Source organism: Bacillus sp. JFL15, assembly GCF_001184225.1.
Taxonomy (GTDB): Bacteria; Bacillota; Bacilli; order Bacillales; family Bacillaceae; genus Bacillus; species Bacillus siamensis.
In genome coordinates, this window is sequence record NZ_KQ236689.1 from 2,090,293 (window position 1) to 2,146,647 (window position 56,355).

Below are 56,355 nucleotides of genomic sequence, written 5' to 3' on the forward strand. Positions count from 1 at the left end.
TGCGGGCAGGATTTTTTCCTTGAAATAGCGGAATGTCTCATGCGGCGATCTTCCGCTGGCTAATGCAAGGGCAGTGAATGAACCGATTGAATTTCCTGAAAACACGTGGGTTCGGCTTATTAAAGTCGGATTTTGTTTAACCAGTCTGTTCAATAGCTGTAAACTTAAAGCACCTAACGTACCTCCCCCATCAAAGGTCATGATCCGATATTTTGCCAAAGCTGATGTCTCCTTTCTAATGAAAACTATCATTCAGTATATGTTCAACCAGAATCTATTGTATGGATGAATGGATATCTCTTTATCTTAAAAATTTATCAATCCAGCGGGTTGGGAAAAAATATTTTCTTTATTTGAAGAGGTTTTTCCGAGAAGAAGGAGAATGGTTTAAAAATAAGTGAGACGGAGAAGCATCAAGTTATGGACAGCTATCCCTAAGGAAAGATTGACTGGCGCCCGGATTCCGAAGCCATGTCGTGTAAGGAAATGATAAAACATGTTTTAGAAGCAGAATTTCTTTACCATCAAATTTTACTAAAACATATGAATGAGCCTTCAGAGGAATCTCCTAATCCTTATGTATCAAAAACGTTTACCACAGCACCCGGAGAATTAGAATTTGCAAAACCGTTTCGGACCGAGTTTTTGACATTCATCAAATCTTTAAATGAAACAGATTTAACAAATATAAAGATTGATAGGTCTGATGTTGGGTACGTCCGTGAACTGGGGGACATGTTATTAAGGATTGCTTATCATGAGTCAGTACATACCGGTCAGCTTTTAGACTATCTCAGAACTGCTGAAGTGGAGCGGCCTTTCATTTGGGACTAGTTAAAATCAGGAGAAGAACAAAGGCGGACATATATGTCTTTAGTTTTACACGGGAAGGAGAAAGAATGAATTATAAACCGATTAATTTTCAAGAGAAATTAGCTGCATTCCAAGACCAATGGTCTCCAAAAGTAATTGCTGAAATGAATGATTATCAATTTAAACTTGTTAAAGTACAAGGGGACTTTGTTTGGCATAAGCATGAGGAAACAGATGAGGTCTTTATTGTGATTGAGGGGAATTTAATCATTGAATTTCGTGATGGAGAAGTAAAATTAAATGAAGGTGAAATGTTTGTCATTCCGAAAAATGCTGAACATAAACCTTATGCAGAATCAGAGTGTAAAATTTTGCTTGTAGAGCCTAAAGGTGTTGTGAATACCGGGGAAGAAATAACTGATCAAACAGCTGAAAATGATGTCTGGATCTAGCCCGTAATGATGGACCGAAATTAAGAAAGGTTTAAGGTTAAATATTGAAAAATTTTGATATTATAATGTATTGTTTGGAAATTTTATCATTTGATAAGGAGTTTTCTAATTGCGTTGGAGTAAATGGTTCAATATTTTTTGTATAGTTGCACTGGGATCAATATATGGTTATAAATTATTGACTAACCAAGAAGTTAATACTACTCGTTTAATAATAGCTTCAGTAGTTGTCTTGTGGAACATTGTTGGACTTTTTAGCAAAGAACCGGTAAAACAAACACAGCAAGCAAATTAAAAGTCAAAAAATACTTTCCAATCGTTCAATAAAAAGTTGGTACAGAAGGATGCTGCAGCGTGCAGCATCCTTTTTATCATTCCTGGAAAGCGCAATGAAAATAAACGTCCATAACAAGTGATATGATTATAATGTTTAAGACCCAGTGGAGGAATATCCATGAAGCACAAGTCCTCCCGGCCGCATCTCAATAATACCAAGGGTTTAACGGCCTTTGGTATTATTTTTTGTGTAGAAAATACGGCTATGGAAGTCTTGCTCACTATAACTCATCAGTTACTTAAAATAAGCGGTCGGCAGTTTCCGTCGGTTTATTAGGAAAAAGATGTTCTTAAGTATTCATTGTAAAGAAACGGAACTATGTCCTAAGCGTTTCTCATCACATTCCATAACGTGTTGTTGGATTGGAACATTTAACAACAAGCTGTATCCGTTTTGGATCAGAAAGCGTTAATGTTTTCTCTTCCTCGTCGAAGACGGCTTTTGGGCATCACCAAAAGACTTTCACCATTTGAGGAACAATAGCGTAAACATAAACAAGTTTCATACATAGCAACTTGAGAAACGACTAACCTTGACATTCAGTTATGTTTATATTTAATTAACTCTTTGTGAGAGATAATTGTTATCAATCTGTATCATGTCACGAGATTCATAAATCATTAAAGGCTCCTTATCTCTAAGAGCGGATTGATTCATTGCATGTGCAACCACACTTGGTTTTATGCCCATTTTAGCTTGAATGGATAGAGGAAAAGCCCATGAAGTATATTTAACTAATTTTACAGCAATAAGTTCACCTAATCTGAATTCTTCTCGATCAGCGATTAATAATGAAGGTCTAAATACGGAAAGCTTAGGTAGGTTTAAAGATAAGAGTTTGTCCTCCAGTTCGCCCTTTATTCGAGTGTAAAACATGTTCGATTTAGGATTTGCCCCCATAGCACTCACCAATAAAAAATGACTTAAGCCATTCTTTTTTGCCAGTGTCGCTATCTGGTATGGATATTCGACATCAACTTTATACATCTGGTCCTTTGATTTCGCTTTTTTTATTGTTGTACCCAAACAACAAAATACATCTGTTACCTCTTCGGCTGGATACTCATCTTCTAAATGATCAAAATTAATTTTAAGTACTTTGAGTTTTTCATGCTCTATCTCAAGTGGTTTTCTAGCCAATACAATAATTTCACTATATGACTCGTTTTTCAGGAGGATTTCGATTAGTTTAGTACCAACTAAACCAGTTGCTCCAACGACTAAAGCTTTTTTGTCACTCAATATGATCACTTCCAATTCGGTTTAAGTCTTCAAAACTAATCGCTTTCGTGTTCGCCTTTCTCACTCCACCTTAACGACAGTCAGTTCGGCTTATGCTCTCCAAACGGCTTTGCTATTGTCTTCTCATACCTGCTTCAGATGTAAAACAAATCCAATTTATTCTTTGAGTATTATATTCTCGTTCTCCTAGGCTTTATTGTATTCATTTTTTATTTTATTACAAACTGGTTTGATTCTAATAGCCATTAGAAGCCGTGCTTTTCTATTTTTATTTCTAAACCCTTACAGTTCTGTAACTTCAGATGGCGCGTATTATCAAAAAACTGACGCCTTTAGCTATATAGTTATTCATGATAGGAATGTATGATTACACTATAAATTCAATGGGGGGAAGATAGATATGAATAAAAAAGTTATTTTGATTACTGGAGCAAGCAGCGGAATTGGCTATCATACAGCGGAAGTGTTGGCAAAACAAGGACATAAAGTATACGGAGCTGCTAGACGGGCAGAAAAAATCCAGCCATTATCTGCGGTGGGTGTAGTTGCAGTAAAATTAGACGTAACAAATGAAGAATCTATGCAAAAAGCCATTCAAACAATCATCAAAGCTGAAGGTAAAATCGATGTATTAATCAACAATGCCGGTTATGGCTCTTATGGTGCTGTAGAGGATGTTAAGATCGAAGAAGCAAAAAACCAATTTGAGGTAAATCTCTTTGGTCTTGCCCGGCTGACACAGATTGTTTTACCGCATATGCGACAACAACAATCAGGTCGAATCATCAATACTTCTTCAATGGGTGGACGTCTGACAAGTTTCATGGGCGCATGGTATCATGCGACGAAATATGCGCTGGAAGGATTCAGTGATGCTTTACGAATGGAAGTTAAACAATTTGGCATTGATGTTGTGTTGATTGAACCAGGCGGAATAAAAACAGACTGGGGATTTATCGCCGCTGATCACTTAGAAGAATCAGCAAATGGGGGAGCCTATGAAGCAGCCGCAAAGAAAGCTGCTGCGGGTATGAGAAAACAATACTCATCTAATATGCTTTCAAATCCGTCGGTCATTTCAAATGCTATTTCAAAAGCGATAAATAAGAGAAGACCTAAAACTCGCTATTTAGTAGGTTTTGGTGCAAAACCATTAGTGTTCATGCACACTATTTTGCCGGACAGAGTATTTGATTTTATTATGAAGAATGCCAGCTGACTGACTTGGGATGGCACCATTATTAATGACCGAAATCCGTATTTTTCAAAATGAAAAAATAGATCAGTGAAAGTAAAGCAATCAACAAAATCATTAGAATTGGAGCAAATAGATTTGAATAACGTAAAAAGAATAAATTTCTTTAAACGTGATGGATTGACTTTTAATGTTATTGATAAAGGCCCAATAGATGGAGAAGTTGCAGTCCTTTTACATGGCTTTCCACAAAGGGCTTCATCTTGGTCAAACGTAATGAAAGAATTAAACAAAGCTGGATATCGTACAATTGCTCCGGATCAACGAGGATATTCCCCAGAGGCCAGACCAAAAGGACGTTATGCTTATAGAGTGTCAGAATTAGCAATGGATGTTGTTGAACTAATCAAACAGCTTATTACAGGACCCGTTCATTTAGTAGGTCATGATTGGGGTTCTTTCGTTGGGTGGACTGTTGCTGGTAAATATCCCAAGTTTATTAAGACGTGGACTTCTGTATCTTTACCGCATCCTAAAGCATTTGTTCGTTCCCTGTTTTTAAGTAAACAGTCTTTCCATTCTTGGTATATGCTTTTTTTCAGTTACCTCTTATACCTGAATTCCTATTAACCAACATGCGCTCTTTGAGAAATACAATGCTTAAAAATGGGGGGATGGATGACGAACTTGTAAATAGGTATGAACAAGAAATGATTAAAGAGAGAGCGTTAAAAGGGGGGATAAATTGGTACAGAGCAATGCCTTTCTTCGGAAAAGCACTTAACATAAATGTTCCAACCACTCATATATGGGGAGACAAAGATGTTTCATTAGAAAGAAAGGGTGCGGAATTGGCAGGGAACTATGTAAACAGCTCATATAATTTTGAAATCATTGAAGACGGAACTCATTGGCCTCCTGACCAATCCCCTAAACAGCTTGCTAAGTTATTAATTAAATCGTTTGAAAGGATTATTAATAACTACAGCATTAAAAGAACTACCCATAGCAGCCGATAAAGGCAGATGCTGCGGATATAAGAAATCAATGCTCTTCTAGTATGCTATAAAACTGCCGGTCATTTCAATTGCTGTTTCACAAGAGAAAACTAAAAATTCATTATTCAGTTGGCCCTTGTATAAAACTAACAGTGTTTATGTACACTGTTTTATCAGTTAGAGCCTTAAATTTATGATGAAGAACGTAAGCTAATCAATTTAGAAAGAAGTTTTTAAAATGAAGTTAACAATTACTACTCAATTTCAAGAATTTATTTTGAGCTTAGGACTTTCTATGGAGGATTTATTGCGCCGTGCGGGGATTCCAAACTTACTTTGGAAAGAGGAACTTGTCGTTACTGATCAAGAATACTATCGTTTATTACATGAATTTGATCTTTTAGTAACGGACGAGCAACTTTTAGCTTTTAGCGAAGTTAAAAACATTAACATGTTTATGCCGCCTATTTTTGCAGCGCTGTCTGCCCAAAATGGTATAGAAGCACTGCACCGGTTTGCCACCTACAAGAAGCTGATTGGTCCTGTTTCAATTCGTGTACAAGCGCTCGAAGAGGTGGTTAGTGTTCACTTTTCGTTTATTTATCCTGAGCAGAAACTTCCGCGCTTTGCGCTATTAAATGAACAGCTGCTCTTGATTAGTCTGTTAAGGACAGGAAGCGGTGCGGACATTAACCCGCTCACGATCAGCGGCCCATTTGAATATGGAGGACAGATTGAAGGGTATGTAGGAGCTGTGCCAGAAGTAGGGGAAGAGAATCAGCTGGTGTTTAAAGTGGAAGATTTAAATCGGCCATTTTTAACCCAAAATAATAGCATGTGGCAATATTTAGAGCCGGCACTAAAAAATAAACTCGCAGAGCTCTCAGCTCAAAGGTCATTTTCAAGTACTGTTCAGACAGCCTTATTTCAAGCAATACCTAGCGGTAACTTCTCATTAGAAGAGATTGCACATTCATTAGGAGTCAGTCCTAGAACGCTTCAGCGCAATTTAAGTGCTGAGGGTACTGCCTTTAATCAACAATTACAAGCAACACAAAAAATGCTTGCGCTGAATTATGTGCAAAATGATAGCTTAAACATGAATGAGATCACGTATCTTGTAGGATACGCAGACCCTAGTTCATTTTCCAGAGCTTTTAAAAAATGGACAGGCAAGACAATCTCTCAGTATAAAAAGGAGAACACTGAGAAGAGAGAGGGATAATGATGGAACAGCATTTTAAAGCGGTCGGAATTTTTGCTGATGATATACCGGCCGATGGCAATCAGGATCGCTTAGGCTTAACACCGGATTATGGGAAAGAAACGAAGTAAGAGGAGTAGACTATGATGTGTTTACTCCTCTTTTTCTGTCTATGAACCTTTTGTTGTAATTGATGTAAATTTGCGCTGACTGCTCTGGTGTTTCTTTTCTCTCCGTATCGATCCACTTTTCAAGTATGTCAAATTCCGCAGAATCGAATTCATAATAATACTTCAAAATCCTTCATTAAGTCAGCTTTGAATTTCTAAAATACCGCAGGGGCGTATTCCTCTAAATGTTTCACATTCTTTTTCAGCCTCTAATATTCAAATCGTACTATTCAGCAGCAAGTAATTTGTAACGCTTTTCTTCCGTCGAATTCTTTATAAGATATTTTAGCTAAGGATTATAGAATGTTGATTACTTGCAAATCATTAAAAAACAGCTGTCTTTTTTTTAGACAACTGTCCCTTGACCTTCACCTCATTATAAAGATATAAGGAAAACTTTGTGAATCGGCGTATGACAGTTAATCAGCTCTTCAAATGAGGGTTATTTAATGCAATATCAGAGTAAATTTGAGCTAATTGCTTTGGGGTTTCCTGGGTGCCGCTGGCAATCCATTTTTCAAGCATGTGCCAAATGCCTGCGGAATGGAAGTCATTATAATACTTTAAAAACGTATCATCAAAATCTTTCATTACATGAGCTTTAAATTTTTCAAATACAGTAGGTGCATATATTCTCAAGTGCTTGAGAATCATAATAAAAAGATTATTTTTATAAATAAGCTTTAAAAAATCGACATGTTCATACCAAAACTCGAAGTAGGCATAAGACATGGAGTAAGGCGTGAGTGATTCTAAAGATTCAAATGCTTTTTCAGTCTCCTTCATTAACCCTGAAATATATTCGTAAAGCACATCTTCTTTAGAGTCAAAATTACGATAAAAAGTTTTTCGTACCAGTCCGGCTCTATCTGAAATTTCCTTAATCGAAATCTTATCATAAGGCTTTTCTTCCATTAGTTTTAACAATGCTTCAATAATCCATTTCCTTGAACGGATAGAAATAGGATTATTACTTTTTTCGTTATTCATTCATCATGATCTCCTTATCAAAACAAATGTCTCATATTCTCAAATATGTATCACTTGTTCTCAATATATTGACTTGAACTTCTCCTATTCATTATAATTCACCTTAACGAGTGATACAAGTGTGTATCTTGATACATGTGTTACATTTTATCGGTCGAACAAATCTCTTCCTGGAGGAATGGACGGTATGACTCAGAATAAAAAAGGCGTGGTCTTAATTACGGGGGCATCCGCAGGGATGGGGAAGGCGACTGCGGAGCTCTTGCTAGAACGAGGGTATATTGTTTATGGAGCGGCAAGACGTGTAGACAAGATGAAAGACTTAGAAGTAAAAGGTGCAGAGATTTTAGCTATGGATGTGACAGACGAACAGTCTATGATCGATGGTGTAAACCGAATCATTCAGGAACAAGGAAGAATCGATGTGTTATTTAATAATGCAGGCTATGGCTCTTATGGGGCTGTAGAAGATGTTCCGCTAGATGAAGCGAAAAGACAGTTTGAAGTAAACCTTTTCGGACTAAGCCGTTTAACCCAATTAGTATTACCCCATATGAGAGAGCAAAGATCAGGTAAGATCATTAATAACTCCTCAATGGGCGGAAAAGTCTATACTCCATTAGGTGCATGGTATCATGCGACAAAGCATGCATTGGAAGGCTACTCTGATTGTCTTCGTTTTGAAGTTGCTCAATTTGGGATAGATGTAGTGATTATTGAGCCAGGATCAATTGAGAGTGAATGGAACGATATTACTTTAGAGAACGTTCAAAAAACTTCTGGTCATACAGCATATGCAAAGATGACAAAAGCCTTCGTAGATATGTCAAAAAGGTCACCAAAATCGACTTCTCCAAAAGTCATCGCAGAAATTGTCTTACGAGCGATTGAATCAAAAAAGCCAAGGACTCGATATGTAGCCGGACAGTTTGCAAAACCTCTGATCACACTGAGAAAACTAGTATCTGACCGCATGTATGATGGCATTCTTTATAGAATGTTTAAGCTGAAGTAAAAGATACTTTTGAATTTGATGAAATGGTTCTTTATTAAGATAGACAAGAACTAAAAAACATAGAATCGCACAACCTGCGGGTATTAATCAAAGGAGTGTTAACATTGAAAAAAGAAATGAAAGGTCAACAATTTTTACCGATAAACGACATTAAAGGAGGAGCCGACAAAGTTGATGCATATAATCCCTTTTCTTGGTATGAAAAGATGAGAAAAGAGTCTCCTGTTTACTATGATCAAAATACAGGAATATGGAGTGTCTTTCTTTACGAGGATATAAAAAGAGTGCTCAGTGAAAAAGAAACCTTTTCAAGTCACTTTTCAACAAATAAAGGTTCCATCGGCAAAACATTGATTAATCAAGATCCGCCTAAACATACTCAAATAAGATCGATTGTTAACCGAAGCTTTACCCCGCGCGTAATGAAGGAGTGGGAGCCGCGCATTCAAGCGATTACGGATGAACTCATCCAGCGTATGGATGGAAAAGAAAAAATCGATATTTATAAAGACTTTGCCCATCCTCTTCCGATTATAGTGATTTCTGAGTTGTTAGGCGTACCTTCTGAATATATGGATCAATTTAAACAATGGTCTGATGTCTTAGTCAGTTCACCAAAAAGCAGTAAAGAGGAAGACATGAAAGAATTTTTAACTGCCCGAGAAACAGCAGAAAGAGAATTAGAAGAATTCTTTCAAACGATTATCGCGGAAAAACGAAAAAATTTAAGCAACGATCTTATTTCAATCCTTATACGGGCAGAAGAAGAAACTCTTAAAATATCGGAGAAAGAATTGATTCCTTTCTGTAACCTTTTATTAGTAGCCGGAAACGAGACGACAACTAATCTCCTAACAAATGCTGTTTTTAGTATATTGGAAAATGAAGGAGTTTACGATGAACTAAGAAATGATTTGTCTCTTATTCCTTCGATGGTTGAAGAATCTTTACGCTATCGTTCACCTGCACAGGTTCTCAGACGTAAGGTGATACGGGATACAGAGATAGGCGGTCAACAGTTGCGAAAAGGTGAAACGGTTATTGTATGGATTGGCTCAGCGAATCGTGATGAAAATAAGTTTAAAGATGCATCGACGTTTGATATTCATCGTAAACCAAATCCTCATATCGCTTTTGGGCACGGAATTCACTTTTGTTTAGGAGCGCCTTTAGCACGTATGGAAGCAAATATTGCGATGACGGCATTAATTAAAAAATATTCTTCTATCTCTCTTCCAGAAGGGTTTACTCTGGATCCAATCGAGAGCAGTGCCGTATATGGACTAAGAAGTTTTCCTGTACTTGTAAAACAATAATCCATCAACATGCAGGACGCAGAAATCCAATAGAGGGCGTAGAGGGCAGGATATACAAAAGGAGACGGAGGTGAGCCGAAGTTGGCTAAGTACACGATTGTAGATAAAGAAACTTGCATTGCATGCGGAGCTTGCGGAGCCGCAGCACCGGATATTTATGATTATGATGAGGAAGGGCTTTCCTTTGTTATTCCGGATCATAATCAAGGGACAGCCGAGGTGCCGGATGTACTGGAGGACGATCTGATGGAAGCCTTCGAAGGCTGCCCAACAGAAGCGATTAAAGTGGCAGATGAACCATTCGATGGAGATCCTCTTAAATTTGAGTAAAGCCTTCATAAGTACAGGGATGAAAACCTAAGAAAAGCTATAGTAAGTGAACCATCAACGCACCCATTGAAAGTGTTAAACTTAGAGTTGAGGTTTATACAATCTACTATATATCGAATAAAGGAAGATGAAAGATGCCAGAGTATTCAAGAAACAACCCCTTTCCAGCAAAGGTGCTCAAAAATATTAATTTAAACCATGAGGGCTCTAATAAAGAAACAAGACATATTGAATTATCCTTAGAAGGTTCAGGGTTTTCTTACGTTCCAGGTGATGCTCTGGGTATCGTACCAGAAAATGATCCAGAATTAGTAGCTGAACTTCTGGCAGAAATGCAGTGGGACGGAGAACAGGTTATAACGATTAATAAGAAAGGCGATACGCTTCCGCTGAAGGAAGCCTTAACAACCTATTTCGAAATTACGTTACTAACGAAGAAAATTTTACAACAAGCAGCAGAATTCACAGAAAGTGAAGAGCTAAAAGTACTTGTGACTTCTGAAGATGCAAGTCAAATAAAGGAATATATGTATGGACGCGATTTACTGGATTTGTTACGTGAATTTGGTCCGTGGAAAGCTTCTGCTCAAGACATCACAGCTCTTTTAAGAAAAACCCCGCCGCGTCTTTACTCGATTGCCAGCAGTTTAGCTGCACATCCGAATGAAGTACATGTAACAATAGGCGTTGTACGTTATAACTCTTACGATAGGGATCGAAAAGGAGTTTGTTCGGTTCAATGTGCAGAACGTGCAGCAGAAGGGGATACGCTTCCCATCTTCATCCAACCCAATAAGCACTTCCATCTGCCGGAATCGGAAGAAACAGATATTATTATGGTTGGTCCAGGAACAGGGATTGCGCCATTCCGTTCCTTTATTGAGGAACGTGCAGTAAATAAAGTAAGCGGGAAAACATGGTTATTCTTTGGAGATCAGTATTCAGCAACCGATTTCCTTTATCAAGACGAGTTAGAGAAGTATCAAGAAGAGGGCGTACTTACAAAGGTAGATAAAGCGTTCTCTCGTGATACAGAACAAAAAGTATATGTACAACATAAAATGCTCGAAAACAGCAAGGAAGTGTATCAATGGTTACAAGACGGAGCTTATTTCTACATTTGCGGAGATAAGGAGTATATGGCAAAAGACGTTCATGAAACATTGATATCCATTATTGAAGAAGAAGGAAACATGAGCCGTGAGGAAGCTGAAGAACAGCTGGCAGCCATGAAAAAACAAAAACGTTATCAACGTGATGTATATTAATAGTGATTAGTTAGAGAGAGCAGCTCCATTTCACAATGTGATGGAGTTGTCTTTTTTTATGAAGTTTTCACTCCATAATAATCTTCCATACTTTGTAAACGAAATGGCCGGTTTCAAAATTGCAGAAGATCAAGCTAGGGACTAAAAGGAAGAACAGAACTTTCCTTTTTTACTCGGACAGTTTGAAAACTAATTTATCGTTAAGTCCCGGCCGCATTAAGAAGACCAAGGGTTTTAGTCCCTTGGTCTTTTTTGTGTCCGTTACTCTTACGTCTAGTAGAACTTGCAGTCTTTGGTGGGAGCAGTAATCTTGTATTCACTTTTAATGATAGAAAGTGCCTTAAAAACATGTTTTTCTTTTCTTATACGGTCAATATCAGTCAAGCATCCAGAATCTGTTTGTATCGAAAAATGAAAATTCCCTAAAATGTGCCGGTTCATCAAAATACCAGTCCAAGCTGCAGTTCTTTCTTTACATAGTATGTAGAGATTAAAAAATATGAGAAGGAGTGGTAGTTCATGTATTATAACCCAGGTGAGAATCACGTTCAGAAAAAACCATACGACGAAGCCTGTGACCTTGGCCATGATTTTGATATGGCGGAAGACGAAGCGAGAGCAGAAGCAGCAAGAGAAGCAGAAGCGAGAGCAAGAGCGGAAGAGGCAATAGCAAGAGCGGAAGAAGCAAGAGCCAGAACAGCAGAAGCAGCAAGAGCAGCAGCAGAAGCAGAAAGACTAGCAGCAGAAGCAAAGGTAAAAGCGGCAAAAGCAGCAAAAGCAGCAGCAAAAGCGAAATGTAAAAAACATCATAAGAAAGAGAAAAAACATGATTGCAAACGGAAACACAAGAAGAAAAAATAGGAGAAATTCCGGCCCAAGGCTGCAAAAACGATAAAGAAAAAGATTCTTGTTGGAGGATCAAACAGGAAGATTACTCAGCTGGTGCGGCAAAAAGGACGCATAGCAGGGCAAACAAAAACTTTCCTATTAACTTCCATAGCCGGGTCAGTATATCACGCCTATCATATTAAAAAGATAGGAGAGACAAGAGTTTCGGCAACTTGCCGCTCTTGTCTTTTTTGTGTTTTTATATCATCTTCGCGTATTTCTATTTATTTTTAAGTCAGCAGATCATCCGTCTAAGAATTTGTCTAAATCCTGCATATACTGGAATCGGAATCAAATGTTTATGGGGAGTGAAATAGATGGGATCAACACAGTTAACAGGGCGCGTCATCTTCAAAGGGGACCCCGGCTATGCACAGGCGGTTAAGAATTGGAACCCTTATGTTGATGTCTGTCCGCTTGTCTTTGTTTTTGCACAAAATTCATACGATGTAAGTAATGCGATTAAATGGGCGCGTGAGAATAATGTGCCTTTGCGTGTCAGAAGCGGCCGCCATGCTCTGGATAGAAACCTTTCAGTCGTAAGTGATGGAATAGTTATTGATGTGAGTGATATGAATAAAGTTTTATTAGACGAAAAAAACGCGATTGCAACCGTTCAAACCGGCATTCACGTCGGCCCGCTTGTGAAAGGATTGGCCCGCGACGGTTTTATGGCTCCGTTTGGAGACAGTCCGACAGTGGGAATCGGAGGAATTACGATGGGCGGCGGGTTTGGAGTGCTTTCACGATCAATCGGCCTGATAAGTGATAACCTTCTCGCACTGAAAATGGTAGATGCAAAAGGCAGGATCATTCAAGCAAATCAATCTCACAATGAAGATTTACTATGGGCTTCCAGAGGCGGCGGGGGAGGCAACTTCGGATATAATACCCAATACACGTTCAAAGTTCACCGTGCTCCTAAAACCGCAACCGTCTTTAATATTATTTGGCCATGGGAGCAGTTGGAGACGGTCTTTAAAGCTTGGCAAAAGTGGGCGCCGTTTACAGACGAACGATTGGGGTGCTACCTTGAGATTTACAGCAAAGTAAATGGCTTGTGCCATGTGGAAGGATTGTTCCTCGGTTCAAAACCTGAGCTAATTCAATTATTAAAACCTTTATTAAATGCCGGAACCCCGACACGGACAATTATCAAAACATTATACTATCCGGATTGCATAGATTTTCTGGACCCTGATGAACCGATCCCGGGAAGATCTGATCAGAGTGTTAAATTCTCCTCGGCGTGGGCGCTAAATCTTTGGCCTGAAAAACCTATTTCAGTGATGAGACAATTTTTAGAAAAAGCCACCGGGACAGAAACAAATTTCTTTTTTATCAATTGGGGCGGTGCGATAAGCAGAGTTCCCAGCAGCGAAACAGCCTTCTTTTGGCGCCGGCCATTGTTTTATACGGAATGGACGGCCAGTTGGAAAAATAAATCACAAGAAGCCTCGAACCTTGCATCAGTTGAAAGAGTGCGTCAGCTGTTGAAACCATATGTAACAGGTTCATACGTCAATGTTCCGGATCAGAATATTGAAAATTTCGGAAAAGCATATTATGGCTCAAACTTTGCAAGGCTTCAAAGAATAAAGGCGAAATACGATCCCGAAAATGTATTTCATTTTCCGCAAAGCATCCCGCCATCGTATAAATAGTTTGATCGTTTTGGGAAACAAAATAAAAAACACACCAGAACATTCAGGTGTGTTTTTATTGTTGCTATAAAATTTGGTTATTCACTTGCATCCCAGTGCGGATTCCAAACGATTTCCCATAAGTGTCCATCGGGGTCTTGGAAGTGACCGGAGTACCCGCCCCAAAAAGTATCATGAGCGGGATCAGTTATCGTCGCTCCTGCCTGTTTTGCCTGTTCCATGACTTTATCGACTTCAGCTTTACTCGTAACATTATGTCCTAATGTAAATTCTGCCGGGCTTGGTGCAGTTAAAGCAACGTTTGTCTCATGTGCGATGTCTTTACGATTCCAAATGGCCAGTTTCAGTCCTGTTTGTAAGTCAAAAAAGGCAACAGCGCCATGTTCAAACTCTTTTCCGACTATTCCCTCAGTAGGCAGTCCGAGGCCGTCCCGATAGAAGCGAAGTGATCGTTCCAGATGATCTACGCCTAAAGTGATGACTGTAACCCGCGGTTTCATAAAAATATAACCTCCCAAGCTGATGATAAGAAAATGATATCAAGTTTCATTATTGCGCTGCAGCATCATATAGAAAAAGATTTTGACATTTCAGTAAAGAACCTATATATTCGTATATGAGCACATAATCATATATGATTATTTTTGTGTACATGTTAGAATGCTTCATAACAGAAAAGGAATAATAAATGCAGGAGGAGATTTTTTATGGGTCACAATCACAATCACGCCGGCGGGTCCAATAAGAAGGTTTTATTGATCTCTTTTATCGTGATTACAGGTTATATGATAATAGAAGCTATAGGCGGATTTGTAACCAATAGTTTAGCGCTTTTGTCAGATGCCGGTCATATGCTGAGTGATTCAATCTCATTAATGGTTGCTCTGATTGCTTTTAAATTGGCCGAAAAAAAGGCAAGTCATAATAAGACATTCGGTTATAAACGATTTGAGATTCTCGCAGCTGTGATAAACGGTGTTGCCTTAATATTGATTTCCCTTTATATCATTTATGAAGCAATCAAACGTTTCTCTCATCCGCCAGAAGTGGCAACAACCGGCATGCTTATCATTAGTATCATCGGGTTAGCTGTGAATATATTGGTCGCTTGGATTATGCTGAGCGGCGGAGATACAAAGAATAACCTGAACATAAGGGGAGCTTATTTACATGTAATAAGTGATATGCTCGGCTCTGTAGGTGCCATTCTGGCTGCATTGCTTATCATCTTCTTCGGGTGGGGCTGGGCAGACCCATTGGCCAGTGTCATTGTAGCTGTTCTTGTTTTAAGAAGCGGTTATCATGTGACGAAAGATTCCATTCACGTATTAATGGAAGGAACCCCGGAAAATATTGACGTGACTGACATCATCCATACGATTGAAGAGACAGAGGGCATTCAGCATATTCATGATTTACATATATGGTCTATCACAAGCGGATTGAATGCTCTTTCCTGCCACGCTGTTGTTGACGATCAGCTGACCATTTCAGAAAGCGAAAGTATTTTACGCAAAATTGAACATGAGCTTGGAGATAAAGGCATTACGCATGTAACGATTCAAATGGAAACAGCAGCGCATAATCACGACAATGCAATCCTTTGTCAGGCAAAAATTGAGCAGACGGACGGCCACCATCATCATTAAAGGAGGAGATAGGGACTCACTTTGTCTCTCTGACAATTAAGATAAAACCGGAGGGGATTCATATGTACGACACGATAGTAATCGGAGCCGGTCAGGCAGGAATCTCAGCAGGATATTATCTAAAGAAGTCGAAACAAAAGTTTATCATTTTAGATAAAAGTCATGAAGTGGGAGAAAGCTGGAAAAACCGGTATGACTCATTGGTTTTATTTACTTCTCGAATGTACAGCTCTTTGCCTGGAATGCATCTTGAAGGAGACAAGCATGGGCTCCCTTCAAAAAATGAAATTGCTGCTTATCTGAAAAAATATGTTGAAAGATTTGAAATCCCGATCCAATTACGGACAGAAGTAATAAGTGTCCAAAAATTAAACAACTATTTCTTAATAAAAACAAACCGGGAAGATTATCAAACGAAGAATCTTGTGATGGCCGCAGGTCCTTTTCATACCCCTAACATTCCATCAATATCAAAGGATGTAGCCGGTCATATTCATCAATTACATTCTTCACAATATAAACATTCAAAACAACTGGCGCCTGGGAATGTACTGGTAGTCGGCGGCGGGAATAGCGGGGCTCAGATAGCTGTTGAATTATCCAAAGAAAGAGTTACATATTTGGCTTGCAGTAATAAACCGGTTTATTTCCCTTTATGGATTGGAAATAGAAGCATCTTTTGGTGGTTTGATAAATTAGGAGTTTTACATGCAAGTCATACATCAATATTAGGCAAGTTCATTCAAAAGAAAGGCGACCCCATATTTGGGTATGAATTAAAACATGCAATAAGACAGAAGAAGATCATTTTAAAACAAAGAGTCATAGCCGGAAAGCAAAATGAAATCATTTTTAAAGATTCATCTTCATTAGAAGTTAACAATGTTATTTGGGCAACTGGTTTTAAGAATCCGCTTTGGTGGATGAAAATAGAAGGTGTTTTGGATAAGGAAGGCCGAATTATACATCACCGGGGTGTTTCAGCTGTGAAAGGATTGTACTTTATTGGTTTGCCTTGGCAGCATAGGCGAGGTTCAGCGCTGCTTCAAGGTGTAGGAAATGATGCTGAATACATTGTAAAACAAATGAACGGTGGATAGACTGAGGAGAGCAGTAACTTACGGGTTTACTGCTCTTTTTTGTATTGAATAAGTCCAGTTATGTGACTGTGTAAAGCCGAAAAAATCTTTTGACTTATTAATAAGAAGATCCCTGACTCACTGATTGTGCAACATTCTGTCGTACTTCCCGAGCTAACTGCGCGGCGTAAGGAAATCTGCCAAAAACGCTGTTTTAATCGGCTTGTGGAACAGAAAACACAATATCTCTTGGTTGTCGGACTGGTGAGTGCATACCCCGGGCAGGTTCAAGTTTCCCGGCTGCAACAGTGTTACCAAGAGTTGCAGACCTTTGGTATTTTTTATGCAAACAGGTTTTGTGGCCGTTTCTGCTGTGGCACACTCTCATTACAAAAAGCATAGGATAATATCACAAAAATTTAAAATTGCGGGGATGAAAAATGTATTATATACCTTTTTCGCATCAATGTTATTATTGTGTGAATGTACCGATGTATAGCGATGGAAGATCTGTTTATTGGACTTATCCAAACGACATGGGGTATGCAGACCGAAATGATGATTTGCGATCTTCATACGAAGATAGAAACCTTCTCTTGAAAGATTATGGACCAAAACCATTTGTTGTGAATATCAATAAAGCCGCAAAACAAAATCACACGTTCCGTACTGCCTTATGGACAGGAAAACATTTTCAAATTACTTTGATGAGTATCGGCATTGGAGAAGATATCGGTTTGGAAATCCACCCCCACGTAGATCAATTCTTACGGATTGAGCAAGGCCGGGGAATCGTTAAAATGGGCAGGAGCAAGGAAAATTTAACTTTCCAAAGAAATGTCTATGATGACTTTGCCATTGTTGTACCTGCCGGCACTTGGCACAATGTGATTAATACGGGTAATACGCCGTTAAAACTATATTCAATTTATGCGCCTCCGAACCATCCATTTGGTACGGTTCATGCGACTAAGGCAGATGCAGAGGCTGCAGAAGGTTAGCATAAAGTATGCTGCAGAGGTTTGACAAACTGGGGTTACGCCTTTCTGGATGCCCAAGAGTACGGTAAATAAGGCCGATTTAATATGAATCGGCTTATTTTTTGTTGGATTTAATTTCCTTAAATCGGTCTTTGATCGCTGCGGGCAATGTATCGGTTTTAACGGCCTCAAATTCTCCGGTATACCCCGGCACGAGTCCAATAGCCTTCTTGATTAGGCTTTTCAGCAAAGAAAGAGACCCTCTTTTTTTGCTTCTTCATTCATTTGGCAAACGTTATTGATTTATTTGCGCAGTAACATATAATGGAAATGGTGGAATGTAATCTCGTTGAGAAGGAGATTGAGATGATCATTAAAATGACTTCGTTTCATATGAAAGACTTCAATAAACCAAATGAACCTCTGGTTGTTTTCGGGAGAATTATACCCGCACTTGAAAACAATGTTTGGACATATACTGAGGAACGGTTTTCTAAGCCTTATGTTAAGAAATATGAAGATGACGAAATTGACGTCAGTTACGTTGAAGAAGAGGGGAAAGCAGTCTTTTTCTATTATGATGAAAATAACTGCATCGGCCGGATTAAAATACGTTCTAATTGGAATGGATATGCGCTGATAGAGGACATTGCGGTTGCAAAGGACTATCGAAACAATGGTATTGGAACGGCATTATTAAATAAAGGGATTGAATGGGCAAAGGAGAATGATTTTTGCGGTCTCATGCTTGAAACACAAGATATTAATGTATCAGCTTGTCATTTTTATGCTAAACACGGTTTTGTAATAGGCGCAGTTGATACTATGCTTTATTCCAACTTTTCAACGGCAAATGAGATCGCGATTTTTTGGTATTATCAATTTTAACTGCCGCTTAAGGGTGATGAGAGGTTAATTGTTTGGCATTGATTCTAAATTTATAATCTAAAGGGAATTTGAAATAAATTTAGCTGCAGTTGGAGCAGACCCTTGCTCAATCTCACTTAACTGCCAAGTTTCTGTTTTTCTTCTTCAAACCATTTGTGAAGTTGATTGATATGAGCTTGATGGTACCTATTATGATCTGCTATATGCCATATCCCCCACTGAATAGTTGCTAGTTTTCCAGCTTCATAATCTACTGTATGATTCAGTTGATTGTCAGTTAACTGATAACAAACAGACTTAAACATGCTGAATATCTCATCATAATCAGAGAGAATTTGTTTTAATGACACACCGGAAATGAAAGGAATCTCATTGTTTTGATCTAACATTGGTCCATACTTTTCTTCCAGTTCCTTTGGTACAGGCTCACCCTTAATTCTAAATATCCAACAGAGATCAACATATGCTAAATGTTTTATTAGCTGAGCTGTACTGTTGTATTTTTGATTTGGTCCTTTAAAATCAATCTCCTCCTGTGACATGTCAGATACTATGGTTTTTAAGCGGCTGTAATTTTCATTAACGGCAGAATAGAGCATCCCCACAACATGATCCATGTGTGTTTCACCTTTTAAATCTAAAATCATTAACCCCACCTCATTAGTACAATTTTTATATTAAGTTTGCCTTATTACTGTTATTTGTCAAGTCATCCAGAGAATGACACGTTTTATTATGATTCAGTCATCAATCGACTTCGTATTATTACATTTAATAACATAAAATGGTTATCGTAATTAAAAAAGGATACCCGTTTTTATAAAAAGGAGTTAAAACGTTGCTGAAAAGGTTTTTTCTTGTTTTTCTTACGCTGATAATGTCTGTATTTGCTGTATTCGCGGCTGCTGAAGAGTCTCCCGGCGATCATGTCATTTCTTTTGATGAGCCTATGATTTTATTGATCTCACTCGGAATCATTTTATGTTTATTCATTCCCCCATTAGTGATGTCCTTTTTTGGCAGCTTGATTGTGAGAATCATATCCGGAGTTTATCAATGTTTTATCGTTCTCACGTTTGCGGGGCTCATTCCAATTGGATTTCTTATCCCTCATGGCTTTTTGACAATTCTTGCTGCCGTTCTGGGGACTTTGGTCAGTTTAGCGAGTGTTGCCGTGACCTTATTCATTGGAAGGAATAAGGATGTTAAAACAAAACACGGCTAGAAGGTTGATCATGCATAAGTAAAAAAACAAGCATATTGTTACATGCTTGTTTTTTCTCCGGGAATTTTTAGTTATGCTGCCAGACATACAGCGCTGTAAAATGACAAAGCAACACCCAGTAATAAAACGATCCAACTAATAGGAACTGATAATTCAGCGGTCCGGCTGATATAAGCCAGAAATCCTGCAACTGATAACAGAACCAATAGAATAGGATTTTTAAGCAAGTTATCATATTCCCAACTTATTTTTATCTCGATAACCATTATTTGCAAAAAAGTCGAGGCGAAATATACTCATGCAGCCAGTAATAACAAGAGCATCAGAAAAGAAGGTATAATGGGCGGGAAGGGGTGCCGGTCAATGAAAATAACCAGAGAGACATTAGAAAATCAGCAAATTTGGATATATGGTGTGTTTCTTGTGATCGGAGGAATAGCGGGGATCGCCGGGAAGGATTCAGGACTCAGCTGGGGCTGGACGATATCACCGCTAATCGCTGTTCTCATGTATGCCATGTTTGCTCAGATCCCATTCTTGAAGCTGAGGGAAGCCATTTCAAACTTCAAGTTTATGGCGGCTTTACTGATCGGTAATTTCTTAGCTGTGCCTGTTGTTGTATGGGGTTTGATCGCCATTTTTCCTCAATCTCCTCCTGTATTATTAGGCGTTTGTTTAGTATTGCTTACACCTTGCATTGATTACGTCATCGTCTTTACTCAGCTCGGGAAAGGTAATGAGAAATTAATACTGGCTTCCACGCCGGTTTTGTTCGTCGTTCAGATGGTATTGCTTCCGTTATACTTGTGGCTGTTTATCGGGAAAGAAGTTATAGGGGCTGTTCATGCCGGGCCGTTTCTGGAAGCATTCTTATGTTTAATAGCGGGACCGCTGCTGGCGGCAGTGATGACACAATTGTGGGCTGATAAGAAGCCGGCTGGAGAAAGGGTGTTAGAGTGGACGGCCTGGCTGCCTGTTCCTTTTATGGCTCTCGTATTGCTGGCGGTCGTTGCCACACAAATCGGCAAGGTATACAGTGATTTTGAGGTCATTATACGTGTAATTCCGATTTATCTGTTATTCCTGCTCATGATGCCGTTTGTTTCCCGGTTTATCGCATATGTGTTCCGTCTGGATACAGGCGAAGGAAGAGCATTGATCTTCAGCACGGGCACAAGAAATTCTCTCGCAGTCCTTCCGTTAGCGCTGGCTCTGCCGGATGCTTGGGCCTCATTAGCCGCAGCTGTTATCGTTACACAGACGATTGTTGAACTGATAGGCGAATTGATTTATATAAAAGCGGTGCCCAAATGGCTGCTGAAATAAAAAATAATCTGCGCTGAAAAAAACATACCAATAAATATTGGTATGTTTTTTTGATGATTATAAAGTTGAAATATCAATGACGAAACGGTAGCGGACATCGCTTTGGAGAACCCGTTCGTATGCTTCATCGACTTGATTGGCCGGAATCACTTCAATTTTAGGAGCAATGCCGTGCTCGGCGGCGAAATCAAGCATTTCCTGAGTCTGCGGAATACCGCCGACAAGTGAACCCGCGATGCTGCGGCGGCCCGTGATTAAGGAGAACACACTGTATGAGTCCGGATCAGCAGGCGCTCCTACATTTACTAATGTACCGTCAATGCGAAGCAGGGATAAGTAGGCATCTACATCAAGGTTCGCGGATACCGTATTTAAAATGATATCAAAATGTCCGGCCAGCTCAGTGAATGTATCCGGATCGCTTGTCGCGAAGTAATGATCGGCTCCAAATTCAAGAGCTTCGTCTTTTTTGTTCATTGAGCGGCTGAGGACGGTGACCTCTGCGCCTAAAGCGTGCGCGAATTGAACGGCTAAGTGTCCGAGCCCTCCCATTCCGACAATCGCCACTTTTTTGCCGGGACCGGCATTCCAGTGTCTCAGCGGAGAATACGTGGTAATGCCCGCGCACAATAGCGGGCTGGCAGCATCCAAATCCAGCTGATCCGGAATCCGGACAACGAATCTGTCAGTGACAACTATTTTCTGGCTGTAGCCGCCGTACGTAGGATTTCCGTCGTAGTCCAGGTTATTGTAGGTCTGAACAACGCCTTTTGTGCAATATTGTTCGTCTCCGTTAAGGCAGTATTCACATTCCCCGCAGGAGTCTACAAAACAGCCGACACCCACACGGTCGCCGACGGCAAATTTGGTGACTTCTTCACCCACGGCTTCCACAACTCCGGCAATTTCATGCCCGGGAACCATCGGAAAGATTCCGCCGCCCCATTCATCGAATGCGCTGTGGATGTCTGAGTGACAAATCCCGCTGTACTTAATATCAATCAGGATATCGTGCGGCCGTAATGCTCTTCTCTCAATCGTCGTCCGCTCAAATTTAGCTTTTGCATGCGGAGCGCTTAATACACGAGTCGGATGATTATTGCACATGGTTATCTTCCTTTCCAAGATAAAGTGATGAATCCTCTGTTCGGTTTTACTTTAAAGGTTAAAGCGGACTTTAAGTCAAGGGGTTTGGTTTATTTTTTTATGAAATGATATTCTATAATGGCACGCTTATGAAAGGGATGAAGGATGGGTGGTAAGAAGATGAAAATTGCGCAGGCTGCAAAGCAGGTTGAGTTATCAGCCGCGACGCTTAGGTATTATGAAAGTATAGGACTGATTCCTCCGGTAAAACGCGATGAAAGCGGCATCCGCGATTATGACGAAGATGATGTGAATTGGATTCAATTTATAAAATGCATGAGAAGTGCCGGGCTGTCGATTGAGGCGCTGATTGAATATACCGCTTTATTTATTGAAGGAGCCGATCATACGATTGAACCCCGAAAAAACATCCTTATCAATGAAAGGAAAAGGCTGACGGAGAAACAGAGGGAAATTGATGAAACTATAAAACGATTAAACAGGAAGATTGAAGATTACGAAGACATCCTCAAAAATGAAGCGAAACTTAAAAACAGATTGAAAGCTGAATATATTTCTGAATGAAGAGTAGATGTCCCGGGCGCCGGGCCGCATGAAATGTACCAAGGGAAACGAACCTTGGTTTTTTTATTTTCTAAAGAGAGGAGACAAAACAGTTTTTCCTATCTTACCAATCTTTACTTATCTTTTTTTCAGCTTGACTTTTTTACTGCAGACTTTTAAAGTGTGAAATGTTGCTTAGACTGTGATTAGCGACTTTAATGCTGAAAAGAGGTGGTTTACCCAGATGAACAATAAAAAGAACCCTTGGGCGTTATTGCCTTTAGTCTTATTCGTAGGGCTTTTCGTCGGCTCTGGTCTGGTGACCGGAGATTTTTATAAATTGCCGATCTTGATTGCCGCGATTATTGCATCAGCTTTTGCGCTGCTATTTAACCGGAAGAAATCGCTCAATCAAAAAATAGAATGGTTTGCTTCCGGCGCGGGACATCCTGATATTATCATTATGGTTATGATTTTTATATTGGCAGGTGCCTTTGCTTCAGCGGCTGAAGCGATGGGAGCGGTGCATTCAACTGTCAATCTTGCTTTGAGCATTATTCCGCAGCAGTTTTTGCTGCCGGGGCTGTTTATCATTGCTTGTTTCATTTCTATATCGATGGGAACATCAATGGGCACGATTGCGGCGGTTGCGCCAATCAGCGCCGGTTTGAGCGGGGAGCTTGGCATTTCCGGCGCGATTACGATGGCAGCCGTGGTCGGCGGAGCTATGTTTGGAGATAATCTATCTTTTATTTCGGACACGACCATTGCGTCAGTGCGGACGCAAAAAACACAAATGATGGATAAATTTAAAACGAACTTTCTGATTGTTTTGCCCGCTGCTATTTTAACCGTTATTATCTTATTTTTTATTCCGGCAGGCCACGCCGGCCATGCGGGTGCTGCATCTTACAGCTGGATAAACGTGCTTCCTTATGTCGCCGTGTTGGTCTTCGCGTTAATCGGTTTTAATGTGATGGCTGTCATATTCGGCGGATTGGTTTTGACGGGAATCATAGGGTTAGCGAGCGGCAGCCTGACGTTTGATTCTTATTTTAAGGCGATTACGGATGGAGTTGCCGGAATGAGCGATCTGATCATCCTGTCCATGCTGATCGGCGGAATGGTCGGCGTGATGAAACAAAATGGCGGGATCGACTTTTTACTGGAATTCATCACGAAACGAATCCGTTCGAAAAAAGGCGCCGAAGCCGGAATTGCCGGACTGGTCAGCGTGACGAATCTGGCTGCTGCCAATAATACGATCTCCATTATCGCAGCCGGTCCGATTGCGAAGAATATCGCTGATGAATTTAAGATCGACAACAGAAAATCGGCAAGTATTCTGGATATCTTTTCGTGCATGGTGCAAGGACTGATTCCTTACGGCGCGCAGCTGTTATCGGCCGGGAAATTCGGGAATATTTCCCCCGTCAGCATCCTGCCATATTCTTTCTACCCCGTTTTAATCGGAATTTGCGGCATTATCGCCATTATGTTTGGCCTGCCGAAATTCACAAGGAATACGAAATAAAAAAAGGCGCCGTTCGGCGCCTTTTTTCTTTCATCTCAGCCAAGCATGTTTCAAAAGCTGCACGCCCTGTGCGATCTGTTCAGTATCGAGGTGGGCGAAACCTAACTTTATGATCGGCGGTTCAGGCTTTCCGGCAACGAAATAAACGGAGGTAGGGTATACTTTCACTCCGTACTGAAGAGCGCGCTCAATTAACGTTTCTTCTGTACAGTTCAAGTGAACTCTCACCAATATATACAATCCGGACTGCTCGCCGATGACCGTCACATGATCGCCGAACTGCTGCTTGATATGTGAAGTCAAGTGCTGCATCTTACGCTTGTAGACAGTGCGCATGCGCTTAATATGGCGGGTCCATTCCCCGTTCTTCATCAATTCAGCCATGGTCAGCTGGTGAAGCGAAGAAGCGGTGCTTTCGAAATGAATGAAACGTTTTTTATACCGATGCAAAATGCGCTGCGGCAAAACCATATAGCTTATGCGGATGCCCGGAAGAAAGGATTTTGAGAAATTCCCTAAATAAATCACCCGGTCTGACTGAATGGAAGCAAGGGCGGGAAACGGCTGCTGCGTATAACGAAATTCACTGTCATAATCATCTTCAAGAATATATCCCTCTCTTTTATTCACCCAATTGATCAGAGTTTGGCGCTGCTGAATGGACATGCTTACGCCGTAAGGGCTGTGGTGGGAAGGAGTCACGTAGATTAATTTTTCTTTCATTGCATGCAATTGAGAAAAATCAGCTCCGTTTTCATAGACGGGTATCGTTTCAAGAGAAAGCCCGTGAAATTGAAAAGCCTCTCTGGCACCGTCGAAGCCCGGGTTTTCTACTATAACTCCGGAAAAATCTTCTTTCAGAATCCGGCTGAGATAAATCAGCATCTGCTGTGTGCTGCTGCCGATGATAACCGAATCCGCATCTGTTTTCACCCCGCGTGATTCCAGGAGATAAGCGGCAATTTGTTCACGCAAGTTTCTCTCGCCGAACGGTTCACCGTACAGAAAGCTTTTCTCTGATGCCAAAACTTGATTGTATAATTTTCTCCATGTTTTCAGAGGGAAATGCTTTTGATCGACGGCTCCGGCGCGAAAATCAATCAGGGCCGGCTGAGTTGATTCGGTTTTCTCTGCGTAAACAACATCGTTTTCTTGCTGAAATAAAGAGGGCTCTATTTCATTTGCAAAATATCCTTTGCGCGTTTCGCCGCGAATGTATCCTTCCGCGAAAAGCAGATCATAGGCCATCAGTGTCGTGTTACGGCTTACACGCAGGGAATCTGCCAGCTCCCGAATCGAAGGCAGCCGCTCATTTGCCTGAATCGTTCCCTGCTCAATCAATGTCTTAAATTGCTCGTAAATTTGTTTGTATTTCGGGGTGTCGCTTTTGAAAGCGAAAATCATATTTTTCATCAGATGTTCTCCTCTGACATGCGCAATTATTCGAAATTGTACCTTTTTAAATGTCAGTTGGTATTTTATTATAGCGGAAAGCGCTTTACCAATCCAAGTTCAGGAGGAGAGTTTTTATGTATATTCCCGCTCCATTTCAGCTGAGTGAAGCTGAAGCGTACGATGTTATTAAAGAGTATGGTTTCGCAGCACTGTTTTCAACGGCAGAAGGCATGCCGTATGCAACCCACCTGCCATTGATGATGAGCAAGGACAACGAATGCTTATACGGTCATTTTGCCTTGCCGAACCCTCAATGGAAAGAGATTGAAGGCCAAAGTGTATTAGCCGTCTTTCAAGGGCCTCATTGTTATATCTCGCCCAAATGGTATGAGACGAATCGGGCTGTTCCTACATGGAATTATGTGGCGGTTCACGTATACGGGGAGGCAGAGCTTTTGGATGAGGAAGAAACCGTGCATTCGATGGGCGATCTCGTATTGAAATACGAAAGCCCCGACAGCCCCTACAAATTAGAGGATGTCGATGCGAAATTCCTGTCAGGCATGAACAAAGGGGTAAAAGGCTTTAAAATTAAAATCAGCAAAATAGAGGGGCAAGCGAAGCTGAGTCAAAATCATTCAGCACAAAGACAGAAAATGGTCGTACAACAGCTCAAACAGATCCCGCACACAAACGAACAGCTCATTTCCGGCCTGATGGAAGAAAACATTAAGCGGATCACTGCAAAAAATTGATACGCATCTTAAAAACATACCGGCAGCATGCGGTATGTTTTTTTCTGATTATGAAGCTTTTCTCAGGATGAATAACGACTCAAACAGCAAATAAATCAACGGCGCCGATAAAACGAAGAAAGAACGGGAAATAGCATATGTTATGAGTAAATAAACGATAAGTTTCAATAGAATGGAAGACGTTTTATTCAATGTCCAGCGGTTCTTCAAGACATCAGTCATACATGCTGACAAAAGGCCGACCGTCAAATAACCGGCTGCTATGTACAGATAAATAAAAAGGTAAAACGGGTAAGAAGACAACGGCGGTGTGTCTTCTTGTGTCATTCTTAAACCAAAATAAAAGATCATTAAAAAGCAAACGGACGAAATCAGAGCCAGCAAAAGGTGTTTATATAAATACTTCTTCATGTGTTCACCTGCCTATAGCGCAATTATGTCTATCAATTATGACATGGTTTTACCGCTGCTGAAAGAATCGGCAGCTGAAAAAGGCGGCAAATCCCGCCGTCTTTTTTATATCTTAAGATTTCTTAAGAACTTTCACCGCTTTTTCTTCAGGTTTTGAATGTAGAGTGTGTTTTATAAATTCAAAACAAATGGAGAGATTAAAGATGAAACGTCTGTTATTTTTATTTCAATATATTATGAATCCCAGATCTGTTGGCGCCGTTCTGCCCAGCTCGCGTTTTCTTGCTGAGAAGATGATGGGAAAAATTGATTTTCATAAAGCTGAATACATTGTTGAATACGGGCCCGGTACGGGAGTATTTACAAAAAAGCTGCTTGAAAAACGGCAACCCGGGACAATAATCTTATTGATAGAACAAAATGAAGAATTTTATGCTTTGCTGAAAGAACAATATAAAGATGAACAGAACCTATTCATTGTGCACGGATCAGCCGAACATATTGAGAGGCATATAAAAGAGCATGGAATCCCTTATGCCGACTATGTCGTTTCCGGACTTCCTTTTGCAAGCCTGCCAAAAAATGTTTCTGAAGATATTTTGACGGATACAGCTAAAATCTTAAGAAATCATGGAGAATTTATCACATTCCAATATACTCAATATAAGAAGGCATTGATTGAGCAATTCTTTCCCAAAACAGAAGTAAGGAGAGAATTCAGGAATATTCCGCCGGCTTATGTTTTCAGCTGTTCATTGCCGCCAAAAACGAGGGAGGATTCATATGGGGACAAGCATTCTTATCGTGGATGATGACAAAGATATCCGAAATCTTATTTCTGTATATTTGGAAAATGAAGGAATAAGCACGCGCAAGGCGGAAGATGCTGCTGAAGCCTTGAAATTATTGGAGCAAAAGGAGTTTGACCTGATTATTTTGGATATTATGATGCCCAATATGGATGGGATTGAGGCATGCATGAAGATCAGACAAGAACGAAATCTGCCCATCATCATGCTGTCCGCCAAATCAGAAGATATGGATAAAATTCAAGGGCTGGCTTCCGGTGCAGATGACTATTTAACGAAACCGTTTAATCCGTTGGAATTGATCGCCAGAGTGAAATCTCAGCTGAGAAGGTATAAAAAATACAATACAGATGCGGTCAGCACGGCAAACGTTATTGAAATCGGTGATTTGACCGTTAATACGGATACAAGGCAGGTGTGGGTGCGGGGAGAAGAGGTCAGGCTCACCCCGAAAGAGTTTGATATTCTGGAGCTTCTTTCGAGAAACAAAGGAATTGTCATGAGTGTTGAAAAAATATATGAGGCGGTATGGAAGGAAGACTTTTTTAAGTCGGACAATACTGTAATGGTCCACATCACAAAGATCAGAGACAAGATAGAAGAGGATTCTAAACATCCGATTTATATCAAAACGGTATGGGGAACGGGATATAAAATATGAGGAAGTTTGGAAATAAGCTGATTGTCAGGCTTCTGGTCGCGATCGCTATTAGTTATCTTGTTGCATTCGGTGTATTGATTCTTGTTATATTATCTATTTCATATTTGGATAAAATATACCATTTGACAAATATGAGCGTAGGCGGCGCCTATTTCAAGATATTGCTTCAGTTTACTGCAGCTATTTTGACCTTTATTGTGGTTTTTTGGTTATTGATACGAAAAAAAATAGGATATTTGAAGCTCATTACTGAGAGTGTTCACCATATTGCCAATGGAAATTTGGGCTTGACCATTAGGATGGAGAGTAGGGATGAATTGACTCAGCTTGCACAACATATCAATTATATGTCCGAAGAATTAGAGAGTAAATTTGAACATGAAAGACAATTGGAACGAGTGAAAAGTGAGCTGATCTCAAATGTATCGCACGATTTAAGAACCCCGTTAACATCGATTATCGGATATTTGGATCTGCTTAAAAAAGAACAATACAATAGTAAAGCACAATTTCAGGAATACCTTGAAACGATTTATTCAAAATCACAAAGACTGAAATATTTGATAGATGAACTGTTTGAATATACGCATTTATCGAGTCCGGATGTTATTTTGAACCGCAGCAAAACAGACTTGTCTGCTTTATTGGAACAAATCGTCGGAGAGTACTTTCCTATGTTTGAAAAGGAACAATTAACTGTCCGAAAATCAATTACGGAAGAACATGTACCTGTATGTATTGATATAGAAAAGATGGTTCGCGTTTATGATAATCTTTTTATGAATGCGTTAAAGTACAGTATCAAACCTTCTGAATTCTTCATAAACCTTGAGCTGAAAGATGAAAAAGCGATTTTGCAAGTATCAAACAAGGCCGAAAATGTTCCGGCTGACGATATAAATCAATTGTTTGAACGGTTTTTCAGAGGGGATAAGGCCAGGACGGGTCATCATGGCACCGGGCTCGGACTTGCCATTTCAAAAAGAATTGTTGAGCTTCACAGCGGCCGTATTCATGCGGATTACAGCGGCGGCTGGCTTCGTTTTACTGTTGAACACCAGATTGATTAGAGCTTGCGGCACAAACATTCCATAAGCTTTTTTTTAGAATAACTTAAGAATCCTTAAGAATTTTACCGGCTGTTTCTTCATTTTCTTTGCTTATGATGTGATGGAAAGCGAGGAGAGCGGTGAAATTGAAAAATAAAATTGTTTTATTATGTATATGGTTTTTAGGCATTTATTGTTTGAAGGAACTGGACTTGCTGTCATTTGATATGAATGATGTAACGGATTTTATATCAGGGCATGCGGAATACGCGATGCTGCTGTTTTTGGCTTTGTGGGTCGTCAGGCTTCTCTTTTTTATTCCCGGCATGACGCTGATGTTTTTGGGCGGAATATGCTTTGATCCGATGGTCAGCATTTTATTATCATTGGCCGGTCTGTTTGTAAGCGAAACATTGGTTTATCTTTTTTCGAGGAAATTCGCCAGCGAAAAAACGACTCAATTACTGGAAGATAAATATCCTGATTTGAAAGTGTTATTGGAGGCGTACAATTATAAGTTTTTGGCATTGGGGATGCTTTGCCCGGCAGCTCCTACGGATGTGATTTGTTTTTTATCCGCTGCAGCCGGGTTAAAGTATTCTGTCTACATGTTAACTGTATTGCTTTCAAATATTCCTGTCATCGTATTGTCCAGCTTTGTTGTTATCAATTTCAGTGAGTCTTTTGCAGGCATTGCACTTATTATTGTTTCATTTATATTGATTACGGTCTTAACGGTGAGAATATGGAACCGCATGAAGCAAAATTTTTCATGAATCCATATTTTTTGTTCGGAAGGATTTAAAGAAGAATACACCAAAAAAGCTGTCAGCTTGGTCCTGACGGCTTATTTTTGGTGAAAGGCTTATTTCTCCGTGGTGAAATAAAGCAATGCTATGACCGGAAAAGCGATTCCAATCCATAATGTGATACTCCATCCGCCTGAAGCGTATGCCCATCCTCCGATTGATGAACCTGCAGCACCGCCCAGAAAGAAGATTGCCATGAATAAACCGTTTAATCGACTGCGAAATTCAGGCGCCAACGAAAAAATGGCACGTTGACTGAGTACGAGATTGGCGGATACACCCACATCTAACAGGATAGCTGCGGCCACCAGAACTGCTATTCCGACGGGGGAGCTGCTCTGAATCATGAGCGGGAGTAATAAAGAAACGATGACAGCACCAAGAGCGATTCCGGTGGCAAGCCGGGTCAGGCCGCGATCAGCCAGACGGCCGCCTATCGGTGCAGCGGCTGCACCCGCAATGCCCGCCAGTGCGTATAGCGCGATTGCCTTCTGAGAAAAATGAAAAGCAGGACCGGACAATAATAAAGGTACAGTCGTCCAGAACAAGCTGAAAGCTCCAAATACAAACGCATGATAAATGGCGCGGCGGCGTAAGACCGGAGTCGTGCGCAGCAGCTTCCACATTGAACCGAGTAAGACGGTATAGCGTGTGTTTGCTGTTGGTTTTCTGGCAGGAAGCACTTTTGCTAAGACGATTGCCAGGACAACACTTAACGCGGCGGAGAAAGCAAATATGGCATTCCACCCCCATATATCAGCGACCAGACTGGATATCGGGCGGGAAAGCATAATACCGAGCAATAGGCCGCTCATCACATTGCCGACAACCCGGCCGCGTGCGGCGTCCGGTGCAAGGTAGGATGCGAACGGAACAAGCACTTGGGCTGCGATCGATCCCAATCCGATGAAAAACGCAGCGGCTAAAAACAGTGTTCCATGCTTCACACATGCTGTCAGTGTCAAAGCGGCTGCGCTTAGAAGGAGCGATACCACGACTAGTTTTTTGTTTTCGATAATATCTCCCAAAGGGACGAGAAACAGTAAGCCGGCAACGTATCCGATCTGGGTCAGCGTGACAATCAATCCGGCACTGCTTGGAGAAAGCCCAATTGCCGCACTGATGAATCCTGCCAAGGGCTGTGCATAATAAAGATTAGCGACAATGATGCCGCATGCAGCTGCGAGAAGAAGGGTTAAACCAGGTGAGACCCCCTGATCTGCTTTTTGTTTGTTTAATGTAGCCATGTGAATGAACTCCTTTTTAATGATTTTATGAGGTTTGATAAATAATTTGCTGATTCATTTCCTCTCCATAGATTTTTAATGCTAAGGTTTTGCGGAGTGTTGATCATTTAATAAACTGAACGTTCAGTTTTGTTTATAAGTGAATGATATACTAAACGTTCAGTTTTGTAAATGGGTTTCTGTTTTATTTTTTTATCATGTTAAGTATACTGAACGTATCGTTTATATTTCGGGAAGGAATGATTTATGTGCAGAGTAAACGAGGGCGGCCGCGTGATGAAGGAACACATAAGGCGATTCTTTCTGCGGCCTATGACCTCTTGCTGGAAAAAGGCTTTGATGCGGTGACAGTCGATAAAATTGCAGAGCGCGCGAAAGTGAGTAAAGCAACGATTTATAAATGGTGGGCAAACAAAGCTGCCGTTATCATGGACAGCTTTCTTTCGACCGCTACGGAAAGACTGCCTGTGCCTGATACGGGATCAACAGTACATGATATATCGACCCACGCCGCGAATTTAGCAAGGTTTTTGACAAGCCGGGAAGGAACCGTGATTAAGGAATTAATAGGTGCGGGGCAGCTGGATGCCAAATTGGCAGAAGAATATCGCACACGATTTTTCCGGCCCCGCCGCCTCCAAGCGAAAGGCCTTCTGGAAAAGGGAATTCAGAAAGGTGAATTGAGAGAGGATCTTGATATTGAAGTAAGTATTGATCTCATTTACGGACCGATTTTCTATCGGCTGCTTGTAACAGGGGACGAGGTCAATGATGCTTATGTGCATGATTTGGTGATGAATGCGTTTAAGGGAGTTCAAGCTACCTGAATAATCGCCCGAACGGAAAATAATGAAAAGGCAGAACAAGGTCATTGTTCTGCCTTTTCTGCTTTATTAGCGAACCGCCGGGCGGCTGCCACGCACGCGATAACGCCGACATTCACCGCCGCAAGTCCCCACCCTGCTCTTTCGTGCAGAATCACGGCCGCCAATAACAGCCCGAAGAAAGGCTGGAGAAGCTGCAGAGCTGATTCGCGGGGGTATCGTTGCCTGGGCGCTGTAAAGGCAGTTCTCAGTTTGACATACTGAAGCTGCTGTCTCAGCAGCAAAACGATTTATAAGACGGGCAGGCGGAGCGCCGTATCAATATTTTGTAAATTAAACCGGACTTGTTCATCCGTGTTCCACGGATGATACCAGCCTTTTTCCATCATATAGCGTGAGATTTGCTCATGCATGTCGATGGCTTCTTCTAAGTGACGGGTGAGGATCGCTTTCACTTCAGGCGTTCCGGCTTCCGTCGCCGCCATCGCATAGTTTCTGACTCCGCTTTTTGCCGAATTCAATAAATCCATAGCGACAATTTGGTCTGTCAGTGCATCCATCCCTGTCAGGTATTCCATAATCGGATTCATTCGTTATTCATCTCCTATTCATGCTTTGCATCAGATAAAATCGAGGCAAACTCCTGCAATTGCCTTGTTGATGTATCCGTATCCTGCTGCATGATTTCTTTCAGCTGCGGATCGGATACGAGCGCTTTCATGGTTTTGGATTTCGTCAGACAAAGTGACTTAAAAGAAGCCATCTCCTGAATTTCGAGTAATTCATGTAAGGCGCTGGCCATTTCTGTAGCCTCCGTTCTCTAAGGTTTGAGTACAACTTTAATACAATCATCTGTTTTCGTGTCAAACATCTCATAGCCGTGCTTCGCTTCACTAAGCGGAATGACATGGCTTACAACATCGCCCGGATCTATTTTGCCGGTTGACACCAGTTCAAACATATACGGCATATAATGGATAACCGGGGCTTGTCCTGATCGGATATTGACGTTTCGCTGCATGATATCGCCAAGAGGAAAACCGTTATATCTGCCGCCGTATACACCCGTAATCTGGATCGTTCCGCCTTTGCGCACCGCTTGGGAGGCAATGACTAAAGCGCTCATCGCCCCGCCTTGAAGTTTTAATCCGCTGGCGAGGAACTCCAGGTCCGTCATTTTTCCGTCCATGCCGACAGCGTCAATAACCACATCAGCGCCGCCTTTGGTGATTTCCTTCAGGTAGCTGCCCGTATTTTTGTGGTCTTCGAAGTTCACGATTTCCACTTTATTCGTCCGTTTCGCATGCTGGAGACGGTAGTTGACATAGTCTACAGCTATTACGCGTTTCGCTCCCTTTAACCAGCAGAATTTTTGAGCGAAGAGACCCACAGGCCCGCAGCCGAGAACGATGACCGTATCGCCTGCTTTTACGCCGGCATTGTCAACGCTCCAAAAGCCGGTTGTCATCGCATCGGCAATAACACTCAATTTCTCATCCGGTTCTTCGCATGTTTCGGGGACTTTAAAATGAGTAAAGTTCGCAAACGGGACGCGTAAATATTCGGCCTGGCCGCCCGGATAGCCGCCGGTACTCCCTGAATAGCCGAAATAAGCGCCCATATCGCCGTTATCATTTGATTGATCACATTGGCTTTCCAGGTGATTTTTACAATAAGTGCATTCTCCGCAGGCGATATTAAAAGGAATAATGACACGGTCCCCTTTTTTGACTTTCGTCACGCCGGGGCCGACTTCTTCCACGATACCCATCGGTTCATGCCCGATGATGTAGTCTTCCTGCAAGTTCGGGATGAGTCCGTGGATTAAATGTAAATCTGACCCGCAAATTGCCGTACTTGTGACTTTTATAATCATGTCATCATGTTTTTCAATCTTCGGATCAGGCACGTCTTTGACGACGACGTTTTTAACTCCTTGATACGTTACGGCCTTCATGCTGTAATACCTCCAGTGTTAGTGTTCATCAGGTGTGCGGTCAAACATCCCTTTTCTGTTCGTTTCAACGGGAAACAGATTCATGTTTCCGACCATGAGGGTATTTTTCGCAGAGAGCTGATCCAGTTTATACTGTTCGCTCAGATCATGCGGGTGAAACCACTTTTTGCTGACCATCAAGTCTGTAATTTCCTGATGCATCGCGATTCCTTGCATGAGCTGTTTGCGCAGCAAAGCTCTTACATCGGGTGAAGCGGTTTCTGTTAAAGCGACGGCGGTATTTCTGACGCCTTCTTTTGCCCGTAAAAGAAAATCCATTGCGAATGTCGTATCTGCGAGTTCAGGGACGTGTAATGAATTGATTGGATCTAAATGGTCATGATTCAATGATGCTTACCTTCCTTTCAATTGATGATCGAAGTCGGCCGGTTTTGAGGAACAGGAGCCTGAAAAGAAGCACGTTCATAAACCGCCTGTAAATCAGCCAGGTCTTGAGAGGCTTGCTGAACGTCTTTTTCCATTAACGTTTTCAGGTCCTGATCAAACACAAGCCCTTGCATGAGCTTGGATTTCGCTACACAAAGCGTCTTGAAGTTAATCATTTCATGTAAGTCAAGCGACTCGTGAGCCGCTAATTCACGCTTTTCCATAATTATCTTTAAACCTCCTCTTCTCAATTACGTAATTAATTTCCCCTGAGAAAAGGACTTTATTCTTGCACATTTTGTTTATAAAAAAAGCAGAGAAGAAGTCTGGGGGCCCATCAAAAAAGAGGAAGCATACCCCCTCCTATCACGATATACCTAATATGGTAAATACGTCCGAATGAGATGCTTTTTAAAGCGGCAGAAGCCTCTGTGCTGATAACAAACAGAACGCTGTCCAGGGCAACGAACCTGGTTCCGGCTGGCTGTTTTTTCTTTCACCCGTCATGCAGGACAGAAGGGGAAGGTGAGAGGCAGGCACTTATGGTATGATGACAAATAGAATAAAATCTCGTGAGGCCGGTCGGCTAAAAGGAAGTGGACAGAGATTGTTTGGTACAAAACATCAAGAAGACTATGTCTCCCGTGACAGACGCTCATTGCATATGCTTGCGTTTCGGGTGCCCGGTCTGGCATTTATTTTTATGGTATATGCCGCATCAGTCTCTTTGCAGTACATTTATGAAAGCTGGACGGTTTTTTTGCTGCTGTTATTCACGATATTGATCGTCACTTTTGCCGTGCTGCACTGGCATTCCTATCGCTGGGTCAAGAGAAAAACGTTTCTTTATTTCATCATACAGGGATTAATCATATATACATCGGCTAACTTGATGGCCGGCGGCTATATCGCGGTGGTCGTCGGTCTCTATGCCTTTTTAATCGGGCAGATTATCGGAATGACGGATAAGGGCAAAACGCTGCTCATACTCTATCTTTTCATTTTAATGTCCATAACAGCCTTGCACGAGGAGCATCCGCATCATCTGCTTCGTTTCATCGTTATCGCCGCTCCCATTATGATTGTGATTATTACGTATGCGGCAACGTTTTTCGCGCAAGTTGATGAAAAAATAAAAACACAGATGACGCTTGAAAAATTAGAGCTCGCTCACCGGCAAGTGAAACAGCTGACGCTTCAAAACGAAAGGCAGCGGATGGCGAGAGACTTGCACGATACGCTTGCCCAAGGATTGGTCAGCTTACATATGCAGCTTGAAGCGGTGCAAGTTCATCTTTCGAAAGATAACACTGACAGAGCGAAAGACATCATCAGCCAGTCAATGAAAAGAGTAAAGGGCACATTGGCTGATGCGCGCTCAGCCATTGATAACCTTCGCAGCAAATCAGAAGAGATCGGATTTTTAGAAGAAAGCATTACTGAACAAATCAACCATTTTACAGAAGCCTCCGGGCTGTCTTGTTTTTTAGAGTACAGCGTGCATCATGTGCTTGACGTTCATATGGCGGAGAACTGCTATTATATGATCGGAGAAGGCCTGACAAACGCCGCCAAGCATGCGGAAGCAGATAACGTCTGGGTATCCGTCCGGGAAGAAGAGGGACAGATCCGCATAACCGTCAAAGATGACGGGAAAGGCTTTGATGCCGGAACAGAAATGAGAAAAAGCGGACATTACGGGCTGCTTGGGATACAAGAACGTGTCAATATGATGAACGGCACCTGCCGTATCACAAGCGCCAGATCAGCGGGAACTCAAATTGAGATCATCATACCAATTCAAGGAGAGGCGGAACATGTATAAAGTGTTAATAGCAGATGACCATCTTGTCGTCAGAGAAGGTCTGAAGCTTTTGATAGAAACAAATGACCATTACACCATATCGGGAGAAGCGGAAAACGGGAAAACCGCCGTCCGCCTCGCAGAGGAACTAAAGCCCGATGTCATTCTCATGGATCTGTACATGCCGGAAATGAGCGGGCTGGAAGCCATTAAACAGATAAAAGAGCATTCTGATGTGCCGATCATTATTTTGACGACCTATAATGAAGATCATCTGATGATAGAAGGCATCGAATCAGGCGCAAACGGTTATCTGCTGAAAGACACAAGCTCAGAAACCTTATTTCATACGATGGATGCGGCAGTCAGGGGAGAAGTGCTTCTGCAGCCGGACATCTTGCAGCGTTTCCGGAAAATGAAAATGGAACGGGCAATTGCCAATGAAACACAGCTGACGGAAAAGGAAATCGTAGTTCTGGAAGCCGTGGCGAAAGGATATAAAAGCAAAGCAATTGCCTTCGATTTAGGAATCTCAGAGCGGACGGTAAAAGCGAGATTAACATCGATTTATAACAAATTAGGAGCGGATTCGCGGACTGAAGCCGTCACCATTGCCATGCAAAAAGGCATTTTGAAACTGAACATATAATGAAAAACTGCCCAAACGTACATGCCCCTATGTACGTTTTTTTTATGTGAATGTGAACTACAATTAGGCAGAAAGTAATGATTGGAGAGGAGTATTCGATGTCTGGATTTTTATATAAATTAGGGGGATGGTCTGCCCGCAACCGATTAAAAATGATCAGTGCGTGGCTTGTGATACTGATCGCTTCGGCTGTGATCGCCATCTCGTTAAAACCTGCTTTTTCTGAGGATATGTCAATACCCGACACACCTTCTGAAAAGGCGATGGATATCATTCAAAAAGAATTTTCAAAGGGGCCCGATAAAGGAAGCATACGGGTTATTTTCGGAGCTGAAGACGGGAAGAAATTGACGTCAAAACCGGAAAAACAAGCGATTGAAGAGACATTAAAGAAGATCAAAACAGATCATTCAGTCGCTTCGATTGCAAGTCCTTTTGAGACAGGAACCATTTCTAAAGACGGATCAGTGGCATATGCCGATATTACGTACAAAAAAGCGGCGGATGACATTACGGATGCGTCTGTTTCACATATTAAACACAGTCTGTCCGCCGCCGGAGACAAGGGCCTGCAGACGGAGCTCAGCGGTGATGTGCCGGGGGCCGGTGTTGAAGTCGGCGGTGTCTCTGAAATTGTCGGCGTTGTGCTGGCTTTCGTCGTTCTGGCCATTACATTTGGTTCATTAGTCATAGCGGGGCTGCCGATTGTCACGGCCCTGATTGGGTTAGGCGTAAGCGTCGCCCTGACGTTAATTGGGACACAGTTCTTTACGATCGCCTCAGTCAGTCTTTCATTGTCCGGAATGATCGGACTGGCCGTCGGGATTGATTATGCGCTGTTTATCTTTACGAAGCATCGTCAGTTTTTGGGCGAAGGTGTACAAAAAAATGAATCGGTCGCTAAAGCTGCGGGAACGGCTGGCAGCGCCGTCGTTTTTGCCGGACTGACTGTGATCGTGGCGCTTTGCGGATTAACTGTTGTCGGCATTCCGTTCATGTCCGCGATGGGATTGACTGCGGCGCTCAGTGTGCTGATGGCTGTATTGGCATCAGTAACGCTGGTGCCTGCGGTGTTATCAATCGCAGGAAAACGGATGATTCCGAAATCAAACAAGAAGAAAGAAAAGAAAAGCGCCGACACGAATGCCTGGGGGCGCTTCGTGACAAAGAAGCCTATTCTGTTAAGCATTTTCAGCATTATTCTTTTAGCCGTCATCAGTCTGCCGGCCATGCATTTAGAGCTGGGGCTGCCTGATGCGGGAATGAAAGCGAAAGACAGCCCGGACCGCCGCGCCTATGATCTTTTGTCTAAAGGATTCGGCGAAGGCTTTAACGGCAAGCTGACAATTGTTGCCGATGCAAAAGATGTCAAGGGCAATAAAAATGAAGCATTCCAAGACGCCGTGAATGAAATGAAGGACTTACATAATGTGGCGAGCGTCACCCCTGCCATGCCGAACAAAAAAGGGGACTATGCCATTATTACCGCAGTGCCTGAAACCGGGCCGAACGATAAGGCAACGAAAGAGTTAGTGCAGGATATACGGAAACTATCAGACAAAAACGGCATCCGCCTGCTCGTCACCGGATCAACCGCGGTGAACATTGATATTTCAGACCGGTTAAACGATGCGATTCCGGAATTCGCCATTCTCATTGTCGGGTTTGCGTTTGTATTGCTGACCGTTGTTTTCCGTTCTCTTCTCGTGCCGCTGGCGGCCGTTCTTGGCTTTTTGCTGACGATGACCGCTACACTCGGATTATCGGTATTCGTCCTGCAGGATGGGTATTTCACCGGCTTGCTGAGCATTCCGGAAAAAGGCCCGATTCTCGCCTTCCTGCCTATTTTGGCGATCGGTATTCTTTTCGGACTGGCGATGGATTATCAAGTATTCCTTGTCAGCAGAATGAGAGAAGAATATGTCAAAACAAAACATCCGGTACAAGCCATCCATGCCGGATTGAAACATAGCGGGCCTGTCGTAACAGCGGCGGGGCTGATCATGATTTTCGTCTTTGCGGGATTCATCTTCGCAGGGGACTCTACGATCAAATCCATGGGATTGGCAATGACATTCGGTGTTCTTTTCGATGCGTTCATTGTAAGAATGACCATCATTCCGAGTGTCATGAAGCTGATGGGACATGCGGCCTGGTACCTGCCGAAGTGGCTGGATAAGATCATTCCGAACGTGGATATCGAAGGCCATAAGCTGACACAAAGCAAAACGCCGGAGAAACCGGAAGAATAAAATGAAAAAGCAGATCATAATGATCTGCTTTTTTTATGTGCTGACCGCATCCATAAAAAGAGAAAAAAGCTTTTTCATATCTTCATGTTTTTTTGTCAGCATTTCAGGATGCCATTGCACGCCGACGACAAATAATTCACCCGTCCGTTCAATCGCTTCAATGGCCCCGTCTTTCGCATAAGCCGCGGCCTTAAACGATGGCGCTGTCTCTTTTATGATTTGGTGATGGAACGAGTTCACAAGCGTTGAATCGCCAAACAAGGAATGAAGACGGGTTCCTTTTTCAAAAGAAACATGATGGGTTCTTAAGGGGGGATCTTTTTCTTGATCGTGCTTAATTTCAGCAAACGAAGCGTGTGTCAGATCCTGGTATAAAGTCCCCCCGAAAGTGACGTTTAATATATGCATCCCCCGGCAGATTGCCAGTATCGGCTTCTCCAAAGCAACCGCCGTTTGGATCAGCTCCTTCTCGTAGGCGTCCCGGTCAGGAAAGGTCTTTCTTAAAGCCTGTAAAGGTTCTTCACCGTACATCAGCGGGTCTATATCCTGGCCGCCGGACAGAATAATGCCGTCAACATGAGAGACCTGTTCCTTTAAAAGCTCAGTTTCTTGAATTACCGGCAATATAAACGGCACACCGCCGGCCTCGGCAGCAGACTGAATATAATCATTGTTGACATACGCCCGATTATAACCCGGGAAAGGACCGGATTGATCAGCCATAATGTTTCCCGTAATACCAATGCGCTTGGCCATTCTTCGTTCACCTGAACCTTTCTTTCTGAGCCTGTTCATAACAAATCTGAACGTAGGTTGTACAAATCAGTTTGAAATTATTCTCTTTATACGTAAGCTTTCTAAAATAGAACCCGTGACAACAATCACGGGTTTTTACACTCATTTCAATTTCTTGATCTCTTCCGTCAGCTCTTTGAATTTTTGATCAAGCTCACGATATTGTTTATCAGCCGGAGTCATGAAGCTGAGCTTTCCGAGGACTTCCTGCCGTTCGGTTTCAAGCTTTAACCGCAGCTCTTCAATATCATCTCTGGCGGCGGGGGATTCTTTCCATTTTTTTTGAACGCTGCCGTTCGTGATATCAAGCCGGATGTCTGTCGTCTTTTCGAGAAAGTAGCGATCGTGCGATACGATGATGAGCGTACCGTCGTATTGAGCCAATGTGTCTTCAAGCTGCTCGCGTGACGGCAGGTCAAGGTGGTTTGTCGGTTCATCCAGAATCAGCACATCTTTCTCCTCCAGAATAAACGCCATCAGCTTGCATTTGACCCGCTCTCCCATGCTCATCTTGCCGATGGGCTCCGTCCATTGCGCTGCAGTAAACCCTAAATGCTTCATGAGAGATTGAACATTTCCCCTTGCTTCGAACGTTTCTTTGTGAAAAAGCTGTTCGGGGGTTTTATCAAGCGGGAGGTCGAATACTTCCTGCGTTAAATATCCGACGTTTGCAGACGGAGATATCCATATGCTTCCCTGCGCTTTTTCCTGACCGAGGATGACCTTCAATAATGTTGTTTTCCCGCTCCCGTTCGGGCCTGTAATGGCAATCTTTTCGCCGTGCATAACAGTGAAATTCACGTTTTTGAACAGCGTTCGGCCGTCATACGATTTTGTGAGATCACGTACTTCTAAAAAACGCTTTCCCGCTTTTTTGCGGTGCTCAATGGAAAAACGGACTTCATACTCCGCCTCCACCGGTTCTGCTTTCGCTTTTTCAAGCTCTTTTTCAAGGCGCTTCCGTTTTGATTTAATCTGGGCGTCCGTACGCTTTGCTTTTACGCGATGGTATTCTTTAAAGCCTTCTATTTTTGTTGATTGGGCATGGGCTTTTGCTGACCAGGCGCTCAGCTCGTTCATTTGAGCTTCAATCCGTCTGATCATATTCTGCTGATTCTCATATTCCCGCTGCTGTGTCAGTCTTCTCTGTTTGCGGACCTCCATATAGCTTGAATAATTCCCTTTATGTTCAATGAGTTTCTTTCCTTCGATCGACCAGATTTTTGTCGCCGCCGCATCCAAAAATGCACGGTCATGTGATACGAAAATAATGGTGCCCTTATAGTTCTTGATCTGATTAAGCAATATGTCTAAACTTTGCTGATCGAGGTGGTTCGTCGGTTCATCTAATAACAAAAGACCGCTTGAGGAGGAGAATCCTTTAGCAAGCCGGGCTTTTAGTTTTTCTCCGCCGCTTAATTGTGAAAAGGCGCGGGCGGGCACGTTCCATTTTTCTAACAGGGCTGCTTCCGCAGGCTCCGGTTGGCCGGAATCATAAGCTTCCGTTTCTTGTTCCACCATATATATGTTCACATCATGCAGCATTTGAATCTGTCCTTGTGACGGCGCTGTTTTATTGCAGATCATTTGCAGCAATAAAGATTTGCCGGCGCCGTTTTTGCCGATAACGCCGATGATGTCGCCCTGCTGAACGCTTGCGCTGATCTGTTCAAAAAGGGGCACACTGTTGATTTCATAACTGATGCCGCTTAATTTTAATATTTCTTTCATATGTCAATCCCTCGCTTTAAAGGGAGGACAAAAAAATCCTCCCAATTGATTTGGAAGGATTAGCCGTACCTGTGCATGATCAAATAAGCTATTTTCACATAGCTTTCGTATCGTATAGAAAATGGGCAGACTAATCCTATTTTTTCTGATTTGAAATATTTGATTTCAAACGGTCAAAATAAGATTAGTTAATCATTGTCCACCCATCGTCCCTTCGTATTTGTTACAAACAGTGTAGCACACACTTACTTGTAAGAGCAAAGGGTATTCGCCTTTTTATTCCAGATTCGAGGCTTCCCATTCTTCTTCTAACACCGCATAATAATATTCATCCCACCAGTCATTTTCATGGGGGATGCATTTTTTGAAAAATCCTTCCCGTCTCATTCCGATCTTTTCCATCACCCGGTGCGAAGCCGTATTTTCCGGCTGGCATGTCGCAATGATCCGGTGTAATTTCATCTCGTTAAACCCGAATGCCAGCACGGCGCGTGCAGCCTCTGAAGCATATCCTTTGCCATGATAATCCGGGTGAAACACCCAGCCGATTTCATACGTATGGTCGCCAAAATACTTAAAAAAAGCAATGTGGCCAATGACCGTTTTTTCATCCTTCAATAAAACGGGATACTTTTCAGCATGTTCACCGCTGTTTTCAATAACGAATTTCTTGGCGTCTTCTTCGGAAAAGACGCCTTCCGGTATATACTTCATGACCTCCGAATTTGACGTGTACTCATAAACGTCTTGCCAATCTTCCCGTTCAAATGTCCGGATCACGAGTCTGTCGGTTTTGATCTTCATTTTACATTCTCCCATCCAAAAGGTTTCATCCTAATACTTCGATCGAAAAGATGCAAAAACCTTTGAGCGGGGAGGGCGATATAAAAAGCCTGCAGCTGTACACTGCAGGCGGTTATTTCTCATTCGCGGCGGCAGGCAGGTTAGTAAAGCCGAATTGCCCTCCGACAGCTTCTTTTACTTCATGAATAACGATAAATGATTTTGGATCAATTTTTTGAACGTGTTTTTTGATTTTCAGCAATTCGTTCTTCTTAATGACGACATAGATAATACGCTTGTCTTTGCTTCCGTAATACCCGTATCCGTAAAAAATCGTCGCCGCATTGCCGTATTCGGACGTGATGGCTTTGGCGATCTCTTCGTATTGGTCAGACATAATGGTGAGAGCTTTTTTATTATGGAAACCTTCAATGACAATATCGACGATTTTGGCGCACAGATAAACGAATATAAACGTATACAGCATATGATTGATGCCGATCGCTAAAACGGACGCGAAAATAATGACGCAATCCATATAAAACATGCTTTTGGAGATGTTAAAGCCCTTTGTATAATTCAATAAATAAGCCAAAAGCGTGGTTCCGCCGGTAGATCCGTCAGCGATAAAGATCAATGCCAGCCCCGCTCCCATCAGCAGAGCGCCGAATACAATCCCGAGCACCATGTCGTGTACGCCGAATGGAATAAAGCTGACGATGCTGAGAAAAACAGAAGTCATTCCCGTGCCGAGTATCGTATATAAAATTGTCTTTTTCGTTAAAAATTTATAAGCCAGCCCGATAAAAATCAAATTTACAACCAGAGTTGTAATGCTTGCAGGTATATGGAAAAGATAATATAAAACGAGAGCGATTCCCACGGTGCTGCCGTCCCCCAGATGATTCGGGATGACGAAAAATTCCACGGATGCCGCGATAAGAAAGGCTCCGGCCATAATCATCAGTATATCCTTGCAAATATTCTTCATGTGCAAACCTCCTCCGCAGTTGAAAATATATACAAAACAAAAACGCCTCAAAAATTATCCAGCAGAACTAAATAATTTTTAAGACGAATCATTCACAATCTCGTTTGTTCATTCAGTAAAGAATGATCAGCTTCAATATCGAAGATTATATAGACACCTTCACATCTTGTCAATGACGTAAAAATTGAATTTTCTATTGTATATATGAGGTTTGAATGAAATAAAAACAAGGAATTATATCAGAAGAGTTTTTACTTCTAATCTATTGATTAGAGAAATGGAATAAAGCAACAAAGAAGGGATGAGAACATTGGAACGAATTTTTATCAGTCCGGCTAAATATGTGCAGGGAAAAAACGCAATTGAAACGATCGGCGGACACCTTGAGGGCGTTGGTGAAAAAGCCATCGTCATTGCAGACAAAACCGTATGGGATATCGCGGGTCACAAAGTGACGGCTGAATTAAAGAAAAGCAGCATTTCGGCTGAAGAGGCGGTTTTCAACGGGGAAGCCTCCCAAGAAGAAATGAAAAGAATTGCGGGCATCGCAGAGAAAGCGGGCGCGTCCATTGTAATCGGAGTCGGCGGCGGTAAAACGCTTGATACGGCCAAAGCGGTATCAGATGAAATAAACGGCTACACCGTTATCGTGCCTACGGCCGCTTCGACGGATGCCCCGACAAGCGGGCTGTCTGTCGTGTATTCTGAACAAGGCGCGTTTGAAAATTATCGTTTCTATCATAAAAATCCTGATCTGGTTCTGGTTGATACGAAAATCGTTGCAGAAGCTCCGCCGCGCTTTTTAGCATCAGGGATTGCCGATGCGATGGCGACGTGGATAGAGGCGCGCAGTGTCATCGCAAGCGGCGGAAAAACGATGGCAGGCGGAATCCCCACAATTGCCGGGGAAGCTATCGCGGAAAAATGTGAGGAAGTTCTATTCAAATACGGCCGTCTCGCCTATGAGTCTGTGAAAGCGAAAGCCGTCACTCCTCCATTAGAAGCGGTAGTTGAAGCGAATACACTTCTGAGCGGATTGGGATTTGAAAGCGGCGGCTTGGCTGCGGCGCATGCCATTCACAACGGCTTCACCGCGCTTGAAGGAGAAATCCATCATTTAACCCACGGTGAAAAAGTGGCATTCGGCACGCTCGTTCAGTTGGCGCTGGAAAAACGTTCGCTTGAAGAAATTGAGCGGTATATCGCGTTTTATATCAGCTTGGGACTGCCTGTCACACTTGAAGACATCAAATTAAAAGACGCTTCGAAAGAGGAGATTATGAAAGTGGCAGAAGCCGCGACGATTGAGGAAGAAACGATTCATGCCGCTTTTGATGTGACGGCTGATGACGTGGCGGATGCTATCATAGCGGCCGACCAATACGCAAAAGCGTTTAAAGAAAAGCATGCGTAAACATTTTCATCGCGTGATTTGAAACCAAGGGCTGTGACGGCTCTTGGTTTTTTATGTCTTTTTGCCCCGCTTGAAAACTTTTAAAAATAAAGAAAAAATTATGATACAATATACAAATGTTTTGAGAGACTAACAAAGGAAAGGTGGGAACGATATGCTGCATAATCCGACCGGCAAGGAGCGGCTTGCGCTGGCATTTCTTCTTGGCATGCTTGCGATACTGGGGCCGCTGAATATAGATATGTATCTGCCGAGTTTCCCTGAAATCGCTGAAGATTTAAGCGCCCGCGCATCGCTTGTCCAGCTCAGTTTAACCGCATGTCTGATCGGACTGACAATCGGACAGGTTGTTGTCGGACCGTTAAGTGACGCGAAGGGAAGAAGAAAACCGTTATTACTATGTATTTTTTTATTTGCTTTGTTTTCTCTGTTTTGCGCGCTTGCACCGAACATTACAACATTAGTGATTGCCCGTTTTCTTCAAGGATTCACCGCTTCGGCAGGGCTCGTTCTGTCCCGTGCGATCGTCAGAGATGTGTTTACGGGAAGAGAGCTTTCTAAATTTTTCTCGCTGCTGATGGTCATTACCGCCGTCGCGCCGATGGTGGCGCCGATGACGGGAGGCGCGATTTTACTGCTCCCGTTTGCATCATGGCATACGATTTTTCTCTTTTTAACTGTTATCGGGTTTTTGCTTGTTCTCATCATTGCGCTCAAGCTGACAGAAACCCTGCCGCCGGAAAAGCGGATTCCGAGTTCCATCGGAAATTCCGTGCGGACAATGGGAAGCCTGCTGAAAGACCGGTCATTTATCGGCTATGCGCTGACGGTCGGCTTTATTCACGGCGGGAGCTTTGCGTATGTTTCCGGAACGCCTTTTGTGTATCAGGATATTTACGGAGTCTCGCCGCAGGTATTCAGTATTTTATTCGGCATAAACGGTCTGGCGATCATTTCCGGAAGTTTTATCATCGGGCGTTTCGGCGGAATTATTCATGAAAAAAGCCTGCTGAGAATCGGCGTGATTACAGCGATGACGGCGACTGCCGTTCTGCTTGTCATGACGATCATTCACGGGCCGCTGGCGGCACTGGTGATTTCAATTTTTATTTATATGATTACGATCGGCATGACGCTGACAAGCACCTTTACATTGGCGATGGAAAAGCAGGGACACCGCGCGGGAAGCGCAAGCGCACTGCTCGGCATGCTTCCGCTTCTTCTCGGTTCCATCGTGTCGCCGCTTGTCGGAATGAATGAAGCGACGGCCGTCCCGATGGGGGCCATTATGTTTACGACATCCGTTATCGGTTCCATCGCTTTTTTCACCTTAACAACTAAACCGGAGAAAGCAAAAAAGGAGTGAAATGATTCACTCCTTTTTTTGTTCCCGTTATTCATATGTCTTGAGCACGATCGCTGAATTATGCCCGCCAAAGCCGAATGAGTTGGAAAGGCCGATCGTTAACGATTGATGTCGCGGACCGTCTGATACATAGTCCAAATCACACGCCGAATCAGGGTTTTGCAGATTGATTGTCGGCGGGATGATGCCGTGTCTCAAGCTTTCTGTCAGAGCGATGGCTTCAACTCCGCCTGCCGCGCCAAGCATGTGGCCGAGCAATGATTTGTTTGCCGTGACCGGAATGTCATAGGCAAGCTCCCCGAATAATTTCTTGATGGCCAATGTTTCAGAGAGATCTCCGGCTTTTGTGCTTGTCGCATGAGCGCTTACGACATCAATATCTTCCGCTGAAACGTTCGCCTTCTTCAAAGCGTTTTTCATCGCCAGGTAAGCGCCCGTTCCTTCCGGATGAGAGGCTACCATATGATAGGCATCCGAGCTCGCGCCGTAGCCGAGCACCTCACAGAGGATAGGGGCGTTTCGGCTGATTGCGCTATCCAATGATTCTAATACTAAGATGCCTGCGCCTTCACTCATGACAAATCCATCACGATCCGCGTCAAACGGCCGGCTTGCCGCGGCGGGATCTTCGTTTCTTGCTGAAAGGGCATGGGCATTGCCGAAGCTGGCCAGTGACAGATTGGTAATCGCCGCCTCCGCGCCCCCGGCAAACATGATATCCGCGTCATCATTCCGAATGGCGTTGAATGCTTCCCCGATCGACGTATTGCCGATGGAACACGCGGTCACAGGAGAAAGTGAGGGGCCGAGCGCGCCTAATCTGATGCTGATTTGAGCGGCGGCCGCATTTGAGATCATCATGGGGACAAGGCTCGGGCTCACTTTTCGTGCTCCCCGTTCATTTAAAGTATGAACATTCTCAATCAAAGTCGTGATGCCGCCGATTCCGGAGCCGACGTACACGCCGAGGCGTTCACGGTCAATCTGATCGAGCTGAATTCCGGAGCTTTCCAGCGCCTGTTCCGCTGCCGCTAAAGCAAACTGGCTGAAACGGTCAAGCCGTCTCGCTTCTTTTCTGCCCCATCTTTCTTCTGCGTCAAAATCGCGGACGGTGCCGGCTATTTTTGTCTTGGAGCCGGAGACATCAAAAGAATCTATGAAAGAAATTCCCGATTTTCCTTCCGTCAGGTGTTTCCAAAATGTATTTACATCATTGCCGAGAGGTGAAATCACTCCCATTCCGGTGATTACAACTCTTTTCATGGTCATTCCTCCTTCGGTATGTATTTATTGTAACTCGCAATTATCCTATTACAAGTTGTTGTTTATCCTAGTATAATGAATACCAGGGTAGGAGAGGAGAGATTCGGAATGATACCAGAAGGAAGACTCCAGGCTCTTTCAGAGTTTTTAAAAACGCAGCGGGCTAAAATTTCTCCGCAGATGGCCGGCCTGCCGACGGGTACGCGAAGAAGAACGCCGGGACTCAGAAGAGAAGAGGTCGCGCAATTAGCCGGCGTAAGCACCACGTGGTATACGTGGCTGGAGCAGGGCAGAGACATTAAAGTGTCGGCAGGTGTATTGGACGCCGTTTCCGATGCGCTGCAGCTGAATAAAGATGAAAGAAATTATTTGTACGCGCTTGCCATTGATGAGGGCGTGAAACAGCCGTTTACCGCGGAGGAAGAAGCGGTCATCAGCCCGTCCCTTTCGAAAATCCTGCAGGAGCTCCGTTATTGTCCCACCATTATCTCGGACAGGCGGTGTCATATCGTAGGGTGGAACCAGGCGGCGGCTCACGTGTTTTTAGATTTTGAACAAATTCCCCCCGAAAAACGGAATCTCATAGAGCTATTGTTTTCAAGAAAAGAATTAAGAAGTCTAGCCGTGAACTGGGAGCATTTTGTGAAAGGTTTCATTGCCATTTTCAGAACGTATTACGGCCAGTATGTAGCGGATACGTGGTATTCTCAGTTTATAGAGGAAATGGAGAAGACATATTCAGAGTTTCATACGCTGTGGAATGAGAGCGAAGTCAGCTCGGCTCCCGAAGTATTAATTGAGTTCCGCCACGCGAAGGCGGGAAAAATGGTCTTTAATCTGACTTCTTTTCAGGTTCAGGGAAACAGTGACCTGCGCTGCAGCGTGTATACGCCGGTAGATCATACCGAAACGGAAGCAAAGCTGAAAAAGCTCTTCGAAAACAGGTGAAAACAGAAAAAAACGGGAGGCCGCCGCCTTCCGTTCAGTTTAAAATAAAAGCATCAGACCGGCGATGGCCGGTGTTAAAAAGATAGCTGATTTCAGAATGACTTTCGGCACGAGATTGGTGAATTTCGCTCCGACATATGCGCCGCACATCGTTCCGATCAGCACTTTGACCAACAGCATATAGTCGACAAACCCTTCCGTCACATAACCGAGACCTCCGCCGACTGCAAGCGGGATAATGACTAGCATGGTTGTGCCGACCGACTGGCGGATGGATAAGCGCAAAAGAATCATTAAGCCGATTTGGATGAAAGGGGCAGAGCCGATGCCGAATGTACCGGACAAGATGCCTGCGATGATACCGAGAACAACGGCTTTCACCCATATGTTCAGATTGCTTTGCGGTCCGGTGTCTTCTTGTGTTTCTTTTAAAATAAATAACCGGACTAAAATCAATAGAGCAGATAAAAACAGCATGCCCGCCGTCAAGTAATGCAGCAAATCTGCGGGGATAAGAGAAGTAAGTCTGGCCCCGAAAAATGAACCGAATGCCGCAAAAACGCCGACGATGAGACCGATTTTCATCTGAATATTGCCTTCACGGTAGTGGCTGAAAGCCCCGGACAAACTTGTGAAAGCCATTCCGGCAAGGGAAGTGCCCAAAGCCGTGTGAATCGGGACGTGAAAAAGTATGGTTAAAAGTGCAATGACAAAGCCGGCTCCCCCCGCGCCGATAAACCCGAGAATAATCCCGAGCAGAAACATAACGAGTATAATAAGCACAATCTTCTCCTCCATTTAGATGCCTGATGACAATGTTTCGATCCGCTGTACCAGATGTTTAACGATCGACCGTTGTCCGTCGACCGTCGTTCAATATATTTATGTTACCTCAAATTTAAAGTATTGGCAAGAAGCCGGAATGCTTTTATACAGCGCTCTGCAGCTCTTTGACCATCACTTTTTCCCCGTTTGAGTCCAGCTCTCCATTGAATCTAAAGCCGAATTTTTGATAAAGGCGCAGTGCGTGCACGTTATCTTCAAACAGGCTTAAATAAATCCGTCTGCAATCATATAATTGAGCGAGATGATGGATAAGGGCATCAAGCATCAGTCTGCCCAATCCCCGTCCCTGGTATCGTTCATCAATGAAAAAACGGTCAAGCCACACTCTGCCGTTTTTATTTTCTTCATCATATTCCGGAAACCAGCCGTACATGGCAAAGCCGACCAACTCCCCGTCAACATAAAGGCCGGCCGGCTGATAATGCCGGCAATCCTCAGCGTCTTGTAAGCACTCTTCCGCGGTTTCAATAAATGAAGCCTGGCTTTCACTTACATGAAGCGCCAGTATATCGGCACGGTTTTCTTCCGTGACTGCTCTGATTTCAATCGTCATCCTTCATACTCCTCTTCCTTTTTTCGAAGATCATCCAATGTTCATCATAAAGGATATGGTTGCCATATCGTCAAGGAGGTATTATGAGCGAAGACGTCAAAAAATACTTCATAACAGTTGAATTCATGTAAAAAAACAAACCCTGTTCCGACTGCTTTCTCCGGCAGGGGGGGAAACGGCCCCAGTCTCATCGGCGGAAAAACTGGGGTTTAATGAACCGGCAGTATTTTCTGTATTCATGAAAACATAAAGATCGGCGGGTGATTGAAAATGGAGCCAAAATGGCTTGAATGGGCAAAACAGCTTCAATCCGCGGCGCAAGCTGGGCTGGCTTATTCCAAAGACATATATGATATTGAGAGATTTGAAGAAATAAGAAAAATAAGCGTGGATATCATGGCGCATCATACCGGGACCGGCAAAGAGATTATACAAGACGTATTCGCAGGGGACAGCGGGTATCCCACTCCGAAAGTTGATATCAGAGCGGCAGTTTTTAAAAATCAGAGCATATTAATGGTGAAAGAGAAAAGCGACGGCAGATGGGCGCTGCCGGGCGGGTGGGCCGATATCGGGGTCTCTCCGGGCGAAGCCGCTGTCAAAGAAGTAAAAAAGGAATCGGGAATCGACGTAAAGCCCGTTAAACTGTTAGCTGTAATGGATAAGAAATGCCATTCCCATCCGCCGTCCGCCGCCCACGTTTACAAAGTGTTTATCAAATGTGAGATCATCGGCGGACAGCTCAGGGAGGGAACGGAAACAAGCGCGGCCGCTTTTTTTGCAGAAACGGAGCTGCCGCCGCTGTCTGAAGCCCGCAATACGGAAAGTCAGATTGAAAGGATGTTTGCATATCTCAAACATCCGGACGAACCCGTTTATTTTGATTAAGGCAGCAAGCAGGAAAAAGAGAGGAACTCGTTCAGAACCATTTCACTTATGAATGATCCGGCCTGTGATAGAGATGGTAAATCATCAGGCCGGGTTTTAAGAGTCTGCCTGTTTCGGTGTGGTCCGCCCTTAAAAAACCGTTTTTGAAAAATCGATAATCCTGCGGGCAATTTCTGTCGGTTTTTCCTCAGGGACGTAATGGCCGCAGCCTTTTACCTCATATCCGCTGACTTCACGAATTGATTCTCTCCATGTGTCAAGCACGGGAAGGCCGGCTAAGTTCCCTTTTTCTCCCCACAGCAAAAGCGTGGGCACATCCAGTTTTTTCTGTGCTTCCTTTTCTGAACGATATCTCGGCAAATCAATTTGATAAGCGGCTCTGTAGTCGTTAAGCGCAGCTTGGACAGCACCGGGCTGCTTCCAGGCGGCTAAGTACCGGTCCCAGGCGCCGTCTGATGTCAGCAGGTCAAAAAGCCCGTCACCTCTGCTTAATAAAAATCTAAGATATTCCTCTTCTTTTCCTCTTATTAATTCTTCCGGCAGATAGGGAACGACTTGAAATGTCCAGTGCCAGTATTTTTTTGCCGCTTCAGCTGCCGTCAGAGAATCATAGACGTATTCAGTCGGCATAATGTCAATGAGCACAAGGCCTGCCGCCAGCTCCGGAGCATCTAAAGCAAGCCGTCTTGCTACCCTGGCGCCTCTGTCATGCCCGGCAATTAACGCTTTTTGTATATGCAGGCGGCGCATCAGACCTTGTATATCGCTTGCCATCGTTTTGTTATCATAGCCGTTTATGCCGCCCGGCTTTTCAGAATCGCCGTAGCCCCTCAGATCAACAGCGATGACTCTGTGAGAAGCGGCAAGCGTCGGAATTACATAACGCCACGTCACCCAGCTTTGCGGAAAGCCGTGCAGGAGAATGACGGGGGGAGCCTCCTCCTTTCCCGCAAAGACGTAATGAAGACGGATGCCATTTACCTCAATTGAATCATGGGTCACATGCTTTTCAAATTGTTCACGAAAAGAATCCATTTTCTCTCTCCTTATAAAATGTTATTTTTTTATTTGAGAAATAATAGCGGAGGTGACGTCTTCCGTTGAATGTTTTCCGCCGACGTCCGGGGTCAGGACGCCGCTGTTTGTGACCGTTTCAATTGATTGCAGGAGCAGATTGCCCAGCTCCTCTTCTCCGAATGAATCGAGCATTAATTTTGCCGTCCATATTTGGCCGATAGGATTGGCAATCCCTTTTCCGACAATATCCGGAGCGGAGCCGTGAACAGGCTCAAACATGGAAGGGTATTTGCCGTTTACATTGATGTTGGCGGCGGGAGCGATTCCGATGCTTCCCATAATCGCCGCGCCGATATCTGTCAGCACATCTCCGAACAGGTTTGAAGCGACAATGACATCGAAGCGCTCCGGGTGAGTGACAAAAAAGGCCGCCAGTGCGTCAATATGCTGCGAGTCCGTTTCAATCCCGGCATACTCCCGGCTGACCTCTTTAAAGATGTCATCCCAAAACGGCATCGAGTGAACAATACCGTTGGATTTCGTCGCGCTTGTGACGTGTTTTTTCCGATTTGCCGCCAGTTCAAAGGCATACCGCATCACTCTTTCCGTTCCTCTGCGGGAAAAGACCGCGTTTTGAATGGCGATTTCGTCTTCGCCCTGATACATTCTGCCGCCGACAGAGCTGTACTCGCCCTCACTGTTTTCCCGGACGACCAGCAGATCAAAATCCTTAGGGTTAACGAGAGGGGAAGTGATCCCCGGCAGCAGCTTCGCCGGCCGCACATTGATCACCTGTTCAAATTCCCGGCGTATCTTGATGAGCAGCCCCCACAGCGAAACATGGTCGGGGACGAGCTTTTGATTCCCCACCGCTCCTAAAAACAAAGCATCAAAGTGCTGTAACGTTTCTAATCCATCATCCGGCATCATGGTTCCGTGTTCCAAGTAATACTCGCAGCTCCACGGAAAAGAAGTAAAATCGAATGCCATGCCCCCATGTAATTCGGCGATTGCGTTCAACACCCGCTCCGCTTGCGGAACGACTTCTTTTCCCACACCGTCCCCCGGTATGCTGGCAATCTTGTATGTTTTCATGCTCCATCCCCCCTGAACGAATTGTTTCGGTTTACGGCAGACCGTCGACCGTCGTTTGTTATAATTCCATATTACGCCAAATCCGCTATGCTGACAAGCTCGGGAATGTTGCTTCCATAGATAAACTGTTATATGATCTTGGTAACAATAAGGCCTAAATTGTATGAAGAGGTAGGAAAGATGGATAACTTTAAATTAGATAAGCCAACCCCGTATTATCTGCAATTTTATTCCCAATTGAAAAAAATGATATTTGACGGGATTTTTAAACCGGGGGAACGGCTGAATGAAACACAGCTGGCCAAGGATTTCGGAGTCAGCCGGTCGCCGGTCAGAGAAGCGATGCGGCTCCTTGAAAAGGACGGGCTTCTGACGGCAGACGATCGAAACGGCTTTGTCATCTATTCTTTATCCGTAAAGGATGTTGAAGAGATTTATCAAATCAGAATGTCACTTGAATCACTGGCGGTCGAACTCGTCATTGATGAAGCGGCTGAGAGTGAAATTGAACTCATCGAAAAACAGCTGCGGGAGACGGAAGAAGCCATCCATAAAGGCGTCAAAGAGACGGAGATTATTTCCTTGAATGAAACGTTTCATCAGCTCCTTGTGGAGTTCAGCCATAACAGTCAGCTGGCCAAGCTGCTTGAGCATGTCAATGTGCTGATTCATTTTTGCAGAGTCCTTAATTTTAAAGGGGATGACCGTGCGGAAGTGATCTTACATGAGCACCGGAAAGTCTTTGAAGAAATAAAAAAAGGCGACAAAACAAAAGCCGTGCACTATATGACGGAGCATCTCAAGCACGATGCAGAACATCTGAAAGGCGTGCTGAAAGCACAAGAAACAGACGAATCATCACGATAGACAAGGCGAAAAGCCTTGTCTTTTTTTGCGGTGTCATCAAACCGCCATAAAGACCTGAAGGATGTTTCTTGCATGATTTTTTCTGCATCATTTATGATGGATATGGAAGAGGCGCAAAAAAGGCAAAGGAGTTTGAAAAATGGCGAAACATATTCTCATGATTAATTTTCCCGCAGAAGGACACGTAAACCCGACCCTCGGTATGACAAAGGCCTTCAGTGAACGGGGCGATCACGTTCATTATATCTCAACGGAAAAATACAAAAGCAGGCTGGAAGGAGTAGGGGCGGAGGTTCACCTTCACAGCGATCTGCTCAGAATGACACCCATTGACCCCGGCAGCCCGTCCGGCATACTGGCATTCTTAAAAGTTCATATCAAAACGTCACTGGAGATTTTACATATTGTGCAGCGTCTGGCTGAGGACATACAATTCGACGCCGTCTATTATGATAAATTCGGTGCGGGAGAGCTGGTGAGAGATTATCTCAACATTCCCGGCATCTCTTCTTCAGCATCCTTCCTGTTCAATGAAGACCGCCTGAAAATCCTCCCGCTCCATCCGGAATCGGGCGTGCCGTTTAAGCCGGACAGGGAATGTGAAGAGCTGTTGGCTGAGATGAAAGACAAATACGGCGTTGCTCCTGACAGCCTGGTTCAATTTATGAACAACACGGGTGAACTGAACGTCGTCTATACAAGCAGATATTTTCAGCCCGAAAGCGAGACGTTCGGAGATGAGTATTTATTTATCGGCCCGAGTTTTCCGAAGAGAAAGGGGCACACCGACTTTCCGATTGATTCCTTAAAGAATGAAAAAGTCGTTTATATTTCAATGGGGACGGTGCTCAGCGACACGGAAGCATTTTTCAATCTGTGCATAGACGCGTTCTCAGATTTTGAAGGCAAGGTTGTCATCGCCGCCGGAGAAAAAGCCGATCTGTCGAAAATCAAACAGGCACCGGAAAACTTTATCATCGCTCCATACGTGCCGCAGCTTGAGGTGCTGGAGCAGGCTGACGTATTTGTTACACACGGCGGAATGAACAGTGTAAATGAAGGCATTCATTATCAAGTGCCTTTGGTCGTCATCCCGCACGATAAAGATCAGCCGATGGTTGCACGCCGCCTGACTGAACTGAATGCCGGCTATACAGTGCAAAAAGATGAAGTAAGCGCTGAAAAGTTAAAGCTTGCTGCAGAAGAAGTGCTGCATAACGGGAAATATAAACAAGGCATTCAAGCCATTAACGAAAGCTTTAAAGAATGCATGGACATGAAAGATGTCCTGGCCCGAATCGACCGGTTTATTGAACAAAAAAAATAATACACGAAAAAAGCCTGTTTCCGCTGTAAAAAGGGAAACAGGCTTTTTATAAAGACTCTTAAATGACGTGATGCTCTTCATTTGCGAGTTTGATAAGAGTCAGAAGAGATTCTGCCTCACGTGCGCCGAGTGTTTTTTCCAGACGGTCTTTTTCAAAGATCTGCTGGCCGAAAACATTCACGGACGCCTGATCTACTGTCGCATGCCAGTCCTTTTGTGAATGATTCTCAGAAAAAGAGAAGACAAACACAGCAAAGACCGCTATAAGCATCGCCTTAACCCAAAATTTTTGCCGGTTTCCTGCTGTTGACATAGGCCGCCTCCTAAACGATTGTTTTACAGTATTAGATCATATATGAGCTGTTTTTAATAGAGTAAAGAAGTATTATTTTCAGGTAGTTCAAATGGTATGGAGAACAGCCGGATGCACGCGGGTCAGGCTGATGCGCCAATTCATAGTTTGTTCATATTTTATTAAAAGTTTATCCAACCCTGTCCTTTACAGTAGGTATAACCACAAACCTACTGCCGAAAGGGGCCTGAAAATGCATATTCATTTGATGAACAAAAACCAGTTTGAGAGTGATTTGGAGGCTGCAGGATTCAGCCGTCAGGCAGATGATATTATCGGCAAAATGAAAGAGTACGTAACGGAATGCGCGGCTTCATCCGAACGGTTCCTGATTGAAATTCAAACCGTCATGAACGAATACAAAGCTGTCGTCTGTGCGATGTTTTCAACTATGGAAATTGCCGGGGCCAAAAAAGATGAGAAGCATGTTGAATTCGAAGCCTGTACTGTATTGTGTGAATAAAAGATCGTCATAAAAACTCCGCGGCTTCTGATTATTATCGTATATTTACCAACTTATGCTGTTCAAGGAATAATATTGAAACCCATATAAAAGCCATTCGTATAAAAGAGAGATACAGTTTTTATATGGGGGGGATAATAATGAAGGATAAGAAAAAACAAGCTTTTGAACAGCTTTTCAGCACTTTAGACGGAAGGCATGAAATAAACGGAGCTGTTTTAGCGGCAGAAAACGGCCGCATTTTATATCAGGGTTCATTCGGCACTGCAGAACTGGAAACAAACAGGATGCTGAATGACCGCTCTGTCTTTGAATTAGCCTCAGTATCGAAGCCGTTTACTGCTCTCGGGATTATGAAGTTAGAGCAGCAGGGGAAGCTGCGGTATGACGATATA

Annotated in this window: 61 protein-coding genes and 2 pseudogenes (2 of these 63 cut by a window edge); 38 read left to right on the forward strand and 25 right to left on the reverse strand. The window is 43.1% G+C overall.

The genetic code is table 11. The features are described 5' to 3' along the window. Positions 1-219, reverse strand: partial view of a sporulation hydrolase CotR gene (gene cotR, locus AD710_RS10485; protein WP_049627952.1) — the 5' end (the start) only. The gene continues 744 nt to the left of window position 1, outside the view; 219 of the gene's 963 nt are visible here — the first part of the coding sequence; it begins with the start codon at positions 217-219; the stop codon falls past the left edge of the window. A 178-nt stretch (positions 220-397) separates the two neighbouring features. Between cotR and AD710_RS10490 the strand changes: the two are divergent. From AD710_RS10490 to AD710_RS10500, 3 genes and pseudogenes are all read left to right on the forward strand, one after another. After that, positions 398-834: pseudogene (locus tag AD710_RS10490) on the forward strand (DinB family protein). A gap of 65 nt (positions 835-899) precedes the next feature. Then, the gene (locus AD710_RS10495) at positions 900-1,265 is read left to right on the forward strand and encodes a cupin domain-containing protein (RefSeq protein WP_049627954.1); all 366 of its coding nucleotides are present in this window, start codon (positions 900-902) and stop codon (positions 1,263-1,265) included. A gap of 109 nt (positions 1,266-1,374) precedes the next feature. After that, positions 1,375-1,560, forward strand: coding sequence for a hypothetical protein (locus AD710_RS10500; protein ID WP_016937132.1), 186 nt, complete (start codon positions 1,375-1,377; stop codon positions 1,558-1,560). A 597-nt stretch (positions 1,561-2,157) separates the two neighbouring features. Here AD710_RS10500 and AD710_RS10505 read toward each other — a convergent pair. Next, entirely contained in the window at positions 2,158-2,844 is a 687-nt protein-coding gene (locus AD710_RS10505) for an NAD(P)H-binding protein (protein ID WP_049627955.1), read from the reverse strand. A 400-nt stretch (positions 2,845-3,244) separates the two neighbouring features. Between AD710_RS10505 and AD710_RS10510 the strand changes: the two genes are divergently transcribed. From AD710_RS10510 to AD710_RS10525, 4 genes are all read left to right on the forward strand, one after another. Next, the gene (locus tag AD710_RS10510) at positions 3,245-4,063 is read left to right on the forward strand and encodes an oxidoreductase (RefSeq protein ID WP_049627956.1); all 819 of its coding nucleotides are present in this window, start codon (positions 3,245-3,247) and stop codon (positions 4,061-4,063) included. 66 nt (positions 4,064-4,129) lie between these two features. Further along, a complete protein-coding gene (locus AD710_RS10515) occupies positions 4,130-4,669 on the forward strand; it encodes an alpha/beta fold hydrolase (protein WP_082197874.1) in 540 nt (179 codons plus the stop codon). A gap of 44 nt (positions 4,670-4,713) precedes the next feature. Further along, complete coding sequence (locus tag AD710_RS10520; RefSeq protein ID WP_156187163.1) at positions 4,714-5,058, forward strand: alpha/beta fold hydrolase; 345 nt, start codon at positions 4,714-4,716, stop codon at positions 5,056-5,058. 217 nt (positions 5,059-5,275) lie between these two features. Continuing rightward, entirely contained in the window at positions 5,276-6,262 is a 987-nt protein-coding gene (locus AD710_RS10525) for a helix-turn-helix domain-containing protein (RefSeq protein ID WP_049627959.1), read from the forward strand. Positions 6,263-6,834: 572 nt separating this feature from the next. On the opposite strand, the gene AD710_RS10530 is transcribed toward AD710_RS10525, so the two are convergent. Continuing rightward, entirely contained in the window at positions 6,835-7,401 is a 567-nt protein-coding gene (locus tag AD710_RS10530; protein WP_049627960.1) for a TetR/AcrR family transcriptional regulator, read from the reverse strand. Positions 7,402-7,588: 187 nt separating this feature from the next. On the opposite strand from AD710_RS10530, the gene AD710_RS10535 reads away from it, so the two are divergent. The 6 genes from AD710_RS10535 (at position 7,589) to AD710_RS10560 (ending at position 13,882) form a co-directional block, all read left to right on the forward strand. Further along, positions 7,589-8,416, forward strand: coding sequence for an oxidoreductase (locus AD710_RS10535; protein WP_049627961.1), 828 nt, complete (start codon positions 7,589-7,591; stop codon positions 8,414-8,416). A gap of 116 nt (positions 8,417-8,532) precedes the next feature. After that, positions 8,533-9,732: a cytochrome P450 gene (locus AD710_RS10540; RefSeq protein ID WP_049628794.1), complete on the forward strand. Its 1,200-nt coding sequence runs from the start codon at positions 8,533-8,535 to the stop codon at positions 9,730-9,732. Between the two features lie 81 nt (positions 9,733-9,813). After that, a complete protein-coding gene (locus tag AD710_RS10545; RefSeq protein ID WP_049627962.1) occupies positions 9,814-10,062 on the forward strand; it encodes a ferredoxin in 249 nt (82 codons plus the stop codon). Between the two features lie 134 nt (positions 10,063-10,196). Further along, on the forward strand, positions 10,197-11,330 hold the full coding sequence (locus AD710_RS10550; RefSeq protein WP_053102065.1) for a diflavin oxidoreductase: 1,134 nt from the start codon (positions 10,197-10,199) through the stop codon (positions 11,328-11,330). Positions 11,331-11,849: 519 nt separating this feature from the next. After that, a complete protein-coding gene (locus AD710_RS10555; RefSeq protein WP_047478525.1) occupies positions 11,850-12,191 on the forward strand; it encodes a hypothetical protein in 342 nt (113 codons plus the stop codon). 344 nt (positions 12,192-12,535) lie between these two features. After that, a complete protein-coding gene (locus AD710_RS10560) occupies positions 12,536-13,882 on the forward strand; it encodes an FAD-binding oxidoreductase (RefSeq protein ID WP_045925201.1) in 1,347 nt (448 codons plus the stop codon). Positions 13,883-13,959: 77 nt separating this feature from the next. Here the strand turns inward: AD710_RS10560 and AD710_RS10565 are convergent, their stop codons facing one another. After that, on the reverse strand, positions 13,960-14,382 hold the full coding sequence (locus AD710_RS10565) for a VOC family protein (protein WP_047478530.1): 423 nt from the start codon (positions 14,380-14,382) through the stop codon (positions 13,960-13,962). 207 nt (positions 14,383-14,589) lie between these two features. Between AD710_RS10565 and AD710_RS10570 the strand changes: the two genes are divergently transcribed. The 4 genes from AD710_RS10570 (at position 14,590) to satA (ending at position 18,478) form a co-directional block, all read left to right on the forward strand. Beyond that, positions 14,590-15,531, forward strand: a complete 942-nt coding sequence (locus AD710_RS10570; RefSeq protein WP_049627963.1) for a cation diffusion facilitator family transporter — start codon at positions 14,590-14,592, stop codon at positions 15,529-15,531. 62 nt (positions 15,532-15,593) lie between these two features. Then, positions 15,594-16,631: a flavin-containing monooxygenase gene (locus tag AD710_RS10575; protein WP_049627964.1), complete on the forward strand. Its 1,038-nt coding sequence runs from the start codon at positions 15,594-15,596 to the stop codon at positions 16,629-16,631. A 419-nt stretch (positions 16,632-17,050) separates the two neighbouring features. After that, entirely contained in the window at positions 17,051-17,611 is a 561-nt protein-coding gene (locus AD710_RS10580) for a cupin domain-containing protein (RefSeq protein WP_016937126.1), read from the forward strand. Between the two features lie 345 nt (positions 17,612-17,956). Beyond that, positions 17,957-18,478 (forward strand): streptothricin N-acetyltransferase SatA, encoded by a 522-nt coding sequence (gene satA, locus AD710_RS10585; RefSeq protein ID WP_045926968.1) that lies wholly within the window; start codon positions 17,957-17,959, stop codon positions 18,476-18,478. 116 nt (positions 18,479-18,594) lie between these two features. Here the strand turns inward: satA and AD710_RS10590 are convergent, their stop codons facing one another. After that, complete coding sequence (locus AD710_RS10590) at positions 18,595-19,125, reverse strand: DinB family protein (RefSeq protein WP_231595049.1); 531 nt, start codon at positions 19,123-19,125, stop codon at positions 18,595-18,597. Between the two features lie 191 nt (positions 19,126-19,316). Between AD710_RS10590 and AD710_RS20050 the strand changes: the two genes are divergently transcribed. Both AD710_RS20050 and AD710_RS10600 read left to right on the forward strand, forming a co-directional pair. Beyond that, on the forward strand, positions 19,317-19,703 hold the full coding sequence (locus AD710_RS20050; protein WP_016937123.1) for a hypothetical protein: 387 nt from the start codon (positions 19,317-19,319) through the stop codon (positions 19,701-19,703). Between the two features lie 363 nt (positions 19,704-20,066). After that, the gene (locus tag AD710_RS10600; protein WP_049627965.1) at positions 20,067-21,029 is read left to right on the forward strand and encodes an arsenic resistance protein; all 963 of its coding nucleotides are present in this window, start codon (positions 20,067-20,069) and stop codon (positions 21,027-21,029) included. 57 nt (positions 21,030-21,086) lie between these two features. Here the strand turns inward: AD710_RS10600 and AD710_RS10605 are convergent, their stop codons facing one another. Then, on the reverse strand, positions 21,087-22,136 hold the full coding sequence (locus tag AD710_RS10605) for an NAD(P)-dependent alcohol dehydrogenase (RefSeq protein WP_049627966.1): 1,050 nt from the start codon (positions 22,134-22,136) through the stop codon (positions 21,087-21,089). A 159-nt stretch (positions 22,137-22,295) separates the two neighbouring features. Here AD710_RS10605 and AD710_RS10610 point away from each other — a divergent pair, with 159 nt between their 5' ends. Together AD710_RS10610 and AD710_RS10615 are read left to right on the forward strand one after the other, a co-directional pair. Then, a complete protein-coding gene (locus AD710_RS10610; RefSeq protein ID WP_047478556.1) occupies positions 22,296-22,700 on the forward strand; it encodes a MerR family transcriptional regulator in 405 nt (134 codons plus the stop codon). Between the two features lie 223 nt (positions 22,701-22,923). After that, positions 22,924-24,213: a Na+/H+ antiporter NhaC family protein gene (locus AD710_RS10615; protein WP_049627967.1), complete on the forward strand. Its 1,290-nt coding sequence runs from the start codon at positions 22,924-22,926 to the stop codon at positions 24,211-24,213. Between the two features lie 30 nt (positions 24,214-24,243). Here the strand turns inward: AD710_RS10615 and pdxR are convergent, their stop codons facing one another. After that, positions 24,244-25,626: a MocR-like pyridoxine biosynthesis transcription factor PdxR gene (gene pdxR / locus AD710_RS10620; RefSeq protein WP_049627968.1), complete on the reverse strand. Its 1,383-nt coding sequence runs from the start codon at positions 25,624-25,626 to the stop codon at positions 24,244-24,246. Between the two features lie 116 nt (positions 25,627-25,742). Between pdxR and AD710_RS10625 the strand changes: the two genes are divergently transcribed. Continuing rightward, a complete protein-coding gene (locus AD710_RS10625) occupies positions 25,743-26,363 on the forward strand; it encodes an FMN-binding negative transcriptional regulator (RefSeq protein ID WP_049627969.1) in 621 nt (206 codons plus the stop codon). A 48-nt stretch (positions 26,364-26,411) separates the two neighbouring features. On the opposite strand, the gene AD710_RS10630 is transcribed toward AD710_RS10625, so the two are convergent. Continuing rightward, positions 26,412-26,774, reverse strand: coding sequence for a hypothetical protein (locus AD710_RS10630; protein WP_049627970.1), 363 nt, complete (start codon positions 26,772-26,774; stop codon positions 26,412-26,414). 203 nt (positions 26,775-26,977) lie between these two features. Here AD710_RS10630 and AD710_RS10635 point away from each other — a divergent pair, with 203 nt between their 5' ends. From AD710_RS10635 to AD710_RS10650, 4 genes are all read left to right on the forward strand, one after another. Then, complete coding sequence (locus tag AD710_RS10635; RefSeq protein ID WP_016937114.1) at positions 26,978-27,586, forward strand: class I SAM-dependent methyltransferase; 609 nt, start codon at positions 26,978-26,980, stop codon at positions 27,584-27,586. Next, positions 27,558-28,244, forward strand: a complete 687-nt coding sequence (locus AD710_RS10640) for a response regulator transcription factor (protein ID WP_016937113.1) — start codon at positions 27,558-27,560, stop codon at positions 28,242-28,244. The genes AD710_RS10635 and AD710_RS10640 overlap by 29 nt, the downstream gene beginning before the upstream one ends. Then, a complete protein-coding gene (locus AD710_RS10645) occupies positions 28,241-29,314 on the forward strand; it encodes a sensor histidine kinase (RefSeq protein WP_049627971.1) in 1,074 nt (357 codons plus the stop codon). The genes AD710_RS10640 and AD710_RS10645 overlap by 4 nt, the downstream gene beginning before the upstream one ends. 119 nt (positions 29,315-29,433) lie before the next feature. Next, a complete protein-coding gene (locus tag AD710_RS10650; protein WP_231595050.1) occupies positions 29,434-30,069 on the forward strand; it encodes a TVP38/TMEM64 family protein in 636 nt (211 codons plus the stop codon). Positions 30,070-30,158: 89 nt separating this feature from the next. Here the strand turns inward: AD710_RS10650 and AD710_RS10655 are convergent, their stop codons facing one another. Then, positions 30,159-31,349 carry an MFS transporter gene (locus AD710_RS10655; protein WP_049627973.1) on the reverse strand — a complete coding sequence of 397 codons (1,191 nt, stop codon included), beginning with the start codon at positions 31,347-31,349 and terminating at the stop codon, positions 30,159-30,161. 248 nt (positions 31,350-31,597) lie between these two features. Here AD710_RS10655 and AD710_RS10660 point away from each other — a divergent pair, with 248 nt between their 5' ends. After that, positions 31,598-32,176 carry a TetR/AcrR family transcriptional regulator gene (locus AD710_RS10660; protein ID WP_095242163.1) on the forward strand — a complete coding sequence of 193 codons (579 nt, stop codon included), beginning with the start codon at positions 31,598-31,600 and terminating at the stop codon, positions 32,174-32,176. Between the two features lie 41 nt (positions 32,177-32,217). On the opposite strand, the pseudogene AD710_RS10665 reads toward AD710_RS10660, so the two are convergent. From AD710_RS10665 to AD710_RS10690, 6 genes and pseudogenes are all read right to left on the reverse strand, one after another. Beyond that, positions 32,218-32,373, reverse strand: a pseudogene (locus AD710_RS10665) (EamA/RhaT family transporter); the annotation flags it as partial. 90 nt (positions 32,374-32,463) lie between these two features. Then, positions 32,464-32,763: a spore coat protein gene (locus AD710_RS10670; RefSeq protein ID WP_016937108.1), complete on the reverse strand. Its 300-nt coding sequence runs from the start codon at positions 32,761-32,763 to the stop codon at positions 32,464-32,466. 14 nt (positions 32,764-32,777) lie between these two features. After that, positions 32,778-32,975, reverse strand: a complete 198-nt coding sequence (locus AD710_RS10675; RefSeq protein ID WP_016937107.1) for a hypothetical protein — start codon at positions 32,973-32,975, stop codon at positions 32,778-32,780. An 18-nt stretch (positions 32,976-32,993) separates the two neighbouring features. Further along, positions 32,994-34,130 carry a zinc-dependent alcohol dehydrogenase gene (locus tag AD710_RS10680; protein WP_016937106.1) on the reverse strand — a complete coding sequence of 379 codons (1,137 nt, stop codon included), beginning with the start codon at positions 34,128-34,130 and terminating at the stop codon, positions 32,994-32,996. 18 nt (positions 34,131-34,148) lie between these two features. Beyond that, positions 34,149-34,517 (reverse strand): spore coat protein, encoded by a 369-nt coding sequence (locus AD710_RS10685; protein WP_049627976.1) that lies wholly within the window; start codon positions 34,515-34,517, stop codon positions 34,149-34,151. Positions 34,518-34,534: 17 nt separating this feature from the next. Further along, the gene (locus AD710_RS10690) at positions 34,535-34,780 is read right to left on the reverse strand and encodes a hypothetical protein (protein WP_016937104.1); all 246 of its coding nucleotides are present in this window, start codon (positions 34,778-34,780) and stop codon (positions 34,535-34,537) included. A 383-nt stretch (positions 34,781-35,163) separates the two neighbouring features. Here AD710_RS10690 and AD710_RS10695 point away from each other — a divergent pair, with 383 nt between their 5' ends. The 3 genes from AD710_RS10695 (at position 35,164) to AD710_RS10705 (ending at position 39,261) form a co-directional block, all read left to right on the forward strand. Next, a complete protein-coding gene (locus tag AD710_RS10695) occupies positions 35,164-36,381 on the forward strand; it encodes a sensor histidine kinase (RefSeq protein ID WP_082197875.1) in 1,218 nt (405 codons plus the stop codon). Next, positions 36,374-37,009, forward strand: a complete 636-nt coding sequence (locus tag AD710_RS10700) for a two-component system response regulator YdfI (protein ID WP_049627977.1) — start codon at positions 36,374-36,376, stop codon at positions 37,007-37,009. The genes AD710_RS10695 and AD710_RS10700 overlap by 8 nt, the downstream gene beginning before the upstream one ends. A 98-nt stretch (positions 37,010-37,107) precedes the next feature. Then, positions 37,108-39,261 carry an MMPL family transporter gene (locus AD710_RS10705; protein WP_049627978.1) on the forward strand — a complete coding sequence of 718 codons (2,154 nt, stop codon included), beginning with the start codon at positions 37,108-37,110 and terminating at the stop codon, positions 39,259-39,261. Between the two features lie 33 nt (positions 39,262-39,294). Here the strand turns inward: AD710_RS10705 and AD710_RS10710 are convergent, their stop codons facing one another. The 4 genes from AD710_RS10710 to AD710_RS10725 all read right to left on the reverse strand — a co-directional run bounded on the left by AD710_RS10710 (position 39,295) and on the right by AD710_RS10725 (position 43,561). Next, the gene (locus tag AD710_RS10710) at positions 39,295-40,017 is read right to left on the reverse strand and encodes a gamma-glutamyl-gamma-aminobutyrate hydrolase family protein (protein WP_016937100.1); all 723 of its coding nucleotides are present in this window, start codon (positions 40,015-40,017) and stop codon (positions 39,295-39,297) included. 141 nt (positions 40,018-40,158) lie between these two features. Continuing rightward, positions 40,159-41,787 (reverse strand): ribosomal protection-like ABC-F family protein, encoded by a 1,629-nt coding sequence (abc-f, locus tag AD710_RS10715; RefSeq protein ID WP_049627979.1) that lies wholly within the window; start codon positions 41,785-41,787, stop codon positions 40,159-40,161. Positions 41,788-42,063: 276 nt separating this feature from the next. Then, positions 42,064-42,591: a GNAT family N-acetyltransferase gene (locus AD710_RS10720; RefSeq protein ID WP_049627980.1), complete on the reverse strand. Its 528-nt coding sequence runs from the start codon at positions 42,589-42,591 to the stop codon at positions 42,064-42,066. A 112-nt stretch (positions 42,592-42,703) separates the two neighbouring features. Next, positions 42,704-43,561 (reverse strand): YitT family protein, encoded by an 858-nt coding sequence (locus AD710_RS10725; RefSeq protein ID WP_003156057.1) that lies wholly within the window; start codon positions 43,559-43,561, stop codon positions 42,704-42,706. Between the two features lie 301 nt (positions 43,562-43,862). On the opposite strand from AD710_RS10725, the gene AD710_RS10730 reads away from it, so the two are divergent. Then, positions 43,863-44,975 carry a glycerol dehydrogenase gene (locus AD710_RS10730; RefSeq protein WP_049627981.1) on the forward strand — a complete coding sequence of 371 codons (1,113 nt, stop codon included), beginning with the start codon at positions 43,863-43,865 and terminating at the stop codon, positions 44,973-44,975. 154 nt (positions 44,976-45,129) lie between these two features. Next, a complete protein-coding gene (locus AD710_RS10735; protein WP_045926951.1) occupies positions 45,130-46,341 on the forward strand; it encodes a Bcr/CflA family efflux MFS transporter in 1,212 nt (403 codons plus the stop codon). Positions 46,342-46,368: 27 nt separating this feature from the next. Here the strand turns inward: AD710_RS10735 and fabF are convergent, their stop codons facing one another. Next, a complete protein-coding gene (gene fabF, locus AD710_RS10740; RefSeq protein WP_049627982.1) occupies positions 46,369-47,604 on the reverse strand; it encodes a beta-ketoacyl-ACP synthase II in 1,236 nt (411 codons plus the stop codon). 108 nt (positions 47,605-47,712) lie between these two features. Between fabF and AD710_RS10745 the strand changes: the two genes are divergently transcribed. Beyond that, a complete protein-coding gene (locus tag AD710_RS10745; protein ID WP_016937095.1) occupies positions 47,713-48,552 on the forward strand; it encodes a helix-turn-helix transcriptional regulator in 840 nt (279 codons plus the stop codon). Positions 48,553-48,591: 39 nt separating this feature from the next. On the opposite strand, the gene AD710_RS10750 is transcribed toward AD710_RS10745, so the two are convergent. After that, positions 48,592-49,335 (reverse strand): sulfite exporter TauE/SafE family protein, encoded by a 744-nt coding sequence (locus AD710_RS10750; RefSeq protein WP_016937094.1) that lies wholly within the window; start codon positions 49,333-49,335, stop codon positions 48,592-48,594. 145 nt (positions 49,336-49,480) lie between these two features. After that, the gene (locus AD710_RS10755; RefSeq protein WP_049627983.1) at positions 49,481-49,951 is read right to left on the reverse strand and encodes a spermine/spermidine acetyltransferase; all 471 of its coding nucleotides are present in this window, start codon (positions 49,949-49,951) and stop codon (positions 49,481-49,483) included. Between the two features lie 270 nt (positions 49,952-50,221). Between AD710_RS10755 and AD710_RS10760 the strand changes: the two genes are divergently transcribed. After that, a complete protein-coding gene (locus AD710_RS10760) occupies positions 50,222-50,839 on the forward strand; it encodes an NUDIX hydrolase (RefSeq protein ID WP_049627984.1) in 618 nt (205 codons plus the stop codon). A gap of 129 nt (positions 50,840-50,968) precedes the next feature. Here AD710_RS10760 and AD710_RS10765 read toward each other — a convergent pair whose 3' ends face one another. Beyond that, positions 50,969-51,874, reverse strand: coding sequence for an alpha/beta fold hydrolase (locus tag AD710_RS10765; protein ID WP_049627985.1), 906 nt, complete (start codon positions 51,872-51,874; stop codon positions 50,969-50,971). A 21-nt stretch (positions 51,875-51,895) separates the two neighbouring features. Beyond that, on the reverse strand, positions 51,896-52,951 hold the full coding sequence (locus tag AD710_RS10770) for a tartrate dehydrogenase (RefSeq protein WP_049627986.1): 1,056 nt from the start codon (positions 52,949-52,951) through the stop codon (positions 51,896-51,898). Positions 52,952-53,131: 180 nt separating this feature from the next. On the opposite strand from AD710_RS10770, the gene AD710_RS10775 reads away from it, so the two are divergent. After that, positions 53,132-53,818, forward strand: coding sequence for a GntR family transcriptional regulator (locus AD710_RS10775; RefSeq protein WP_029575258.1), 687 nt, complete (start codon positions 53,132-53,134; stop codon positions 53,816-53,818). A 139-nt stretch (positions 53,819-53,957) separates the two neighbouring features. After that, positions 53,958-55,145, forward strand: coding sequence for a macrolide family glycosyltransferase (locus AD710_RS10780; protein ID WP_049627987.1), 1,188 nt, complete (start codon positions 53,958-53,960; stop codon positions 55,143-55,145). A gap of 58 nt (positions 55,146-55,203) precedes the next feature. On the opposite strand, the gene AD710_RS10785 is transcribed toward AD710_RS10780, so the two are convergent. Then, positions 55,204-55,458 (reverse strand): hypothetical protein, encoded by a 255-nt coding sequence (locus AD710_RS10785; RefSeq protein WP_049627988.1) that lies wholly within the window; start codon positions 55,456-55,458, stop codon positions 55,204-55,206. Positions 55,459-55,690: 232 nt separating this feature from the next. Between AD710_RS10785 and AD710_RS10790 the strand changes: the two genes are divergently transcribed. Next, complete coding sequence (locus AD710_RS10790) at positions 55,691-55,960, forward strand: hypothetical protein (protein ID WP_016937087.1); 270 nt, start codon at positions 55,691-55,693, stop codon at positions 55,958-55,960. A gap of 140 nt (positions 55,961-56,100) precedes the next feature. Beyond that, positions 56,101-56,355, forward strand: the start of a protein-coding gene (locus tag AD710_RS10795) for a serine hydrolase (RefSeq protein WP_049627989.1). It continues 1,104 nt past the right edge of the window; the window shows 255 of its 1,359 coding nt (coding positions 1-255); it begins with the start codon at positions 56,101-56,103; its stop codon lies beyond the right edge, outside the window.

What these genes read in the sequence shown, in the direction of transcription:
- AD710_RS10495 (WP_049627954.1), top strand. Translation starts at nt 900, where the DNA reads ATGAATTATAAACCGATTAATTTTCAAGAGAAATTAGCTGCATTCCAA.
- AD710_RS10510 (WP_049627956.1), top strand. Translation starts at nt 3,245, where the DNA reads ATGAATAAAAAAGTTATTTTGATTACTGGAGCAAGCAGCGGAATTGGC.
- AD710_RS10520 (WP_156187163.1), top strand. Translation starts at nt 4,714, where the DNA reads ATGGATGACGAACTTGTAAATAGGTATGAACAAGAAATGATTAAAGAG.
- AD710_RS10525 (WP_049627959.1), top strand. Translation starts at nt 5,276, where the DNA reads ATGAAGTTAACAATTACTACTCAATTTCAAGAATTTATTTTGAGCTTA.
- AD710_RS10530 (WP_049627960.1), bottom strand. Translation starts at nt 7,401, where the DNA reads ATGAATAACGAAAAAAGTAATAATCCTATTTCTATCCGTTCAAGGAAA.
- AD710_RS10535 (WP_049627961.1), top strand. Translation starts at nt 7,589, where the DNA reads ATGACTCAGAATAAAAAAGGCGTGGTCTTAATTACGGGGGCATCCGCA.
- AD710_RS10540 (WP_049628794.1), top strand. Translation starts at nt 8,533, where the DNA reads ATGAAAGGTCAACAATTTTTACCGATAAACGACATTAAAGGAGGAGCC.
- AD710_RS10550 (WP_053102065.1), top strand. Translation starts at nt 10,197, where the DNA reads ATGCCAGAGTATTCAAGAAACAACCCCTTTCCAGCAAAGGTGCTCAAA.
- AD710_RS10555 (WP_047478525.1), top strand. Translation starts at nt 11,850, where the DNA reads ATGTATTATAACCCAGGTGAGAATCACGTTCAGAAAAAACCATACGAC.
- AD710_RS10560 (WP_045925201.1), top strand. Translation starts at nt 12,536, where the DNA reads ATGGGATCAACACAGTTAACAGGGCGCGTCATCTTCAAAGGGGACCCC.
- AD710_RS10565 (WP_047478530.1), bottom strand. Translation starts at nt 14,382, where the DNA reads ATGAAACCGCGGGTTACAGTCATCACTTTAGGCGTAGATCATCTGGAA.
- AD710_RS10570 (WP_049627963.1), top strand. Translation starts at nt 14,590, where the DNA reads ATGGGTCACAATCACAATCACGCCGGCGGGTCCAATAAGAAGGTTTTA.
- AD710_RS10575 (WP_049627964.1), top strand. Translation starts at nt 15,594, where the DNA reads ATGTACGACACGATAGTAATCGGAGCCGGTCAGGCAGGAATCTCAGCA.
- AD710_RS10580 (WP_016937126.1), top strand. Translation starts at nt 17,051, where the DNA reads ATGTATTATATACCTTTTTCGCATCAATGTTATTATTGTGTGAATGTA.
- satA (WP_045926968.1), top strand. Translation starts at nt 17,957, where the DNA reads ATGATCATTAAAATGACTTCGTTTCATATGAAAGACTTCAATAAACCA.
- AD710_RS10590 (WP_231595049.1), bottom strand. Translation starts at nt 19,125, where the DNA reads ATGATTTTAGATTTAAAAGGTGAAACACACATGGATCATGTTGTGGGG.
- AD710_RS10600 (WP_049627965.1), top strand. Translation starts at nt 20,067, where the DNA reads ATGAAAATAACCAGAGAGACATTAGAAAATCAGCAAATTTGGATATAT.
- AD710_RS10605 (WP_049627966.1), bottom strand. Translation starts at nt 22,136, where the DNA reads ATGTGCAATAATCATCCGACTCGTGTATTAAGCGCTCCGCATGCAAAA.
- AD710_RS10610 (WP_047478556.1), top strand. Translation starts at nt 22,296, where the DNA reads ATGAAAATTGCGCAGGCTGCAAAGCAGGTTGAGTTATCAGCCGCGACG.
- AD710_RS10615 (WP_049627967.1), top strand. Translation starts at nt 22,924, where the DNA reads ATGAACAATAAAAAGAACCCTTGGGCGTTATTGCCTTTAGTCTTATTC.
- pdxR (WP_049627968.1), bottom strand. Translation starts at nt 25,626, where the DNA reads ATGAAAAATATGATTTTCGCTTTCAAAAGCGACACCCCGAAATACAAA.
- AD710_RS10625 (WP_049627969.1), top strand. Translation starts at nt 25,743, where the DNA reads ATGTATATTCCCGCTCCATTTCAGCTGAGTGAAGCTGAAGCGTACGAT.
- AD710_RS10630 (WP_049627970.1), bottom strand. Translation starts at nt 26,774, where the DNA reads ATGAAGAAGTATTTATATAAACACCTTTTGCTGGCTCTGATTTCGTCC.
- AD710_RS10635 (WP_016937114.1), top strand. Translation starts at nt 26,978, where the DNA reads ATGAAACGTCTGTTATTTTTATTTCAATATATTATGAATCCCAGATCT.
- AD710_RS10640 (WP_016937113.1), top strand. Translation starts at nt 27,558, where the DNA reads ATGGGGACAAGCATTCTTATCGTGGATGATGACAAAGATATCCGAAAT.
- AD710_RS10645 (WP_049627971.1), top strand. Translation starts at nt 28,241, where the DNA reads ATGAGGAAGTTTGGAAATAAGCTGATTGTCAGGCTTCTGGTCGCGATC.
- AD710_RS10655 (WP_049627973.1), bottom strand. Translation starts at nt 31,349, where the DNA reads ATGGCTACATTAAACAAACAAAAAGCAGATCAGGGGGTCTCACCTGGT.
- AD710_RS10670 (WP_016937108.1), bottom strand. Translation starts at nt 32,763, where the DNA reads ATGAATCCGATTATGGAATACCTGACAGGGATGGATGCACTGACAGAC.
- AD710_RS10675 (WP_016937107.1), bottom strand. Translation starts at nt 32,975, where the DNA reads ATGGCCAGCGCCTTACATGAATTACTCGAAATTCAGGAGATGGCTTCT.
- AD710_RS10680 (WP_016937106.1), bottom strand. Translation starts at nt 34,130, where the DNA reads ATGAAGGCCGTAACGTATCAAGGAGTTAAAAACGTCGTCGTCAAAGAC.
- AD710_RS10690 (WP_016937104.1), bottom strand. Translation starts at nt 34,780, where the DNA reads ATGGAAAAGCGTGAATTAGCGGCTCACGAGTCGCTTGACTTACATGAA.
- AD710_RS10700 (WP_049627977.1), top strand. Translation starts at nt 36,374, where the DNA reads ATGTATAAAGTGTTAATAGCAGATGACCATCTTGTCGTCAGAGAAGGT.
- AD710_RS10705 (WP_049627978.1), top strand. Translation starts at nt 37,108, where the DNA reads ATGTCTGGATTTTTATATAAATTAGGGGGATGGTCTGCCCGCAACCGA.
- AD710_RS10710 (WP_016937100.1), bottom strand. Translation starts at nt 40,017, where the DNA reads ATGGCCAAGCGCATTGGTATTACGGGAAACATTATGGCTGATCAATCC.
- abc-f (WP_049627979.1), bottom strand. Translation starts at nt 41,787, where the DNA reads ATGAAAGAAATATTAAAATTAAGCGGCATCAGTTATGAAATCAACAGT.
- AD710_RS10720 (WP_049627980.1), bottom strand. Translation starts at nt 42,591, where the DNA reads ATGAAGATCAAAACCGACAGACTCGTGATCCGGACATTTGAACGGGAA.
- AD710_RS10725 (WP_003156057.1), bottom strand. Translation starts at nt 43,561, where the DNA reads ATGAAGAATATTTGCAAGGATATACTGATGATTATGGCCGGAGCCTTT.
- AD710_RS10730 (WP_049627981.1), top strand. Translation starts at nt 43,863, where the DNA reads ATGAGAACATTGGAACGAATTTTTATCAGTCCGGCTAAATATGTGCAG.
- AD710_RS10735 (WP_045926951.1), top strand. Translation starts at nt 45,130, where the DNA reads ATGCTGCATAATCCGACCGGCAAGGAGCGGCTTGCGCTGGCATTTCTT.
- fabF (WP_049627982.1), bottom strand. Translation starts at nt 47,604, where the DNA reads ATGAAAAGAGTTGTAATCACCGGAATGGGAGTGATTTCACCTCTCGGC.
- AD710_RS10745 (WP_016937095.1), top strand. Translation starts at nt 47,713, where the DNA reads ATGATACCAGAAGGAAGACTCCAGGCTCTTTCAGAGTTTTTAAAAACG.
- AD710_RS10755 (WP_049627983.1), bottom strand. Translation starts at nt 49,951, where the DNA reads ATGACGATTGAAATCAGAGCAGTCACGGAAGAAAACCGTGCCGATATA.
- AD710_RS10760 (WP_049627984.1), top strand. Translation starts at nt 50,222, where the DNA reads ATGGAGCCAAAATGGCTTGAATGGGCAAAACAGCTTCAATCCGCGGCG.
- AD710_RS10765 (WP_049627985.1), bottom strand. Translation starts at nt 51,874, where the DNA reads ATGGATTCTTTTCGTGAACAATTTGAAAAGCATGTGACCCATGATTCA.
- AD710_RS10770 (WP_049627986.1), bottom strand. Translation starts at nt 52,951, where the DNA reads ATGAAAACATACAAGATTGCCAGCATACCGGGGGACGGTGTGGGAAAA.
- AD710_RS10775 (WP_029575258.1), top strand. Translation starts at nt 53,132, where the DNA reads ATGGATAACTTTAAATTAGATAAGCCAACCCCGTATTATCTGCAATTT.
- AD710_RS10780 (WP_049627987.1), top strand. Translation starts at nt 53,958, where the DNA reads ATGGCGAAACATATTCTCATGATTAATTTTCCCGCAGAAGGACACGTA.
- AD710_RS10785 (WP_049627988.1), bottom strand. Translation starts at nt 55,458, where the DNA reads ATGTCAACAGCAGGAAACCGGCAAAAATTTTGGGTTAAGGCGATGCTT.
- AD710_RS10790 (WP_016937087.1), top strand. Translation starts at nt 55,691, where the DNA reads ATGCATATTCATTTGATGAACAAAAACCAGTTTGAGAGTGATTTGGAG.